Here is a 56,244-nt window from a genome sequence, read left to right as displayed (position 1 = left end):
CGGTGTTCGACGAGCCCGAACGGTTCGACATCAAGCGCGACCCCAACAGCCATGTCGCGTTCGGCTTCGGCACCCACTTCTGCATGGGCAACCAGCTGGCGAGGCTGGAGCTTTCGCTGATGACCGAACGGGTGCTGCAGCGGCTGCCGGACCTGCGGCTGGCCGACGGCGCGGATGTGCCGCTGCGACCGGCGAACTTCGTCTCCGGTCCGGTGTCCATGCCGGTGGTGTTCACGCCGAGCAAGCCGGTGCTCGCGTAACTGAGCGTGTAGTCAGCGCGAGAATCGCGCACGAAAATCGCTGGGAGTGCACGATCGTCGTGCCCAAGCGTCCGCGACCCGGCCGAGGATGCCGCCTTCGGTGTCTTCACGGGTGATCCGCAGGTCGATCCAGCCGAGACCGGTCACGGTCTCATGGCGTCGGATGTCTTGGTTGAATCGCTGCGGCGTGGTGCGGTGGTGATCGCCTTCATAGTCGAGGCTGACCATGATCTCCTCCCAGCCCATGTCCAGCACAGCGACCAGTTGCCCCCATTGGTCATAAACCGGGATCTGCGTCTGCGGCGGCGGATAGCCGGACCGGATGAGGAGCAGTCGCAGCCCGGTCTCACGCGGTGAGTCGGCGCCGTCATCGACGAGCGGCAATGCGGTTCGAGCGCAACGGATTCCGCGGCGTCCTCGGTACCGGTCGACCAGCAAATCGACGTCGGCGGTCTTGAAGCGGGTGGCTTGGGCAAGGGAGTCGATGGCCGCGACGGCTCGACCGAGGGTGTAACGACACGCAAGGTCCAATGCAGTGCGGGCCGGCGTGGTGGCGGGTACCCCGTGGATCAGTTGGATCTCGTCGTCATCGACGCGGTCCGACCACGTGCGGATGTGCTTCGGGGGTCGGCGATAGTCATAGAGCAACTCCGCCGGTGCGTGATCATCAACCCATTTCGCGCCGTGCAGCGCGGCGGCCGACTGGCCGGCGACGACGCCGCGCCGCCGTGACCACAGCCACGCAGCTTGAGCCCGCAATACTGCGGTAGGCCGGGTACCAACCGGTACGTAGACGTCAGGATGGATCGCCACGAATCGGCTCCGCAAGGCGTACGGCGTCAGCCGGTCGGTCCGCACGGCTTCGCTGCCCAGAAACGGTGTCACCATGGCAGGAGTCTGCCTAAGACCCCTGACAGGCCCGCCGAACGTGTACTGGTTGCGAAAATCCAGCCGGAATCTCGCAGTGGTTACACGTTCGGCGAGGGGGTGGCCCGGCGAGGGGGTGGCCCGGCGAGGGCCGCCCCGGCGACGGCCCGGCCAGGCGAAAGACGGCCCGGCGCGGGCAGCCCGGTCACAAAGGAGCGGCCTACGCCCGCAGCGACTCCACGATCGCGTCCACCGGTGATCGCCACGCCAGACCCAGATCAGCCAACGTGGCCGAGTCATCGGTCGGGGTCGCCGAGGTCAGCAGCCAGGCCGCTTCATAGCTCAGTGACTCCGGCAGCGGCAGCAACCTACTGGCCAGATCGCTGACCCGGCCGATGCCCTTGAAAATGCCGGGGGCGACCGGGATTCGGCGCACCGGCTTACCCAGGCCCCGCTCCACCGCGGCGATCATCTCGTCGAAGCCGACCATGACGCCACCGCACAGGTAGCGGTGCGGGCCCCGGCCGGGTCGCATCAGCGCCTCGTGCACCCGGCCGACATCGCGGACGTCGATCATCGCCATGCCGCCGCGCACCACGGGCGCCACCCGGTACTTCACGATCGGCGCCCAGCCCCGCTCGGTGACGCCCGGCGCCGTCCAGAACGCCGGACCGACCACGCTGGAGGGATAGGTGACTACGACCGGGTGCCCGTCGTCCTGCAGTCGCCGGGCCACCCGCTCGCCGTAGGCCTTGGTTCGGGCGTAGGCGCTGCGGCCGGGAACGGTCGGCGAGTCCGGGCCGATGACACCGTCGGGCGGCGGGAACAGTGCGCTGTAGCTGCTGACCGACACCACCGGGTCCAGCCGGGCTTCCACCGCGCGGGTCAGGATCGCCTCGGTCGCATAGGCGTTGATGTCCCACATCAACTTCTCTTGCCGGTCGTTGGTGCCGACCACTCCGGCGGCGTGCAGCACCGAGTCGCAGCCGTCCAGCAGCGCGGCCACCACTCCGTTGTCGCGGATGTCGCCGTCGAGCACCTCGAGCGTGCCCAACTCGCGAAGCCGGGGGATGACGGGCTCGTCACCGCAGCCCGGTGCGACCAACAGCCGCACCGAATGCCCGGCTTCCAGCATCGCCTTGACGGTGTGGGCGCCGACGTACCCGGTGCCGCCGGTGACCGCGATCTGCATCAGCGGTTCTTGAACTCGGGCTTGCGCTTCTCGGCGAAGGCGCGCGGCCCTTCCTTGGCGTCCTCGCTCAAGAACACCTTGATACCGATCTTGGTGTCGATCTGGAAGGCGTCGTTCTCGTGCATGCCCTCGGTCTCGTGGATAGTGCGCAGCATCGCCTGCACCGCCAGCGGACCGTTGTTGTTGATCTGTTCGGCGATCTCCAGCGCCTTGTCCAGCGCGGAACCGTCCGGCACCACATATCCGATCAGACCCATGTCCAGCGCTTCGGCGGCAGTGATGTGCCGGCCGGTGAACAACAGGTCACACGCCTTCGTGTAGGGAATCTGTCGCACCAGGCGCACGGCGGAGCCGCCCATCGGGTACAGGCTCCACTTGGCCTCGGAGATCCCGAACTTGGCGCTCTCGCCGGCGATGCGGATGTCGGTGCCCTGCAGGATCTCGGTGCCCCCGGCGATCGCGGGGCCCTCCACCGCGGCGATCAGCGGTTTGGTCAGCCGGCGGCCCTTGAGCAGCCCGTCGATGCGTGACGGGTCGTAGCTGCCGTCCTTGAACGAGTCGCCCGGTGCCTTCTTGTTGGCTGCTTTGAGGTCCATGCCCGCACAGAAATAGCCGCCCGCGCCGGTCAGGATGCATGAGCGGATGTCGTCGTCGTTGTCTACCCGGTCCCACGTCTCGACCATGATCGCCAGCATCTCGCCACTCAGAGCGTTGCGGGCCTCGGGCCGGTTGAGCGTGAGGATCAGCGTGTGTCCGCGCTGTTCAACCAGGGCGTGGGGCTGTTCTGACGACTCGCTCACCGGCGTCCGCCTTTCCGGGGTGGGGCCTCGACTTGAAAACGAAATGTAACACGTTCTAGTTTGTGTGTTGTGGCTCTCAACATTGCGGATCTCGCCGAACACGCCGTCGACGCCGTTCCGGATCGGGTTGCCCTGATCTGTGGCGATGAGCAGCTGACCTACGGGCAGCTGGAGGAGAAGGCCAACCGGCTGGCCCATTATCTGATCGCCCAGGGCGTCAAGAAGGACGACAAGGTCGGCCTGTACTGCCGCAACCGCAACGAGATCGTCGTCGCAATGCTCGGCATCATCAAAGCCGGCGCCATCCTGGTCAACGTCAACTTCCGCTACGTCGAGGGCGAGCTGCGCTACCTGTTCGACAACTCCGACATGGTCGCGCTGGTGCACGAGCGCCAGTACAGCGAGAGGGTGGCCCGGGTCCTGCCCGACACCCCGAACGTCAAGACCATCCTGGTCGTCGAGGACGGCAGCGACCTGGACTACGCCCGCTACGGCGGTGTGGAGTTCGAGGCCGCACTGGCTCAGGGCTCCCCGGAGCGTGACTTCGGCCCGCGCAGCGCTGACGACATCTACCTGCTCTACACCGGCGGCACCACCGGGTTCCCCAAGGGCGTGATGTGGCGCCACGAGGACATCTACCGGGTGCTGTTCGGCGGCACCGACTTCGCCACCGGTGAGCCGATCGCCGACGAGCACGACCTGGCCAAGCAGGCCGCCGCCAACCCGCCGATGGTCCGCCACCCGATTCCGCCGATGATCCACGGCGCCACCCAATCGGCGACCTGGATGTCGCTGTTCAGTGGTCAAACCGTGGTGCTGGCACCGGAGTTCGACGCCGATGCGGTGTGGCGCACCATCCATGACCACAAGGTGAATCTGCTGTTCTTCACCGGGGATGCAATGGCGCGTCCGCTGCTGGATGCGTTGCTGGCCAGCCAAGCCCCCGGCGGGGAAGGGGAGGCGTACGACCTGTCGTCGCTGTTCCTGCTGGCGTCCACCGCGGCACTGTTCAGCCCCAGCATCAAGGAGAAGCTGCTGGAGCTGTTGCCCAACCGGATCATCACCGACTCCATCGGGTCGAGCGAGACCGGGTTCGGCGGCACCAGCATCGTCGCCAAGGGCGAGGCGCACACCGGTGGGCCGCGGGTCACCATCGACAAGACCACCGTGGTGCTCGACGACGACGGCAACGAGGTCCAGCCCGGCTCTGGCGTCCGCGGCATCATCGCCAAGCGCGGCCACATCCCGGTCGGCTACTACAAGGATGAGAAGAAGACAGCCGAGACGTTCCGCACCATCAACGGCGTGCGCTACGCCATCCCCGGCGACTTCGCGCAGGTCGAGGCCGACGGCACCGTCACCATGCTGGGTCGCGGCTCGGTGTCGATCAACTCCGGCGGCGAGAAGATCTACCCCGAGGAGGTCGAGGCCGCGCTCAAGACCCATCCGGACGTGTTCGACGCCCTGGTGGTCGGCGTGCCCGACGCCCGTTACGGCCAGCATGTCGCCGCGGTGGTGCAGCCGCGCGGCGACGCCCGGCCCTCGCTGGAGGAGATCAACACCTGCGCGCGCACCGAGATCGCCGGCTACAAGGTGCCCCGCAGTCTGTGGTTCGTCGACGAGGTCAAGCGCTCCCCGGCGGGCAAGCCCGACTACCGGTGGGCCAAGGAGCAGACCGAAGCCCGTCCCGCAGACGAGGTGCACGCCAAGCACGTGGCGGCCGACAACTAGCTTCGGCGGGTTTTCTGGCGGTGAGCCGCCCCCGGCGGAGCCGTCCAAGTTAGTCTCTGTCGATGCAGCGACTTTCGGGCGTCGACGCCGCGTTCTGGTCCGCCGAGACGGCGGGCTGGCACATGCACATCGGAGGGTTGGCGATCCTGGATACCAGCCAGGCGCCGAATTACAGTTTTGAGCTGGTCCGCCAACTACTCATCGAGCGACTACCGCAACTGCCGCAGCTGCGCTGGCGGGTCAGCGGCGCGCCGCTGGGTCTGGACCGGCCGTGGTTCGTCGAAGACGACGAACTCGACATCGACTTCCATGTGCGGCGTATCGGTGTCCCCGCCCCGGGCGGGCGTCGCGAGGTCGAAGAGCTCGTGGGCCGGCTGATGTCCTACAAGCTGGACCGGTCCCGGCCGCTGTGGGAAGTGTGGGTGATCGAGGGGGTCAACGGCGGTCGGGTCGCGACGCTGACCAAGATGCATCACGCGATCGTCGACGGCGTCTCGGGGGCGGGACTCTCCGAGATCATGCTGGACGTCACGCCGGAACCGCGTCCACCGGAACCGGAGGCGATCGGATCGCTGTCCGGCGACAGCATGCCCAGCTTCGAGCGCCGTGCGTTCGGTGCGCTGGTCAACGTCGCGGTCATGACGCCGTTTCGCATCGGCCGGCTGCTGCAACAGACCGTCCGTCAGCAGATCGCCACGATCGGCCTCGGCGTGGCACGGAAACCGCCGCGCTACTTCGACGCTCCGGTGACCCGGTTCAATGCCAGCGTGTCGCCGCACCGGCGGATCACCGCCAGCCGGGTCGAGCTGGCCAGGGTCAAGGCGGTCAAGGACGCTTACGGCGTGAAACTCAACGATGTCGTGCTCGCCATGGTCGCCGGTGCCGTGCGGGAGTATCTGAGTGAGCGTGGGGAACTGCCGGACAAGCCGCTGGTCGCTCAGATCCCGGTGTCGACCCGCACGGACCAGACTCAGGGCGAGGTAGGCAACAAGGTCAGTTCGATGACGGTGTCGTTGGCCACCGATATCGAGGGCGCGGGCCAGCGGCTCAAGATGATTCACGAGAACACCCAGAGCGCCAAGCAGATGGCCAAAGCGCTGTCGGCGCACCAGATCATGGGCCTGACCGACACCACCCCGCCCGGACTGCTGCAGCTTGCCGCTCGCGCCTACACCGCGACCGGTCTGTCGAATCGGCTGGCCCCGATCAACCTCGTTATCTCGAACGTTCCCGGCCCGCCGTTCCCGCTCTACATGGCCGGCGCGGAAGTGGAATCGCTGGTGCCGCTGGGGCCGCCGGTCATGGATGTGGCGCTGAACATCACCTGCTTCTCCTACCGCGACCACCTCGACTTCGGGTTCGTGACCACGCCGGAAGTCGCCGAGGACATCCACAAGATGGCCGATGCCATCGAACCGGCGCTGGCGGATCTGGAGCGCGCCGCAGGTCGGAGTAAGCCCCGGGCCGGGAGGCGTTGAAGCGCTACCGGCCGGGTAGCGCCTGCACCAGGCGGATCATCGGGGTCAGCATCTTCTGCCACAGCGGACCCGAGATCCCCAGCGGCGGATCCAGATTCAGAACCCGGGCGGTGGAGACCGTCTGCGACTCGGTGTACTTCAAGATGCCGTCGGCGCCGTGGCGGCGGCCCACCCCGGACGCCTTCATCCCACCCATCGGCGCCGCGGTGCTGCCGAAAGCCAGTGCGTAGCCTTCGTCGACGTTGACGGTGCCGGACTTGATCCGGGCGGCGATCGCCTCACCTTGCGCCTTGGTCGCAGCCCACACGCTGGCGTTGAGCCCGTACTCGGTGTCGTTGGCACGCGCGATGGCCTCCTCGACGCTGTCGACCGGGTAGATCGACACGACCGGGCCGAACGTCTCGTTGCGCCCGCACTCCATCTCGTCGGTGACGTCGGTGAGCACGGTGGGTTCGAAGAACAGCGGCCCGAGATCCGGGCGAGCATTTCCGCCGGCGATAACCTTGGCGCCCTTGGCCTTTGCATCATCGACGTGGTTGGAGACGGTCTTGATCTGGTCCTCGGAGATCAGGCTGCCCATGTCGGCGGAGAAATCGTAGCCGCCGGAGAGCTTCATGGCACGCACCTGCTCGGCGAACTTGGCGGCGAACTCGTCGGCGATCTCGCGCTCGACATAGATCCGCTCGATCGAGATGCACAACTGGCCGGCGTTGGAGAAGCAGGCGCGAGTGGCGGCCTTGGCGACCTCGGACAGGTCGGCGCCCTTGGCGACGATCATCGGGTTCTTGCCGCCCAGTTCCGCGGAGAACCCGATCAGCCGGGCGCCGCACTGCTCGGCCAGTGACCGGCCGGTGGCGCTGGATCCGGTGAACATCAGGTAGTCGCACTGCTGCACGATCGCGGTGCCCACCACCGACCCCGGGCCGGGCACCACCGCGAACAGTTCACGCGGCAGACCGGCCTGGTACAGCAGTTCGGCGTTGGCCAGCGTGCAGTACGGGGTCTGGCTGTCTGGTTTGACCACTACGGCATTACCGGCCAGCAATGCGGGGATGGCATCCGAAATCGACAGTGTCATCGGGTAATTCCACGGTGAGATGACCCCGACGACGCCCTTGGGATGGTGGTTGACCACGGTCTTGACGATGCCGGGCAGCAGACCCTGCACCCGCTTGGAGGCCAGCAACTTGGCGGCCTGGCGCGCGTAGTACCGCGCGTTGAGCATGATGTCGACGATCTCCTCCTGGGCCGCCGAACGGGCCTTGCCGGTCTCGGCCTGGGCGACGTCCATCAAGAAGTCCCGGTTGGCGATCACCAGATCGCGGTAGCGCTCGATGATCGCGCAGCGCTCCTTGACGCTGCGGGCCGCCCACCGCTGCTGGGCGGCGCGGGCCTTGGCGAAGGCCGCCGTCACATCCTCGGCGGTGCCGACCGGGATGGTGGTCAGTGGTTTGCCGGTGAAGACCTCGTCGATGGTCTTCGACTGGCGGGCGTCAGCGTCATCGATGGCGACCAGCGCGCGCAGCCGGTCGAATTCTGCGGCGGACGGAGCGGACATGACTGTCTCCTACTCGCGGGTAACAAGTGGTTAGCCGCCAACCTACCCGGCGCAGCGGCCACCCGGTAGCGCGGCGGCATTGGCGCTGAGCCACTCGGTCATCTGGTCGAGCGCGGCCACCCCGGCATCGAAGCTGCCGTTGTTCGGTTCGGCGGCCATCGCCACCGCGACATCGCCGCGCGGGGTACCGACGATGCCGAACTGCCGCACCAGGTAGCCGCCGCCGGTGCCGGGGCCCCAGCCGCCCTTGGTCGGTGCGCCGATCTTCGCCAGACCCCAGCGCTGGTTGGGGACGGTGTTGCGCATCAGACCGACAACGGGTGCGGCAGCAGCCATGCACGGCAGGTGAGCGGCGAACACCGCTTGGCGGGCCAGCGGCCACTGCGTCTGGCCGAAGGCGCTGAATTCGGGCCGCAGCCGCCGGGATTCGACCGCGGTGCCGGTGTCACCGCCGGCCCGCAGCACGGCCTGCACCTGCTGGGCGGCCTGCGGCGCCGGCCCGAGCTCAGACCATAACTGTTCGGCGGCGTCGTTGTCGGAGGCGGTGACGGCCCTGGCCGCGAGGTCTTGCGCGTTCGGGCGGTTGGCATGGATCGCGGCGATCGCCAGCGGGACCTTGATGGTCGACCAGGCCACCCCGTTCTGCAAAGTGCCGAGCGTGCCGGCCCCGTTCTGGCCAACCGGGGCGTAGGCGATGCCGATGGTGGCCGGGATGGTGCCGGCCAGTCTGGCGAACGCGGGCTGCAGCGGATCGGCGGCGGCGGGGGCGGCCGGCGAAACAGGGGCGGCCAGGGCCACCAGGGCGGCCAGGACCGCGGCGAGTGCTCGACGGACAGCAGGCATTGCCTCAGTATTGCGCGGTGGGCGGTCGAAACCGTGGTGGCCGATGGGCGGGTCGGCGGCTAAACGCCACCCTTCGAGACCACCGACGTGGAAAGATTCGCGAAAAGCCGCACTCATTTCTATTTTGGATTATCGTCTCGGTATGAAAGCCCCCGCCCGCGCAGCGGCGATCGCCGCAGCCACTCTGACCGCCGCGGCGATCAGCGGCGCTGCCGCTGCCGTCGCCGAGTCGGAGATGCACTTCTTCGAGTCCCCCAGCGGAAACATCGCATGCTTGGCGGATTCGGACTGGGTCCGGTGCGACATCCGGGATCGGGACTGGTCGCCACCGGCCCGGCCGGCAGACTGTTCGACTCAGACCGGATACGGCCAGGGCATCAACCTGGAGGCCACTGGTAAGCCCGAATTCGTCTGCGCCGGCGACACCACCTTCGGTGGCGACGCGCGCACGCTGCAGTACGGGGACCGCGAGAAGATGCCCGGCTACAGCTGCGTCAGCGAGACCTCCGGTATCCGTTGCGAGAACCGCGACGGCCACGGGTTCGAGATCGCACGCGACTCCTACCGGCTCTTCTGAGCCTTATGCTCACCGCTGTGCAAGCACCGCCATGTCGGGTGCCAGCACATCGGTCAGCGCCGCCCACGGCACGGTGATCACCGGCAAACCGTGCCCGAACTGGTAGTCGGCGAAAATGACGTTCCAAGCCGTCGGCGGTGGGAATCCAGTTCGCGAGTCACCGTGTTCGCGCTGGACAAGGCGGTGTCGCGGACTGACAATCCTGCCAACGCCTTGATCGAGGAGCAGGTCGATGTACATCCGACGCAGCCTGGTCATGCTGCACACGGTCCGCGGCACGGTAGCGCTCTCGATCCTGCTGGGATTGTTCGTCACCGCGCTGCCGTTCGTGTCCAACGCGGCATTCGGTCCGCTGATGCAGTCGGTCGCAGTTGCGGGCATGGACGGAAATCTGGCCGACGTGTGGGGCTTGCAGGGGGCGTTGCTGAGCCGCGAAAGCGGTGGCGCCTCCGGTATTTTCGGTTGGCTGACAACACCGGTGACTTTCGCGACGCTGCTGGCAGTCTGGGCGGTTTCGCTGGTGCTCGCCCAAGCCCTGAGTTTCGCCAACGCCTGGGTCGGCGCACACGTCGAGCGGAAGCTGCTCAGCGCGATCCTCCAGCGCGTTCACGGCCATATTCAGTCGCTGTCACTGGATTTCTTCATAGGCGCGCGCAGTGGTGCGCTTATCCAGCGAGTACAGCAAGAGGCTCCGTGCGTTCAGCGGCTCTTGACCGAGTGTCTTGTCCCACCGGCAGTCGACGCCGTGGTGCTGCTGATCGCATTGAGCTATCTGCTGGCGCTGTCGTGGCAGATGACGATCGTGTCGCTGGTGCTGACCCCCTTGGCGCTGATGGCGCTTCGCTTCGCGGGGAAGGGGCTACAGGCCGCCACTCGACGGGCGATGATGGCAAACCGCGCCATGAGCAGCGAACTCGCGGAGACCACCAGTGGTATCGCCGAGATTCAGGTCTTCAACGCCCAACGGCGACGCAATGAGTTGTTCCGGGTCTCGTCGACGTCCGCAACGAGGAATATGGCCGCGATGAGGATCTGGATGCAGGCCGCGGCCAACGGGGTTCAGGTTTTCATCGCACTGAGCACCGTGCTGGTGTTGATCACCGGTATCGCGTTCAGCGGCCGCTTCGGCCTCACCTTCGCGGGCCTGGTGGTGTTCATCGCCTACGTGCCGACGATGTTCGCGGCGGTGCAGCGGATGGTGTTGGCGTACACGACGTACAAGTCGATCCTCCCGCACATCGCGTCCACGTACGAACTGCTCGACACCGAGGCGACCGTGCGGGAGCGACCGAATGCCACGCCGCTCGGTGAGGTCCGCGGCAACGTGGTATTCGACGACGTGACATTCAGTTACTCGCCGCACCAGAAGATACTCGACGGGCTGTCATTCTCGATCGCGGAGGGAGAAACGGTCGCGCTGGTCGGTCCGATCGGATCCGGCAAGTCGACCGTCTTCAATCTGTTGCTCCGGTTCCTGGATCCACAGGGCGGCCGGATCCTGTTGGACGGCCGCGATATCCGCGATGTGACGCTGCATTCGCTGCGTGAGCAGGTGTCCAAGCTTGCGCAGTTCCCGTTCTTCTTGAAAGACACCATCCGCGAAAATGTGCGGCTGGGCCGACAGGACGCCACCGACAGTGACATCGAAGCGGCATGCGAGCTGGCGCACGTTCATAGCGTGATCTGCGACCCGGCTAAGGTGCGAGACGGCTACGACACCGTCATCGATGTGGAGGTGCCGTCGGGAGGCCAGAAGCGATTGATCGCCTTCGCCCGGTGCCTGCTCCGCCGGCCCGAGGTGTTACTGCTCGACGAGCCGACCGAGAACCTGGATGCGGATCAGCGGGCGAGGGTGACCGCAGTGATCCGCGAATATGCCGGCGATCGAACCTGCCTGGTAGTCAGCCATGACATGGATTTCATTGCCTCGGTGGCCGATCGGATCATCGTCCTCAGCCAGGGGCGTGCGGTGGAGCAGGGCACCCATGACGAATTGCTCGCGATCGGCGGCCTGTACACGCGCCTGTACGCAGCGGACAACGCAGATCCCGCATTGCTCAGCGGTGACCGGTTGGCCGCGCCAACTCAACGGCCGGACAACGGGCTCCGCTGACCGGGGCGGGCGCGCGGCGGCGGCCGTCAGCGCGGCGGCAGCGGTGCCACCGTGTCGGGGGTGTCGTAGTGCCGGCTGTACCAGCCCATGTAGCCGTAGCCGGTACTGCTGTCGGAAAGGTAGTTACCGCTGCCCTGGGTGGCATCACGCACGTCTCCGACGCGCACCACCTGTGGGGAAGAGTAGCTCTGCACCGTAAGACCTCCGTGATCTGGTTCCGGTTTGCTACAAAAGTGTACGAGCTACCAATGATCAATTCCCGGAATCCGCCGAACCGGGACTAAAGTACTCTGACTCGGCAATCCGTTGTGTCGGGTCGGCCGCATAGTGCAGGTGGCGCAGCCAGACCTCGATCTGCATCGCGGTGTAGAACTGGGTCACCGCACCGATGCGGCCGGCTGAGCGCAGCGCGCGGTCCCAGGCGTCGGCGTCGACATAGCCGCGCTGCACGATCTGCGGATTCGCGCCGAGGTACTCGCGCCAGCGGGGATGGCGCTCAAAGCCGTGCAATATCGCCTCGTCGGCGATCGACTTCGATCGCCGGCGAAGTACGGTCTCGCTGACCAGCCTGGCGAACGCGTACCGTTGCACGGCACGGTCTATCCGAGGATCTGCGGCGATGTCCCACGGGGTGGTCATTGCCACGTCGACCAACGACGGCGCCAACAGCGGATGACGCAGTTCGACGCCTTCCGGGGCGAACAGTCGGCGGGATCTGGCGAACTCGACGCAGCGCAGGACGTTCTCCACGACGGCCTGGCCGTGCACCGACCGCGCACGGACGGTCGTGGTGACCTGTGCCCGGTGCTGCAGGCGGTGACGCTCGATGTAGGCCTGGCGTAACCACGGTGCCGATGCGGCGATGGGCCGGGGTGGTTCCAGCGTGAGCGTCCGGCCGCTTCGCCATCGCCGCAGCCCGTCGATCGCCGCACGCCGTACCCAGAACGCGGCGGAACGCCCCAGTTCGGACTGGGCGCCCCATCTCAGCGACTCGCGCTGTAGTTGCGCCCATCGTCCCGTGCGCAACAGGTCGGCCAAGTACCAGGGAAGCAGGCCCGCGAAGAACACGGCGTCCCCGCCCTCGCCGGTGAGAATCGTCGTCGCCCCCAGTCCCCTCGCAAGAGCTTCCTCGGCAGCGTTGGGCGCCCAATTGAGAATCCGGCGTGTCGGTGCCGGCAGGAAGGTGCCCAGTTCCGGCCCCACCGTGAAGGGCCCGTGCTCGGTGGCGTCGATCGGATGCCACGGTGCCGGCGTCGATCGAAGGGCAGCCCGGATCCAAGACGACTCGTCGCTGCCCGGGGAGCCGGGATGGACGAAGCTGAGCGCATGTATCGGAGCGATGCCGGTAGCCACCGCCAAGACGGTCGAGGTGTCCAGCCCGCCCGACAACTCGACGGCGTCCGTACCATCAGACGACAACGCCCCCGCGACAGCATGTTTGACGGTCGCGCGCAGTAGTTCCTGGTGCTCGTCGAAGGTTCCGGGACGCGGTTCAGCGAGGGGACGCCAACCACCCCGTACCCGCAGGCGGCCCGCCCGGCAGCTGGCGAACTCGCCGGGTTGCAACCGGCTTATGCCGCGATACGGCGTTCGGGGCCCCAGATGCAAGCCGGTACTGAACATATCGGCCAGGTAGTCCTCGTCGGGTTCATGCCAGGCACCGGTCTGGCGAACCAGGGCGCCGAGGTCGGTCGACACCACGGTGCCGTCCGCCCCGCCGGCGAAGTACAGCGGGCGCAGGCCCATGCGATCCCCGAACAGGACGGCATCGGGGCCGTCCACCACCACTGCGGCGTACTCGCCGACCATACGTTCGGCCGCGTCGGCAGGCCACCGCCGCAACCCGGCCACCACGATCTGCGCCAAGGGCGCCGACGTCGCCAGGTCCAGCTCCCGTCGGAGCGATGCCGGGCTCGCGAGGAAGCCATGGAACCACACCGCGGATTCGCCGACCCGCTGAAATCCAGGCCACCCGTGGACACGTGCCGGTGTCTCGGTGGGCAGCGCTACCAGGAATCCATCCAGTGATGGCCGGGCCGGTTGCATCACGCCTGCTGGATCACGGTGAAGCGCCGCAGGTCACCCTCATTCAGGGCGGTCCCGTTCAACTCCACCCAGGCATGAGCCTCGAACGGGTAGAGCGCCACGCCCATCACGTGCCGAGCCGGCCAACCGGCGGTTCGCAGAAAGCGGGTCAGGGCGAGCGAGCGCGGCAAACAATCCAGCGGAGCCTGGCGGGCCGGGTAGAGGCTCTCGGCGGTTCGGAAGCGCCTCATCAAGAGTTCTACGGCGGTGCGTGGCGCAGCGGTGTCGGCCGTCGGCCCTACCCGATTTGCGTAGGCCGTTGCAAAGTCCCTTCGCAGATCACGTTCTGCGGCAACACGTTCCCATAACGCGCGCAGAATGGTCGGGGTGCGCCGCGGTGACCGCTCGACGGATGGCGGCGTCGTCACCTGATCGGTGACGAGGCGACCCGCGGCCAGCTGGGCCGTGCCGAAGTCGGCGAAGTCGGCTTCCAGCGTGGCAGGCGCGACGCCGTACTCTTCGGCGAGGCCGGTGATGTTGCGCTCGTCGGGTAACCGCGTCAGTTGTGCCCACATGGCCGCACCGACCTCGTTGATCACGTCGTAGACGCCCGCGGACAGATCCAGTACCACCAGCTGTCCGGCCACCTCGGCGCAGCGCAGGTTCGGCGCGCAGAACAGCTGCGGCGGGCGTGTGGGCGCCGGATGGGTCACGATGTTTGCGTCCGGTGGGGTGTCGAGGCGACGCCGTGGTCGGCAGGAGGTTGCCGATGTCGTTCGTGGCCGGGTGGATGGTCAGCGGCAGTCCGAAAGAGCCCGATGGTGCGTTAACTCGAATAGATTTCCGGAATAGTAACGGTAAGCCCATTTTCCGGCAAGGCATCGACCGGCTGCCGAAGTGGCCGCTGCTCTCAGGGCCGCTCGATCCGGAACACCGGATCGGCACACTCCAGACTCTCGGCAGACAGCATCCGTTTGAGCACCTTGAATGTCTCGGTGCGCGGTAGCGCGGCGGCCACCCGGACATACGACGGCCACTGTTTGGGCCCCAGGTCGGGCTGCTCGGCCAAAAAAGCCCGGAACTCATCCACGTCGAACGGCGCCCCCGGAGTGAGCACCAGCGCCGCCATCACCTGATCACCCACCGTGGGGTCAGGTATCGGGTAGACCGCCACCTCGACCACCTCGTTGTACCGCAGCAGGATCCGCTCGATCGGCGCGGTGCCGAGGTTCTCGCCGTCCACCCGCATCCAATCCCCGAGCCGGCCGGCGAAGTAGGCGTAACCGGCGTCGTCGCGGTAAGCCAGATCACCGGTGTGGTAGATCCCGCCCGCCATCCGCTGCGCTTCGGCCTCGGGATCCTTGTAGTAGCCCCGGAACTGGCCGCGCCCGTGCAAGTTCACCAGTTCGCCGACCACGCCCGGCGGGCATTCTTCGCCGGTGTCGACGTCGATGATGGTGTTCCCACCGGTCAAAGGCCCCAGGGCACCGATCGGTGTGTCCGGAGTTCGGCCTATCGCCACCCCGCCCTCGGTGGAGCCGAAACCGTCGATGACGGTGCAGTCGAACCGCTCGGCGAACCGCTCCAGATCCCGCGGCGCTCCCTCGTTGCCGTACAGGATCCGCAGCGGGTTGTCGGCGTCGTCGGGCCGTTGCGGAGTGGCCAGCACATATGACAGCGGTTTGCCGACGTAGTTGGCATAGGTGGCACCGAAGCGGCGGATATCGGGAATGAAGCCGGATGCCGAGAATCTGCGCCGCAACGCGATCGAGGCGCCGGCGGCCACGGCCACCGACCAGCCCGCCATCACCGCGTTGGAGTGGAACAGCGGCATCGCCAGGTAACAGACGTCAGTAGATGTCAGACCGAACCGCTGCGCGAGCATGAGCCCGGGGGCCGCCGCCTTCTCATGCGTGCAGCGCACCGCCTTCGGATCACCGCTGGTGCCCGAGGTGAAGATCAGCATGAACAGGTCATCGGGTTCGGCGGCACGGAACGTTACCGGCGCATCGTCAAAGCCGGCCGCTTCGGCAGCCCACGAGGGGGACTCGACGTCGATCGCGCCCGGAACAGCGGCGTCGGTGCTGTTGTCGGTCAGCACCAGTTGACAGTCGGCGTGGGCCACGTCGCGCTGCAGGGCTGTTCCCCGTCGGGTGGGGTTGAGCCCCACCGGCACCAGGCCGGTCAGTGCGGCCGCCACCAACAGTGTGGAGAAGAACGGGGTATTGCCCAGCAGGACACCGACGTGCGGCGGCTTGTCCGGGTCGAGCCGCGCGTGCAGTGCGGCGCCCAACCGGGCGCCGGCCGCGATGTGGTTGCGCCAGCTGACGAAATCGTCCTGGTGGTAGACGCCGCGGTCGTCGACCTCGGCCAGCGCGGCCAGCAATCCGGTGACGGTGGGCTTTTCGTCGATTGGAGCCGGTGCTGACATGCTGGTCACATTAGTGCTGCAATAGTGCGGTGACTGAATTCGACGCCTTCGCCGACATCGAGGCAATCAAGCAGGTCAAGTACCGCTACCTGCGAGCGCTGGACACCAAGCACTGGGACGACTTCGCCGCCACGCTGGCCGAGGACGTTACCGCTGACTACGGCAAGTCGATGGGCAGCGACCACACCTTCTCCGACCGCGACTCGCTGGTGGAGTTCATGCGGACCTCGCTGCCGGGAAACCTGATCAGCGAGCACCGGGTCAACCACCCCGAGATCACCCTCAGCGCCGCGGACAGTGCTACCGGCATCTGGTACCTGCAGGATCGGGTGATCATGCCCGACTTCAACCTGATGCTGATCGGCGCTGCGTTCTATCACGACACCTACCGCCGCACCGCCGACGGCTGGAAGATCAGCGCCACCGGCTACCAGCGCACCTACGACGCCACCATGCCGTTGTCGGACATTCCCGGGTTCAAGGTGACGTTCGGCGACGCGCTGCACCGCTGACCTAGACCGGGGTGTCGGCCAGCTCGCGGCCGATCGCCAACAGCTGGCCGGTGGCGCCGCCGAGGGCGAACTCGGCCTGCTTGGCGGCTAGGAAGTAGCGGTGAATCGGGTGGTCGATGTCGATGCCGACCCCGCCGTGGATGTGGACGATGCTGTGCGCCACCCGATGTCCGGCATCGGCCGCCCAGAACGCGGCCGTGGCGACCTCGCTGGTCGCCGGCAGCTCCTCGCCGACACGCCAGGCCGCTTGGGTCAGCGTGAGACGCAGCCCCTTGACGTCGATGTAGCCGTCGGCCAGCCGCTGGGACACGGCCTGGAAGCTGCCGATCGGCTTGTCGAACTGTTCGCGTTCGCGGGCGTATTCGGCGGTCAGGGCCAGCCCGCGCTCCAGCACCCCCAACTGGTAGGCGCTATGGCCCAGTGCCGTCAGGGTGCGCAGGTGGTCGAGCACCTCGGCGTCGCCGACGACACGGCCGGACTCCAGCTCGGTTCCCGACAGCTCGAGGTGCCCGACGCTGCCCAGGCCGGTGGTCGCCAGCGGAGTAACCGTCACGCCGGGATCGGTGGCGCTCACCAGGAAAACTCGTGTGCCGGAATCGCTTTCGGTCGGGACCAGAAAGGCGTCGGCCACCGGGGCGAAGAATACCTGGGTGCGGGTACCGGTGAGCCGGTAGCCGGAATCGGTCGCCGCTGCCCGGACCGGGCCCTCGCCCATGTCGCCGTCGAGTGCGGCGGCGAGGATCTTCTCGCCGGCCACCGCCGGTGCGCCCCAGGCCTGCTGCAACTCCGCGGAGCCGAACTTGGCCAGCGCCCCGGCGCCCAGCACCACCGACTCCAGGTACGGCACCGCGGCCAATTGCCGGCCCAGGGCGGTCAGGATGGCCGCCTGCTCCAGCACGCCGAACCCGCCGCCGCCGAGCGACTCACCCGCCGCGCTGGACACCACGTCGGCCTCGACGAGCTTGCGCCATAGCCCGGTGTCGAAGCGCTGCTCCAACCCATCCAGCTCGCGCTGGTGCTCCGGGGTGCACACCGCGTCGACGATGGTGCCGACCAAACCCGAGAGGTCCTGTGCTGCTTCGGTTGTGGAGAAGTCCATAATGAATCCTTTACCGGTTGCGGGGCAGGCCCAGGGCGACCATGCCGATGATGTCGCGCTGCACCTCGTTGGTGCCGCCGCCGAAGGTCAGGATCAGACACGCCCGGTGCATGCGCTCCACCCGGCCGCGCAGCAGCGCACCGGGGGAGTCCTGGCGCACGGTGGCGGCGGTGCCGAGTACCTCCATGAGCAGCCGGTAGGCCTCGGTCGCCAGTTCGGTGCCGAACACCTTGGCCGCCGAGGCGTCCGCCGGGGACGGCGCCGAGTCGGTCGCGGAAGCTAGCTCCCAGTTGATCAGCTTGAGCACCTCGGCCTTGGCGTGCACCCGGGCCAGGTTGAGCTGCACCCATTCCGAATCGATGATCCGGCCACCGCCCGAGTTCTTGGTGTTCTGGGCCCACTCGCGCACCTCACCGAGTGCCACGAAGATCGGCTGCGCCGACACCAGTGCGACCCGCTCGTGGTTGAGCTGGTTGGTCACCAGCTTCCAGCCCGCGTGCTCCTCGCCGACCAGGCTGGACACCGGCACCCGCACGTCTTGATAGTAGGTCGCGCTGGTGTCCGGGCCGGCCATGGTGTGCACCGGAGTCCAGGAGAAGCCCTCCGCAGTGGTGGGAACGATCAGCATGGAAATCCCGCGGTGCTTCTTGGCCTCCGGGTTCGTCCGCGCCGCCAGCCACACGTAGTCGGCGTAGGCGATCAGCGACGTCCACATCTTCTGGCCGTTGATCACATAGTCGTCGCCGTCGCGGACCGCAGTGGTGCGCAGCGACGCCAGGTCGGTCCCGGCGCCCGGCTCGGAGTACCCGATCGCGAAGTGCAACTCGCCGGCGGCGATCTTGGGCAGGAAGAACTTTTTCTGCTCCTCGGTGCCGAAGGCCATGATCGTCGGGGCGACGCTGTTGATCGTCAGGAACGGCACCGGGGCACCGGCGATCGCGGCCTCGTCGGTGAAGATCAGCTGATCCATCGCCGAGCGGGCCTGGCCGCCGTACTCCTTGGGCCAGCTCAGTGTCAGCCAGCCGTCGTGACCCATCTGGGCGACCGTCTCGCGGTAGACGTTTCCGGTCCCGTACTCGCCCTGCGTCGAACTCAGCGCCTCCCGACGCTCCGGGGTCATCAGCGTCGTGAAATACGAGCGCAGTTCGCGACGCAGCTCTTCCTGCTCAGCGGTGTAACTGATCTGCATCGGGTCGTCCTTCGCTGGTGATCGGGCTCACGATAAAATTGTCGTCGACAGCCCGTTGTAACACGTTCTAGTCGCTAGGGTCCAGTGGCCCTATCTCGTCGTGTACGGCTGCTGTTGGATCGTATGGTGGCATTAGCGGACACTGACGGACCATGCTGTTGGCCGTCTCGGGCATTTCAAGGAGAGCGTCATGCGAGTTGAGGTGGACCTGGATCGCTGCGAGGGCAACGCGATTTGCGTCGGAATCGACCCCGACCTGTTCGAACTGAACGACGATGAGCAGGCCGTTGTCAAGATGGCGCCGGTGCCGGCGGACCGGGAAGCCCACGCTGTGCAGGCGATCGCCGAGTGCCCCCGCGCTGCGCTGCGCCGCGTTGACGACTAGCCTCGGCCCAGCAGGGGACTAGAGGTATTCATAACCGCAGGCGACGAGGGCGCCGCGAGGGGACAGGAGCGGCGTACATGACTGCCAACAGCGCGATCGATCTGACCGGGAAAGTTGCCGTGGTGACCGGCGCGGCCGCCGGGTTGGGCCGGGCAGAAGCGATCGGGCTGGCCCGTTCCGGGGCCACCGTGGTCGTCAACGACATCGCGCCGGCGCTGGAATCCTCCGACGTGATCGACGAGATCGCCGCGGCCGGCGGCAAGGGCGTGCCGGTGGCGGGCGACATCAGCCAGCGCTCCACCGCCGACGAGCTCGTGAGCACCGCCGACGGCTTGGGCGGGCTGAGCATCGTCGTCAACAATGCCGGGATCACCCGCGACCGGATGTTGTTCAACATGTCCGATGACGACTTCGACGCCGTGATCGCGGTGCACCTGCGCGGGCATTTCCTGTTGACCCGCAACGCGGCCGCCTACTGGCGGCAGCAGGCCAAGGATGCTGAATCCGGAACCGTGTACGGCCGCATCGTCAACACGTCCTCGGAAGCCGGGCTGATGGGTCCGGTCGGTCAGGCCAACTACGGCGCGGCCAAGGCGGGCATCACCGCGCTGACGCTGTCGGCGAGCCGGGCGCTGAGCCGTTACGGCGTGCGCGCCAACGCCATCTGCCCGCGAGCCCGCACCGCGATGACCGCCGACGTCTTCGGTGAGGCCAAGATCGGCGAGGGGGAGATCGACCCGCTGTCGCCGGAGCATGTGGTGACCCTGGTCCGGTTCCTGGCCTCCCCGGCGTCGGATTCGGTCAACGGTCAGGTTTTCGTGGTCTACGGACCTGAGGTAATGCTGATGGCCGCGCCGACGGTGGAACACAAGTTCAGTGCCGACGGACAAGCGTGGGAGCCTGCTCCGCTGTCGGACACGCTGGGGAATTACTTCGCCGACCGTGATCCGCGGCGGACGTTTTCCGCCTCAGAGCTGATGGAGTCCGATTAGAGCGCGATTAGAACGCGTTTCAGGAGACCTGAGTCACAACAGTGGCTGACCTGGATAGATAACCCATGAAAACTTGCTAAATGTGTCCTTTGACACTAAGAACGTGTTCTAGTTAATATGATCCGGCTCACGCGGACCGACGTTCGAATCGAGCGAATGACGTCGGCCGCACGCCGTGTCCGGATACAGTTTTGCGACCACCGGCAGACCGGCTGCACGAGCTGATGGAAGGACGAGCCTTGATCGAACAGCTCACGGTTCCGGCCCGGGCCGTGGGCGGCTTCGTCGAGATGTCGATTGACACCTTCCGGGCCATGTTCCGCCGCCCGTTCCAGTACCGCGAGTTCCTCGACCAGACCTGGATGATCGCCCGCGTTTCGCTGGTGCCGACCCTGCTGGTCGCCATCCCGTTCACCGTGCTGGTGGCGTTCACCCTCAACATCCTGCTGCGCGAGATCGGCGCCGCCGACCTGTCCGGCGCCGGAACCGCGTTCGGCACCATCACCCAGCTCGGTCCGGTGGTCACCGTGCTGGTGGTGGCCGGTGCCGGTGCCACCGCCATCTGCGCCGACCTGGGCGCCCGAACCATCCGCGAAGAGATCGACGCCATGCGGGTGCTGGGCATCGACCCGATCCAGCGGCTGGTGGTGCCCCGCGCGCTGGCATCGACGTTCGTCGCGCTGCTGCTCAACGGGTTGGTGTGCGCGATCGGTCTCGTCGGAGGCTACGTGTTCTCCGTCTTCCTGCAGGGCGTCAACCCCGGCGCGTTCATCAACGGGCTGACCGTGCTGACCGGGCTCGGCGAGTTGGTGATGGCCGAGATCAAGGCGCTGCTGTTCGGGACGGCCGCCGGGCTCATCGGGTGCTACCGCGGCCTGACCGCCAAGGGCGGCCCGCAAGGCGTCGGCAACGCGGTCAACGAGACCGTCGTCTACGCCTTCATCTGCCTGTTCGTCATCAACGTCGTCATGACCGCGATCAGCGTGCGGGTGCTGGTGAAGTGAGCGCCTCATGAGTTACGACGCCACGCTGCGGTTCCGGCGGATGTTCCGGTGGGCGCCCAAGGCATATGACAACTTCGGCGAGCAGGCACTGTTCTACGCCGACTCCATCCGCTACGTCCCCAACGCGCTGACCAAGTACCGCAAGGAGACGGTCCGGCTGATCGCCGAGATCACCATGGGCACCGGTGCGCTGGCGATCATCGGCGGCACCGTCGGGGTCGCCACCTTCCTGACCCTGGCCTCCGGCGGTGTCATCGCGGTGCAGGGCTTCTCATCGCTGGGCAACATCGGCATCGAGGCGTTGACCGGCTTCCTGTCGGCATTCCTGAACGTGCGCATCGTGGCCCCGGTGGTCGCCGGCATCGCCCTGGCCGCCACCATCGGCGCCGGCACCACCGCCCAGCTCGGCGCCATGCGGGTAGCCGAGGAGATCGATGCCGTCGAAGCGATGGCGGTGCACGCGGTCTCGTATCTGGTGTCGACCCGGTTGGTGGCCGGTCTGATCGCGATCATCCCGCTGTACTCACTATCGGTGCTGGCGGCGTTCTTCGCGGCCCGGTCCACCACGGTGTTCATCAACTCGCAGTCACCGGGCCTCTACGACCACTACTTCGACACCTTCTTGATACCCACCGACTTGCTGTGGTCATTCCTGCAGGCGATCATCATGTCCATCGCGGTGATGCTCGTGCACACCAACTACGGCTACAACGCGGCCGGGGGCCCGGTCGGCGTCGGCATCGCGGTGGGACAAGCGGTGCGCACGTCGCTGGTCGTCGTGGTCGTCATCACGTTGTTCGTTTCACTTGCCGTCTACGGCGGGTCCGGTAACTTCAACCTCTCGGGATAGCAAGGGATGCAAGTGGACACGGGATCGAGTCGTACTCGGGTGCGGATTGCTGCCGCCGTCCTGGGCGCGATCCTGCTCGCCGCCACCGTTTTCACCTACCTCTCCTACACGGCTGTCTTCACCCCGACCGACAAGGTCACCGTCACCTCGCCGCGGGCCGGCCTGGTGATGGAGCAGGACGCCAAGGTCAAGTACCGCGGCATCCAGGTCGGCAAGGTCAAGGCCATCAAATATCAGGGCGATCAGGCCAAGCTCGTGTTGGCCATGGACAGCTCGGCGATGTCCTACATCCCGTCGAACGCCGCCGTGCACATCGCCAGCAACACCATCTTCGGCGCCAAGTCGGTGGAATTCGTGCCGCCGCCGGTGCCGTCGGGCAAGTCGTTGCGCAGCGGCACCAACGTGCAGGCCTCCGATGTGCAGCTCGAGGTCAACACACTGTTCCAGAAACTCACCGATCTGCTGGACAAGGTCGACCCGGTGCAGCTCAACGGGACGATCAGCGCGCTCGGTGAAGGGCTGCGGGGCAACGGCGACAACCTGGGCGTGGCGTTGTCCGGGCTGAACGGCTACCTGGAGAAGATCAATCCCAAGCTGCCGCAGCTGCAATCGGGCTTCGCCAAGACCGGCGTGGTGGGCAACATCTACGGCGACGCCGCACCGGACCTGGCGACGATTTTCGACAACGTCCCGACGATCAGCAAGACGCTGGTCGACCAGCGTGACAACCTGAGCAAGGCGCTGCTGGCGACCACCGGGCTGGCCAACAACGGCTACGACACCTTCGAACCCGCCGCCGACGACTTCATCGCCGGTATTCAGCGCTTCCGCGCCCTGGGCAGCCTGCTGGCCGAATACTCCCCGGAGTTCGGCTGTCTGTTCAAGGGGATCAAACAAGCGCTGGAGCGGTTCGGCCCGTCGCTGGGCGGCACCAAGCCGGCGCTGTACGTGCACTCCAACTTCTTGCCCGGCGCACCGGCTTACACCTACCCGGAGAGCCTGCCGGTGGCCAACGCGACCGGCGGCCCGAACTGTCGCGGCCTGCCCGACATCCCCAGCAAGCAGTTCGGCGGCTCCTGGTTCCGGTCACCGTACTTGGTGACCGACAGCGCCTACATCCCGTTTCAGCCCAATACCGAGCTGCAGTTCGACGCACCATCCACGGCGCAGTTCCTCTTCAACGGCGCCTACGCGGAACGGGATGAGTACTGATGAACACTCGCGGAACCCTGATCAAGGTCGCCATCTTCACCGCGGCGATGCTGCTGGTGTCGGCCGGACTGGTGGTGGTGTTCGGCGAGTTCCGGTTCGCCTCCAACCACACCTATCACGCCGACTTCGCCAGCGCGTCACGCCTCAAGGGCGGCGAAGACGTGCGGATCGCCGGAATTCCGGTGGGCACGGTGAAACGGGTGGCGCTGACGCCTGACAACAGCGTCGACGTCACCTTCGACCTCGACAAGCGCTACCAGCTTTACGATTCGAGCCGGGCACTGATCCGGTACGAGAACCTGGTCGGCGACCGCTACCTGGAGATCGCCTCCGGTGCAGGTGAACTGCGCAAATTGCCGCCCGGCGGCACGATCGGCCGGGAGCACACCCAGCCGGCGCTGGACCTCGACGCACTGCTGGGCGGGATGCGCCCGGTGCTCAAGGGGCTGGACGGCACCAAGATCAACGAGATCAGCAACGCGATCATCGAGTTGTTGCAGGGCCAAGGCGGCGCGCTGACGCAGATGCTGGCCAACACCAGCTCGTTCACCACCACGCTGGCCTCGCGCGATCAGCTGATCGGCGACGTGATCAACAACCTCAACACGGTGCTGGCCACGGTCGACGACAAGAGCGAGCAGTTCGACGCCACCGTCGACCGGCTGCAGCAACTGATCACCGGCCTGGCCGAGGGCAAGGACTCGATCGCGGGTGCGATCGGCCCGCTGGCCACCGTCGAGACCGACCTCACCGACACACTGCGGCGCACCCGGCGGCCGCTGCAGGGCGTGATCGAGAACGCCCGCCCGTTGGCCACCGTGCTGAACAAGCGCAAGCAGGAACTCAACGACGTCATCGATCCACTGGAAGAGAACTACCTGCGGCTCAACGCACTCGGCGCCTACGGATCGTTCTTCAACATCAACTACTGCACGGTCTCGATGAAGTTCAACGGGCCCGCCGGCAGCGACATCATCCTGCCCATGGGCGGCCAGACCGACACCAGCAAGGGGAGGTGCTCTCCTGTCAAGAATTGATCGCGTAAATCCGGTTCGCACCGGAACGCTGGGCATCGCACTGGTGGCGTGCCTGGTCTTGGTGTCGTTCGGCTACACCAGCCTGCCGTTCTGGCCGCAGGGCAAGAGCTATCAGGGCTACTTCGCCGACGCCGGCGGAATCATGTCCGGCAACGACGTGACGGTGTCCGGTATCCGGGTGGGGAAGGTGACCAAGGTGGCGCTGGCCGGCGCCAGCGCACAGGTGAGCTTCACCATCGACCGGAAGGTCAGGGTGGGCGATCAATCGCTGGCCGCGATCCGCACCGACACGGTGCTGGGCGAAAAGGCGCTGTCGGTCACGCCGGCCGGCGCGGGCTCGGTCACGATGATCCCGTTGGAACGCACCCGCTCGCCCTACACGCTCAACAACGCCCTGCAAGATCTCGGCGGCAACGTCCGGAATCTGGACAAACCGCGGTTCGAGGAGGCGCTGGCGGTGCTCACCGACTCGATGCGCGACGCGACCCCGCAGTTGCGCGGGGCGCTGGACGGGGTGACGGCGCTGTCCCGCAGCATCAACCGCCGCGACGAGGCGCTGGGCCAGTTGTTGACCCACGCCAAGTCGGTCACCGGTGTGCTCAACCAGCGCGCCGCCCAGGTCAACCGGCTGGTGCTCGACGGGAATCAACTCTTCGCGGCGCTGGACGACCGCCGGCAGGCACTCGGCGCGCTGATCGCGGGAATCGATGATGTCTCGCAGCAGCTTTCGGGCTTCGTCACCGACAATCAGAACGAGATCGGGCCGACCCTGGACAAACTCAACCTGGTGCTGGACAACATGATCGAGCGCAAAGACCGGATCGCGGGGGCACTGGACCGGCTGCCCGGCTACGCCACCACGCTCGGCGAGGTTGTCGCCTCGGGTCCGGGCTTCCAGATCAACCTCTACGGGCTGCCGCCGCCCACGTTGTCGGAGGTGCTGCTCGACATCTACTTCCAGCCCGGCAAGATTCCGGACAGCCTGGCCGACTACCTGCGCGGGATGATCTCCGAGCGCACCGTGATTAAGCCGAAGTCGCCGTGATGCGCCCGTCATTGCGGATTCTGCTCGCCGGGGCGCTGGCCGCGCTACTGGCCGCCGGCGTGTACCTGGTGCTGCCCGCGCAGCGCGGCTACCGGATCACCGGCTACTTCGCCTCGGCGGTCGGTCTGTACCCGGGTGACGACGTTAGGGTGGTCGGGGTTCCGGTCGGCCGGATCGAGTCCATCGAGCCACGCGCGGAGAACGTCAAGATCACCATGTCGGTGAACAAGGACGTGCCGTTGCCGTCCGACGTGCACGCGGTGCTGATGGCGCCGAACATCGTCTCGGCGCGGGTGATTCAGCTGGCGCCGGCCTACACCGGCGGCGACCGGCTGGCCGACGGGGCGGTGCTCGGCGAGGACCGCACCGCGGTGCCGGTCGAGTGGGACGAGGTCAAGAAGGAGCTGACCCAGCTCAGTGCGCAACTCGCACCCGAGCACGGCAAACTCAACGGCGCGCTGAGCGCGGTCGTCAACCAGGCCGCCGACACCTTCGACGGCAACGGCGACTCGTTCCGCAGTGCACTGCGGGAGTTGTCGGCGACCGCAGGCCGGCTCGGTGACTCGCGCACGGATCTGTTCGGCACCGTCAAGAACCTGCACGTGCTGGTCGACGCCCTGTCCGGCAGCAACGAACAGATCGTGCAGTTCACCGACCATGTCGCGGCCGTCTCGGCGGTGCTCGCCGACAGTTCGGCCGACCTCGATGTCACGCTGGGCACCCTGAACCAGGCACTGCGCGACGTGCGGGGCTTCCTGCACGACAACAACGACGCGTTGATCGCCCAGGTCAACAAGCTGTCGGAGTTCACCAAGGTGCTGAGCGATCAGAGCGAGAACTTCGAACAGGTACTGCACATCACCCCGCACGGGCTGGTCAACTTCTATCAGATCTACAACCCCGCGCAGGGCACCTTGAGCGGGTTGCTGTCGCTGCCCGACTTCGCCAACCCGGTGCAGTTCATCTGCGGCGGCGTCTTCGACGTCGGTTCGGTGCCGGACAACTTCAAGCGGGCAGAGATCTGCAAGGAGCGGATGGGACCGGTCATGCGCCGCTGGTCGATGAACTTCCTTCCCTTCCTGTTCCACCCGATCAACTCGATCACCGCCTACAAGGGCCAGATCATCTACGACACCCCGGCCACCGAGGCCAAGGCGCAGACACCGGTGCCCTACCTGAAGTGGATGCCCGCACCGGGCGTCACCCCGCCGGATACCGACGATGTCGCCGCGCTGTTCCTGCCGCCATCGGATCCGGGGCAGGTGGGCCAGGCACCCGGCCCGCACGGCCCTCAACAACCCGGGGCCGGCGGACCACGGGAGGGCGGATGAGCATGAAGTCTGTTGCCGGCGCCGTCAGGCGGGCCGCGCGGCGCGGCGCGGCACTGGGAGCCGGGGCACTGGTGCTGTCCGGGTGCCAGTTCGGCGGATTGAACTCGCTGAACATGCCGGGAACCGCCGGCCACGGCCGAGGGTCGTACAACATCACGGTGCAACTGCCGGATGTGACCACGTTGCCGCAGAACTCGCCGGTCATGGTCGACGACGTCACCGTGGGCAGCGTCTCGGGTCTGCAGGCCGTGCAGCAACCGGACGGCAGCTTTTTTGCGGCGGTCAAACTGTCGCTCGACGGCAATGTTCAGCTTCCGGCCAACGCCACCGCGAAGGTCGCCCAGACCTCGCTGCTGGGATCCCAGCACATCGAGCTCTCCGCACCGCATGACGAAGCCCCGACCGGCCGACTCGCGCCCGGCGACCACATCCCGCTCAACCGCACCGGTCGCTATCCCAGCACCGAAGAAGTGCTGTCCTCACTGGGCGTGGTGGTGAACCAGGGCAATCTCGGTGCGCTGCAGGACATCACCGATGAGGCCTACGCGGCGGTCGCCGGGCGGGCCGGCACCTTCGCCGGGCTGCTGCCCCGGCTCGCCGAGCTGACGGCGTCGCTGGACCGCCAGGCGCACGACATCATCGCTGCCGCCGAGGGCCTCAACCGGATCGGCGTGACCCTGGCCCGCAGCGCGCCCAGCCTCGCGCGGGCACTGGAGACCATGCCGGGTGCGCTGGAGGTGCTCAATGACAACCGCGCCAACATCGTGGATGCATTCGGAGCGCTGCAGCGGTTGGCGACCGTCGGTTCACGGATCATGACCGAGACCAAAGAAGACTTCGCCGCCGACATCAAGGACCTCTACCCGGTCATCAAGGCGTTCGCCGACAACGCCAACGAGCTGGTAACGGCGTTCCCGTTCATTCCGACCTTCCCGTTCCCGTCGATGTATCTGCGCAACGCGGTGCGCGGCGACTTCCTGAACGTCTACGTCACCTTCGACCTGACGCTGCGGCGATTCGGCGAGTCGGTCTTCACCACCGGGGCCTTCGACCCGAACATGCCGCACATGCACGACGTGCTCAACCCGCCCGACTTCTTGATCGGGGAAATGGCGAACCTGTCCGGGCAGGCGGCCGACCCGTTCAAGATCCCGCCCGGCACGGCCGTCCGATATGAGGAATGACCTGCGATGCTGACCCGCCTCGTTCGAATCCAACTTGGGATCTTCGCCGTGGTCACCGTGCTGGCCGTCGGTGCGATCGCGATCCTTTACCTGCACTTGCCGAGCCGGGTGGGGATCGGCACCTACAAGGTGACCGCCGATTTCATCGGAGGCGGCGGCATCTACAAGAGCGCCAATGTCACCTATCGCGGCGTGACGGTGGGCCGGGTGGAAGACGTCCGTCTCACCGATCACGGGATCGACGCCCAGATGCGGCTCAACAGCAGCACCAAGGTTCCGGGCAACGTCACCGCAACCGTCAAGAGCATGTCCGCCATCGGCGAGCAGTACATCGACCTGGTGCCACCGGAAGGAGCCGCTGCCGCCGGGGTGCTGCACAGCGGCGCGCGGATCGGCCAGGACCGCACCGCGATAGGCCAGGACATCGCCGGCATGCTCGACCAGGCGCAGACACTGGTCAACAGCGTCGCCAACAGTCGCCTTCGTGATCTGCTGCGCAACACCTTCGAGGGCTTCAACGGATCCGGGCAGGAGCTGGCCCGGATGATCGCGTCGTCGCGGCAACTGATCGACGAAGCCAACGCCAACTTCGCGGCGACCGAGGGGCTGATCGACCAGTTCGAACCGTTCCTGGACGCCCAGATCGGCAGCGGCGACGACATCAAGACGCTGGCCCGGTCGTTGGCGGCGGTCACCACCGAGGTGCGCAACGCCGATCCGCAACTCCGCGAGGTGCTGCAGATCTTGCCGAGTGTCACCGACGAGGCGAACACCACCTTCAGCGGGATCCGGGCCTCGTTCCCGACTTTGGCGGCCAGCATCGCCAACTTCGGCCGGGTCGGGGTGATCTACCGCAACTCGATCGAACAGGCGCTGGTGGTGTTTCCCGCGCTGATGGCCGCGCTGATGACCGTCGCCGGTGGCGTGCCGATGGAAGAGGGCGTCAAGCTGGACTTCAAGATCGACATGCACGACCCGCCGCCGTGCACGGTCGGGTTCCTGCCGTTCACCGAGATGCGCACCCCGGCCGACGAGACGGTGCGCGAACTGCCCAAGGGGCTGTACTGCAAAGCGGCGCAAAACGATGCGACCGCGGTCCGCGGCGCCCGCAACTACCCGTGTATGGAGTATCCGGGTAAGCGGGCGCCGACCATTCAGCTCTGCCGCGACCCGAAGGGCTTCGTCCCGATCGGCAGCAACGCGTGGCGCGGTCCGCCGGTGCCCTACGACACGCCGATCACCGACCCGCGGATGATCACGCCGATGAACAAGTTCCCGTACATCCCACCGAACTCCGATTACGACCCTGGCCCGCCGGTGGTCGCGCTGCCTCCGGGTGTGCCCGCGGGGCCGGGCCCGGCGCCCATTCCGCCATACCCGCTGCCGTACCCGCCGAACGAACTCGGGCCGAATCCGCCGGCGCCGTGGCCCTACTACGCGCCGCCGGACCAGAACCTGCCGACCAACCCCGGCGGTAACGGCGGCCTGCCGCCCTACAACCGGGACCCGGCGCCGGGACCGGCTCCCGGGCCACTGCCCGCCGAGGCACCGGCCCAGGCCAACGGGGTCGCCTACAGCAGCTACGACCAGCGCACCGGGAAGTTCGTCGACCCGGCGGGCAGCACCGGGGTGTTCGTGTCCGGGGCGGACAAATGGCTGCCGCCCGAGAACTGGGCCGACCTGATGCTCGAGCCGAGGCAGACGTGACCGGTCCGGAGGAGACCCGGGCTCGTCGCCGGGCCTCGCGGGCCGCCGGCCCGGCCGGTGATGCCGCCGAAGTCGCCACGACCGCCATTCCGACCCCGAGTCGGGCCGCTGTGCGGGCGGTCCGGCCCACCGGCCCACCGCCGCGGCGCCAGCCCAACGCGCGCCAGGCCGCCGTCGTCGCGGCTGCCGCCGCCCTGGTGGTGAGTGTCGTGCTGGGCAGCCTGGTCGCCGTGCTGCTGGTGCAACACCGGCACGCCGCCGCGGCCGAGAGTCGTGACCAGCGCTTCGTCGACACCGCGGTCCAGACCGTGCTGAACATGTACACCTACACGCCCGACACCATCAACGAGCAGGTGGACCGCTTCGTGGCCGGCACCAGCGGCCCACTGCGCGACACCATGGCCGGCAACACCGACAACCTCAAGGCGCTGCTGCGGGAGACCAAACACAGCTCGGAGGCGGTGATCAACGCCGCAGCGCTGGAGAACACCGACGATGTGGCCGGCAACGCCTCGGTCCTGATCGCAATGCGCGCGACCGCCACCGATGCCGACGGTGTCAACAAGCCGTCGCAGCCGTACGCGCTGCGGATCATCGTGCACGAAGACGACGCCGGCAACATGACCGCCTATGACCTCAAGTGGCCGGACGGCAGTCGATGAACCGGCGGTGGTCGGGGCTGGTGATCCTGGTGGTCCTGCTCGGAGTGTTCGTCGGCCTGGGCGCCACGGCGGGATCGCTGTACTGGAGCCGGGTCGAGACGCGGGGGGAGCAAGTGGCCCGCACCGAGTTGGCCAAGCTGACCGCCGACGAGATCCCCAAAGTGCTCGGCTATGACTACACGACCGTGGAACGCAGCCTGACCGAGACCTATCCGATGTTCACCGGCGACTACCGCCGTGAGTTCGAGGCCCGCGCCGTCAACGAGATCATCCCGCAGGCCCGGGAGAAGCAGTTGGTGAACCAGGTCGACGTCGTCGGCGTGGGCGCGCTGGACGCCAAGCGGACCACCGGTTCGGTGCTGGTTTTCGTCAACCGCACCGTTACGGGCAAGTCCAAGGAGAAGTTCTACGAGGGCAGTCGCCTGCGGGTCGACTTCCGCAAGGTCGACAGCAAGTGGCTGATCAGCAATATCGCGCCGATCTAGCTGAGAGGATTGGGCTATGAGGAAGCTCATTCGCGGTCTGGCCGCGTTCGGTATCGCGATGGCGGCGAGCGCGGGGCTGGCCGTCGAAGCCGGCGCGGACGACGACGCCTTGCCGGAGGGCACCCTAGAGGGTATCTACACCTACAACGGCGGCGGCACCACGGCGACGTGGAAGATCTACCCGCTGTGTGTTCCTACGGTGGGTGACGGCCGGGTGCCGCTGAACCTGGCGATCGGTTGCCGACTGCAGATCGAAAGCAACGGCCCGCCGGGGCAAGCCGGCTCCTACCGGTTGTCCAACGGCCAGTGGTCCTACCACACCCCGCTGCTCGCCGGTACCCGATGCCCCGACGGCAGCACCGCCGGCAGCGAAGAGATGTACCAGTTCGACACCTCGTTGCGCGGCACCTACACCCAGTCGCACAATGCGGTCTGCGGCTGGCAGCCCGGGCTCGAAAAGCACCCGTTCACACTGACGTTCGTGTCGCCGCTGCCCAACCCGGTGGTCCGCTACCCGCTGACCTGCCAGGACAACCCGCAGCATCTGTGTAGCTGAGTCACCCGGTTTCGGCGAGCGAGTCCAGGAAGGATCGGGCCCAGCGGTCGACGTCGTGGGTCAGCACCTGGCGGCGCAGCGCACGCATACGTCGGCGGCCATCTTCAGGGGTCTGGTTGATCGCCGCCTCGATGGCATCCTTGACGCCCTCCAGATCGTGCGGGTTGACCAGGTAGGCCTGCTTCAATTCGGCTGCGGCACCAGTGAATTCACTCAATACGAGGGCGCCGCCCAGGTCGCTGCGGCAGGCCACGTACTCCTTGGCGACCAGATTCATCCCGTCGCGCAGCGGGGTGACCAGCATGACGTCGCTTGCCGCGAAGAACGCGATCAGCTCGTCGCGCGGGACCGGGCGGTGCAGGTAGTGCACCACCGGGTGGCCGACCTCGCTGTACTCGCCGTTGATGTGACCGACCTGGCGTTCGATGTCCTCGCGCAGGATCTGGTAACTCTCCACCCGTTCCCGGCTGGGCGTCGCCAACTGCACGAGCACCGTGTCGTCACGCTTGGCGCGGCCCTCGGCGAGCAGCTCGTTGAACGCCTTGAGCCGGACGTCGATCCCCTTGGTGTAGTCCAGCCGGTCCACGCCGAGCAGGACCTTGCGCGGGTGACCCAATTCGGCCCGGATCTCCTTGGCGCGCCGCCGGATTGCCCGCTCGCGCGCCTTGTGGTCGAGCTCGCCGGAGTCGATGGAGATCGGGAAGGCGCCGACGCGCACGGTGCGGTCGGCCAGACTCACCTCGCCGAACCGGCCGCGTACCCCCACCGCGCCGCGTGAGGTGGCCGCGCCGGTCAGGTTGCGGGACAGGAACAGGAAGTTCTGTGCGCCGCCGGGCAGGTGGAAACCGACCAGGTCGGCGCCGAGCAGGCCGTCGATGATCTCCTTGCGCCACGGCAGCTGCATGAACAGCTCCACCGGCGGGAACGGGATGTGCAGGAAAAAGCCGATGGTCAGGTCCGGTCGCAGGCTCCGCAGCATCTTGGGCACCAGTTGCAGCTGATAGTCCTGGACCCACACCGTCGCGCCCGGGCCGGCGGCCTGGGACGTGGCCTCGGCGAACCGGCGGTTGACGTCGACGTAGCGATCCCACCACTGCCGGTGGTAGATCGGCTTGACGATCACGTCGTGGTAGAGCGGCCACAGCGTCGCGTTGGAGAATCCCTCGTAGTAGTCCGCGATGTCGGTGGCGCTCAGTGCGACCGGGTGCAGCCGCAGATCCTCGATGTCGATCGGCTCCTCGGGGCCGTCCGGACTGCCCGGCCAGCCCACCCAGGCGCCGCGGCGCTTGCGCAGCAGCGGCTCCAGCGCGGTGACCAAGCCGCCGGGGCTGCGCTTGTAGGCCGTCGTGCCGTCGGACAGTACCTCGATGTCGATCGGCAGCCGGTTGGCCACCACGACGAAATCGGCCTGGCCCCCCGACCCCGGCATCTACGCCCCGGGTTTCTCGGTATTCGCCGGACCGATCCCCAGCATGGACAGGAATACCCGGCACTCGTCGGCATCCTCGGCGTAGGCGGCCACGACTCGTCGGGCTTGGCGTTCGGTGCTGTCGGCCAGCGGTTCCACGTCATCGATGTCGGCGTGTTCGGATTTAGCAGGCATGGAGTCGACTCTAGCGAAGTGCGCCGTAACCTGTGAGGCGGACGACAACCAGGGTGGAGGTCCAGTGGCGACATCGGAGACCACATCAGGGCAAGCCGGCGATCTGGTCGACTATGAAATCCTCGACGAGGGGCGTATCGCCCGGATCTGGCTGAACCGCCCGGAGGCCCACAACGCGCAGAACCGCACCCTGCTGGTGCAGCTCGATGAAGCGTTCGGCCGGGCCGAGGCCGACGACACCGTGCGGGTGGTGATCCTGGCGGCGCGCGGTGAGAACTTCTCCGCCGGCCACGACCTGGGCTCGGAGGCGGCCCTGGCCGAACGCCGGGACGGACCGGGCCAGCACCCGAGTTTCCGCCGCGACGGCGGCACCCGGGAATCGGTCGTGGAGAAGACCTACCTGCAGGAGTGGCACTACTACTTCTCCAACACCTGCCGCTGGCGGGACCTGCGCAAGATCACCATCGCGCAGGTGCAGGGCAATGCCATCTCCGCCGGGCTGATGTTGATCTGGGCGTGCGATCTGATCGTCGCGGCCGACAATGCCCGGTTCTCCGACGTGGTCGGGGTGCGCCTGGGCATGCCGGGCGTCGAATACTATGCCCATCCCTGGGAATTCGGCCCGCGCAAGGCCAAGGAGCTGCTGCTGACCGGGGACTCGCTGGACGCCGACGAGGCCTACCGGCTGGGCATGGTCTCCAAGGTGTTCGCCCTCGACGAGCTGGCCGATAAGACCTACGAGTTCGCCCGCCGGATCGCCCAACTGCCGACGATGGCCGCGCTGCTGATCAAGGACTCGGTGAACGCCGCCGCCGACGCCATGGGATTCGCCGAGGCACTGCGGCACGGGTTCCACATCCACGAGCTGGGCCACGCGCACTGGTCGGCACATAACGACAACAAGTTCCCGGTCGCGCTGCCTCCGGAGGTACCGGACTGGCGCACCGCCAAGGCCACCGACCTGGCTCGTCGCGACCAGCCGTAGCCGCCGCTCCGGCCAGCATGGTTCGATGGGTAGAACATGTTCCAGTTTGGTGTGAGGGGTCGGTGTGACACTTTCGTCGCGGATTTCGTTCGATGGCCGCAGTTACCTGGTCACCGGTGGTGGTAGCGGTATCGGCAAGGCGGTGGCGGCTGCGCTGTCCGCCGCGGGAGCCGACGTCCTGATCGTCGGCCGCAATGCCGAGCGGCTGGCGGCGGTGGCCGACGAGATCGGGGTGCGCCACCAGGCCGCCGACGTCACCGACGAAGACAGTGTGATCGCCGCCGTCGACGCCGCTGCGAGCACGAGTGGCCGGCTGCACGGGGTGGTGCACTGCGCCGGGGGTTCGGAGACCATCGGGCCGATCACCCAGATCGACTCCGAGGCGTGGCGGCGCACCGTCGACCTCAACATCAACGGCGCCATGTACGTGCTCAAGCACGCCGGCCGGGCGCTGGTACGTGGCGGCGGTGGTTCGTTCGTCGGGATCTCCTCGATCGCGGCAAGCAACACCCACCGCTGGTTCGGCGCCTACGGCCCCACCAAGTCGGCGCTGGATCACCTGATGCAGCTGGCCGCCGACGAACTGGGTGCCTCCTGGGTGCGGGTCAACAGCATCCGCCCCGGCCTCACCCGCACCGAACTGGTGTCGGTGGTCCTCGATACACCGGCACTCTCCGAGGACTACCGGGTCAGCACTCCGCTGCCGCGGGTCGGTGAGGTCGACGACGTCGCGGACCTGGCGCTGTTCTTGCTCAGCGACGCCGCCGGTTATATCACCGGCCAGGTCATCAACGTCGACGGCGGGCAGATGCTGCGCCGCGGCCCGGACTTCACGGCGATGCTGGAACCGGCGTTCGGCGCCGACGGCCTGCGGGGCGTGGTGGGGGAATAGCCGTGGGCGTCTACGCGGTCACCGGCTCGGCATCCGGTATGGGGCAGCAGGCCGCGGCGAAGCTGCGCGCGGCCGGGCACACCGTGATCGGCGTCGACTTGCGCGATGCCGAGGTCATCGCCGACCTGTCCGGCCCCGAGGGACGAGCAGCGGCGGGGGAGCAAGTGCTCGCGTTGTGCGGGGGTCGCTTGGACGGTGCGGTGCTGGCCGCCGGCGTCGGGCCCACCCCGGGCGCGACACGGCTGATCCTGCAGGTCAACTATTTCGGTGTCGTCGAGCTACTGGAGGCATGGCGCCCGGCGCTGGCCGCATCCGGCGCCGCCAAAGTGGTGGTCGTCGCCAGCAATTCGACGACCACGGTGCCGGCGGTGCCGCGATCGGCGGTGCGGGCACTGTTGGCGGGGAAAGCGGCCAAGGCGATGCGCCGGCTGCGACTGCTCGGGCCGGGCGCGCCGTCGTTCGCCTACGCGGCCTCCAAGATCGCGGTGTCGCACTGGGTGCGCCGACGGGCCGTCGAGCCGCCGTGGGCGGGGGCGGGGATTCGGCTCAACGCCCTGGCGCCGGGGGCGATCATGACGCCGCTGCTGGAGAAGCAGCTCGCCTCCCCCAGGCAGGAGACCGCGGTCCGCAGCTTTCCGGTACCGGTCGGCGGCTTCGGCGATCCCGGCCAGCTGGCCGACTGGATGCTGTTCATGCTCTCCGATGCCGCCGAATTCCTCTGCGGCAGCGTGATCTTTGTCGACGGCGGTTCGGACGCCTACTTCCGGGCTGACGACTGGCCGCGCAGCGTCGGATTGTCGCGGCTACCGCGCTACCTGGTGCGGTTCCGGGCGTTCCGCGGTGCGGCTCCCCCGGCGCATTGACCGGCGCCGTTCGCGTTAGCGTGTCTGAAGACTTCGAGAGATCTTGAGGAGAGAAATGCCGGCAGAGCTGAGCCACGACGAGACCGTGCGCGAGGTCACCATCGAGCAAGGGGTGCTGCGCTACCACGAGGCCGGTGACGGCCCGACATTGCTGCTGCTGCACGGCTCCGGACCGGGCGTCACCGGGTGGCGCAACTACCGCGGGGTGCTGCCGGCTTTCGCCGAGCACTTCCGCTGCCTCGTGCTGGAATTCCCCGGGTTCGGGGTCAGCGACGACTTCGGCGGGCACCCGATGGTGTCGGCCTTCGGCGCGGTCGGGCAGTTCGCCGACGCGCTGGGCCTGGACCAGTTCAGCATCGTCGGCAACTCGATGGGTGGCGGCGTCGGCATCAACTACGCCATCAACAGCCCGGAGAAGGTGCGCAAGCTGGTGACCATCGGCGGCATCGGCACCAACCTGCTCACCCCCGGGCCGGCCGAGGGCATCCGGCTGCTGCAGGAATTCACCGACAACCCCAGCCGGGAGAGCCTCATTCGCTGGCTGGAGTCGATGGTCTACGACCCGAAGGTGATCACCGAGGAGCTCATCGAGGAGCGCTGGAAGCTGGCGACCGACCCCGAGACGCTGGCCGGCGCCCGGCGGATGTACGGCAAGGAAGCCTTCACCAACATGGTGAAGATGATGCAGGCCTCCAAGGGCCCGCTGCCGTGGGCGATGATGCACCGGGTCAAGGCGCCGACGCTGGTCACCTGGGGCCGCGACGACCGGGTCAGCCCGCTGGACATGGCGCTGATCCCGATGCGGACCATTCCCAACGCGGAGTTCCACGTGTTCCCCAACTGCGGGCACTGGGCCATGATCGAGGCCAAGGATGCCTTCACTCGGGTGGTGTTGGAGTACCTGACCCGCGACTAGGCAGTCGCGGTTCTACCGTGGCCAAAGCAGGAGCGGCGCCGGCCCGTCGTACAATCGCCATGGCTCATCGAGCCGGCCCCGGCCGCGTTAGCTCAGTTGGTAGAGCGTCGCTCTTGTAAAGCGGATGTCGAGAGTTCGAGTCTCTCACGCGGCTCCATTCCTGTCGGTACCGGCGGATAGCGTCCGTCTTGTGACAGTGACCTGTCTTGGCTGCGGAGCCGATTTCGAAGGACGTCGGCTAAGAGTGTTCTGCAGCAACGCATGCCAACAGGCACATCAACGACGCTTGCTCTTGGCGGCCTGGCTCGACACCGGAATCTGTGGTCGCACGTCGTACCTGGGCAACTACGTCCGGGACTACCTCGAGGAGCAGCAGCACGGTTGCTGTGCGATCTGCGGTATCGAGCGCAAGTGGAACGGCATGCCAACGTACAAGGCGAGGAATCGCGGCAGGGGGCGCTATTACCGGCGACAGCGGTACGCCGCTGGCCGGTCGTACTAGGGCTTTACCCGATGTCGGGCGGGTCGGTGTCGATCACTCGCTGAGAGCGCACGGTCCGCGGCGGCGACGGGCGCCGGCTGGACCGGCGCGGCAGCAGCGGGATGCGCTCGGCGATGTTGCTCAGCGGGTTGACCACCATGGTCAGCGCGATCACCGCCTCCTGCAGGGTTTCGATGGCCGGCTCCAGCGCCTCCATTCCCGGGGCGAGCCGGCTCAACGTGTCGGCGACGTTGGCGAGCTGCTCGAGCGGGCCGTTGCGCGCGGTGAGCTTGTCGATCAGCCCGCCTTCGGCCAGCAAGCGGTCGGCCAGGCCGTCCTCGGACAGCAGCCGCTCGATCAATCCGTCCTCGTCGGTCAGCTGATCGACGAGTCCGCCGGGCTGTAATGCCCGCTGCAGCCCGCCGCCTTCGGCGGTGAGCCGGTCGAGGACGCCTCCCGGGCCGGTCAACTGGTCGACCAGCCCCCCGGGAGCCAGCAGCCGGTCGGCCGGGCCGCCCGGGGCCAGGGCGCGGCCCAGGGGAGCGTCGTCGTCCATCAGTTTGGCCAGCCGGTTGGCCCGGGCGATGGCGTCTTCAAGCCCCAGCATCTGCGCCATCGAGTTGGCCGGCCCGTGCGGCTCGGGTTCGCCGAGGCTCTGGCGGGCCAGCCCGAGTGCCGCCGTGGCGACCCCGAGCCCGGCGTCAGCGATCGAAAGACCAATCCGCGCCGGCGCGGTCGACACGGCGATAAGCTGCTTGGCCAGGCCCATCAGGCTAGTGTAGGGGCGATTCACCCCCGATATCAGGTAGTTTGATTGACAACAAACACACAGCTGGTTTCCAGTTTGTTTTCACCCATTCGGGAGGGAATTAACTCCATGGGAGCAACAGCTGCGCAAGACGCCGCACCCGAGGCCCGCGTCCTGGTCGTCGATGACGAGACCAACATCGTCGAGCTGTTGTCGGTCAGCTTGAAATTTCAAGGGTTCGAGGTCTACACCGCATCCAGCGGGCCGGCGGCCCTGGACCGGGCGCGCGAGGTCCGGCCGGACGCGGTGATCCTGGACGTGATGATGCCGGGGATGGACGGGTTCGGTGTACTGCGCCGGCTGCGCGCCGACGGTATCGACGCCCCGGCGCTGTTCCTGACCGCGCGTGACTCGTTGCAGGACAAGATCACCGGTCTGACCCTCGGCGGCGACGACTACGTGACCAAGCCGTTCAGCCTTGAGGAGGTGGTGGCCCGGCTGCGGGTCATCCTGCGTCGGGCCGGCAAGGGCGCCGGTGAGCCACGCAACTCGCGCCTGACCTTCGCCGACATCGAACTCGATGAGGACACCCACGAGGTGTGGAAGGCCGGTCAGCCGGTGTCGTTGTCGCCCACCGAGTTCACCCTGCTGCGTTATTTCGTGATCAATGCCGGCACGGTGCTGAGCAAGCCGAAGATCCTCGACCACGTCTGGCGCTACGACTTCGGTGGCGACGTCAATGTGGTGGAGTCCTACGTCTCCTATCTGCGGCGCAAGATCGACACCGGCGAGAAGCGACTGCTGCACACCCTGCGCGGAGTCGGCTATGTGTTGCGCGAACCGCGCTAGCGGATGCCGCCGGTGATTGCCGGGAACGGGATATAGGACGAAAGATATGGGGATGGCGAAACCCCCGCGCGGCATCCTGCCCCTGCGTGTCAGCCTGGTCGCCGCCACCCTGGCCATGGTGGCCATCGGCTTGCTGGCACAGGGATACGCCGTGACCACCATCCTGCGGCACCGGCTGATCAGCCGGATCGACGCCACCCTGATCGACGCGGCCCACGGCTGGGCGCTCGAGCAGCGTGGGCGGCACCCGCCGAAGGCGGACGAGGATCCCAACCCCGGCCGGCCGCCGACGAGCTTCTACGTTCGCGACGTCGACCCCAACGGCAGCGTCTGGACCGTCGTCAACGACCAGAACGCCGAGCCGCAGTTGCCACCGGACAACGACGTGGGGTCGATACCGGTCACGATCGGCTCGGTCGACGGGTCGGGCGTGCAGTGGCGGGCACTGTCGGTGCACGGTGAGAACGGCAGGCTGATCACGGTGGCCAGGGACCTGTCGGACCCGCGGGCCACGCTGCGCTACCTGGCATGGTCGCGGGTGGCGATCGGTGTCGGGGTGCTGGTGGTGCTCGGCGCCGCCGGATACCTGGTGGTCAACCGCAGCCTGCGCCCGTTGGCCGAGGTCGAGCGGACCGCGGCGGCGATCGCCGCCGGCCAGTTGGACCGCCGCGTGCCCGAGCGTGATCCACGCACCGAAGTCGGACGTCTCTCGCTCGCGCTCAACGGCATGCTGGCGCAGATTCAGCAGGCGGTGGCGTCCTCGATCGCTTCGGCGGACAACGCGCGCGTCTCCGAGGAGCGGATGCGCCGGTTCATCACCGACGCCAGCCACGAGCTACGCACCCCATTGACCACGATCCGCGGCTTCGCGGAGTTGTACCGGCAGGGCGCGGCCCGTGACGTCGAGCTGCTGATGTCGCGCATCGAGAGCGAAGCCCGCCGGATGGGACTGCTCGTGGAGGATCTGCTGCTGCTGGCCAGGATGGATGCCCAGCGGCCGCTGGACCGGCGTTGGGTCGACCTGCTGGCGCTGGCAACCGACGCGGTGCACGACGCCCGGGCGATCGCGCCGGAACGCGCGATCGAACTGGAGGTCTTCGACGGCCCCGGCACTCCCGAGGTGCTCGGTGACGATGCCCGGCTGCGTCAGGTGCTGAGCAATCTCATGTCCAACGCGCTGGAGCACACCCCGGACGACGCCGCGATCACCGTGCGGGTCGGGACCGACGGCGCCGACGCGATCCTCGAGGTCGTCGACCAGGGGCCCGGGATGAGCGAACAGGACGTACAGCGGGCCTTCGAGCGCTTCTTCCGCACCGACTCGTCGCGAGCGCGTACCAGTGGCGGCACCGGTCTGGGACTCTCGATCGTCGACTCGTTGATTCGTGCCCACCACGGCACCGTCACCGTGAGCTCGCCACCCGGTCAGGGTTGCACCTTTCGGGTCGCAGTACCGCGGCTTGCCGAAACGGCGACCCCACCGGCAGACCTGCCAATCGAGATCAGCTGAGTGTCAAAGGATCTCGGCTAGTGCAGCCTTGATTTTGGCCTGCGCCTCGTCGAGGGACTCCGGGGACGGATTGCGGTCCACGCCGGCGAAGCCGAAATCGGACAGGCTGCGCGTCGGAAAGACGTGGATGTGCAGGTGCGGAACCTCCAGGCCGGCGATGATCATTCCGGCGCGCTCGGTGTCGAACGCCCGACATACCGCCTTGCCGATTCGCTGTGCCACGGCCATCGCCTTGCTGAGCGCCGCGCTGTCAATGTCCTGCCAGTGGTCGATCTCGGCGCGAGGCACCACCAGGGTGTGGCCTTGCGTCATCGGCTCGATGGTCAGGAAACCGACGACGTCCTCGTCCTCGTAGACGAACCGACCCGGCAGTTCCCGGTTGATGATCTTGGTGAAGACAGTGCTCATGAACTTCAGCATATGCGCCGAGTGCCGGATTTAGCGGGCGTAGCTGCGTATTATCGAAGGCGAGCTGGTGCCCCTGGCGGGTGCTCGTCACGCCACAGGTAGAGGAGATGAGATGTCAGCTGTCACAACATTTCTCAGCAGTCCCGAGGCGGTCGGCGTTTGGAGCCTCGATACCGAGCAGTCGAGCATCCGGTTCGAGAACGGCACGATGTGGGGCGCGCTGAAAGTGCGTGGCGCTTTCACCGATTTCTCTGGCAGCGGCGAGATCAAGGACGCCAAGACCGTGTCGGGCCGTATCGATATCAAGGCCGCCTCGATCGACACCGGCCTGGGCACCCGCGACCATGACCTGCGGCGGTCGAATTTCTTCGACACCGACCGCTACCCAGACATCACCATCGTGGTCAAGAGCGGGGAGCCGGCCGGTGGTGACGCGGCCCGGCTGAACGCTGACCTGACCGTCAAGGGCATCACCGGCCCGCTGCCCCTGAAGGTCGACATAACTCCGCTCGGCGACGGTGGCGTGCGGCTGACCACCGAGACGACCGTCACCCGCAAGCAGTTCGCAGTCGAGGGCAATTTTCTGGGCATGGTCGGAAACAAGACCAAGCTGAAGGCCAGCGTGGTGTTCCGCAAGGACTAGTCTCGGCGTTGATGCGATGAAGGAGCGGAGGCCCCGCCCCTTCATCGCATCAATTGGCCTTAGCGGTCAGCGTCGGTGTAGCGGATGATGCCGCGGATGTTCTTGCCATCGAGCATGTCCTGGTAGCCCTCGTTGATCTGCTCGAGTCGGTACTGGCGGGTCACCATGTCATCCAGGTTCAGCTTGCCGGCCGTGTACATCGACAGCAGCTGGGGGATGTCGTACTGCGGGTTGCCGCCGCCGAAGATGGTGCCCTGCAGGTTCTTCTGCAGCAGTGTCAGCATCGCCAGGTTGAGTGTGACCTGATTGTCGAGCATGCTGCCCATCGCGGTGAGCACGCAGGTGCCGCCCTTGGCGGTCAGGATCATGTAGTTGTCGACGTCGGTGCCGTGCACCTCACCGACGGTGACGATCACCTTCTTGGCCATCAGTCCGGCGGTGACCTCCATGATGCCGCCCATGGCCGCATTGATCTCCGGATAGACGTGCGTGGCACCGAACTTCAGCGCCTGGTCACGCTTCCACTCGATCGGGTCGATGACGAAGATATTGCGGGCGCCGGCATTGACCGCGCCCTGCAGGGCGGACATGCCCACCCCGCCGACGCCGACGATCGCGACGTCGTCGCCGGGACGGATGTCGGCGGTGCGCACCGACGAGCCGTAACCGGTGGTGACACCGCAGCCCACCAGGCAGGCCACCTCGAACGGGATGGCCGGGTCGATCTTCACCACCGAGGTCTTGTGCACCACCATCCACGGCGAAAAGGTGCCCAGCAGCGTCATCGGGTACACGCCCTGGCCACGGGCCGTGACGCGGAAGGTGCCGTCGCTGACCGCCACGCCGTTGAGCAGGCCCGCGCCCAGGTCGCAGAGGTTGCGCATCCCGGCCTGGCAGGTCGGACAGCTACCGCAGGACGGAATGAAGGACAGCACCACGTGGTCGCCGGGAGCGATGTCCTCCACGCCGGGACCGACCTCGGTGACGATGCCCGCGCCCTCGTGTCCGCCCAGGACGGGGAAGCCGGCCATCGGGATGCTGCCGGTCATCAGGTGGTGGTCGGAGTGGCACATGCCGGCCGCCTCCATCTGGATCTTGACCTCGTCCTTCTGGGGGTCGCCGATCTCGATCTCCTCGACCGACCACGGCTTGTTGAACTCCCAGAGCAACGCACCCTTTGTCTTCACCACGAACCTGCTTTCATTCTCGAATATCCGGAAACGTCCCCGGGCCTGGCTCGGGACTCCGGGCAGCCCACTCGTCGCAGCCTATAGCCCGTCCCAGGCCGGGGGAAAGGGCCTCCCGACCAACCGTCTGATAGACCGATTGCCACCGGGTGGGCCTACCCGTGGTAGGAGACCTGTAGGTCTTTGACCCCGTTGATCCAGCCCGAACGGAGCCGTTGCGGCTCAGCCAGTTTGGTGATGTCTGGTAGCTGGTTGGCGATCTCGTCGAACATCAACCGGATCTCCATGCGGGCCAGGTTCGCGCCGATGCAGTAGTGCGTACCCTGCCCGCCGAACGCCAGATGCGGATTGGGGTCACGCAGGATGTCGAAAGCGAAGGGCCGCTCGAAGACCTCTTCGTCGAAATTGGCCGAACTGTAGAACAGGCCGACCCGCTGTCCCTGCCCGATGGGCACCCCACCGATCTCGGTGTCAATCTTGGCGGTGCGCTGGAAGCAGTGCACCGGGGTGGCCCAGCGGACGATCTCGTCGACGGCGGTCTCGGGTCGCTCCCGCTTGTAGAGCTCCCACTGATCGGGGTTCTCCGCGAAGGCGTTGATGCCGTGCGTCATGGCGTTGCGGGTGGTCTCGTTGCCCGCCACCGCCAACAGGATCACGAAGAACGCGAACTCGGTCTCGCCGAGTGATTCGCCGTCCATGTCGGCCTGGACCAGCCGCGTGACGATGTCATCGGCCGGGCAGTGGCGGCGCTCCTCGGCCATCGTGTAGGCGTAGCCCATCAGTTCGGCGTTGGCCATGGCCGGATCGGAGTCGAAGTCGGGGTCATCGGTGTTCATGATCGAGTTGGTCCAGTGAAACAACTTCTCCCGATCGGCCTCCGGCACCCCGATCAGATCGGCGATCGCCAACAGTGGCAGCTTCATCGCGATGTCATCGACAAAGTTGCCGGTGGCCTTCTCGGCGGCCGCCGCAACGATGTCGCGTGCCGAATGCGCCAGTTTCTCCTCCAGCGCACCCACCGAACGCGGCGTGAACAATCGCGACACCAGCTTGCGCAGCCGGGTGTGCTCGGGCGGGTCGTGGTTGATCAGCAGTGCCTTGGTCAGTTCCAACTGGTCAGCGGTGACACCTTCGGGCAGCCGCATCACCGCGCCCTTGGTGTTCGTCGACCACACATCGTTGTCGCGTGAGATCTCTTTGATGTGTTGGTGTTTGCTGATCACCCAGTAGCCGCCGTCATCAAAGATGTTGCTGCCCGGAGCCTGCTCGTTCCACCAGACCGGCGCCGTCTTGCGCAACTCGGCGAACTGGGCGATCGGCATGCCGTGCAACAGGACGTCCGGATCGGTGAAATCGAAACCGGCGCCGAACGGACAGGCTGATTGGGTTGATGTCAAGACGAACACCTCTGGTTGTCGGGGCCGGCAATCCGGTCGTCGGTCATACGCACGATGGTAGCGTGTATGACCTGATGTCAACCGGTTTTGTGCGGCACGTCGGTGACCAGACCGCCGTCCATGACGAACTCCGAACCGGTGGCATAAGAGGACTCATCGCTGGCCAGGAAGACCACGAAGGTGGAGACCTCCTCTGACTCGCCGGGCCGGCCGAGCGGGATGGTGACCATGTCCTCGGGCAGATGCTCGGTCATCGGGGTGCGGATGAATCCCGGATGCAGCGAATTGACCCGGATGTTGTGACGCGCCAGCTCCAGGGCGGCGGACTTGGACAGCCCGCGCACCGCCCACTTCGAGGCGACATAGGGGTGCACCATCGGTGCGCCGCGCAGCCCCTCGATGGAGGACACGTTGATGATGGATCCGCCGCCCGCGGCGATCATCGAGTCGATCGCCGCCCGCATGCCGAGAAAGGTGCCGTTGAGGTTCACGTCGATCACGGCGTGCCACTGGTCCAGGTCGAACTTGCGCAGCGAGCCCAACGCAACGGTGCCGGCGTTGTTGACCAGCACGTTCAGCTTGCCGAACCCGTCGACGGCGGCGGTCACGGCAGCGGCCCACTGCTCGGGGTCCCGGACGTCGAGGTGCACGTAGACCGCGGCGTCCCCGAGCTCGGCCGCCAGCGCCGCACCCTCCTCGTCGAGCACGTCGCCGATGACCACTTTGGCGCCCTCGGCGACCAGCATGCGAGCGTGAGATGCGCCCATCCCACGCGCACCGCCGCTGATCAGAGCTACTTTTCCGGCGACACGCCCCATAGCTGTCCTCAGCCTTTCGATGATTCGGTGATTATCTGTGTGCCGCCGGTGACCAACGGCAGGTCCAATGTGGTGACGATGCCCGGCGGTGCTGCGACAACGGCGGGAACGGCGTTGACGACTCGTCCCACCCCGGCCGCGATCGCCGCGTAGTTGTGGTCACCGTGGCGACTGGTCGGGCGGATGTCGACGGTGTACGAGGGCTCGCCGGTGATCTCCACGCGATAGGAGCCACCCGGTTGGGCCGGCTGCGCCCAGTCCGGCCGCAGGTCGCTGCGCAGTCGGGTGACGTGCTCCACCACGATCAGCGGATGGCCGTCGACGATGCCGCGGATCTCGAACTTGAGTGCGGCGACACCGCCCTTGGGGATGTGCCCGGCCGCGATGTCGAACGCCTCAGGCGCCGGTTCACGCTCAGCGGAATCGGTGATGGCATCCAGGGTCACACCCAACCCGTTGGCCAGCTCGCGCATCGCGGCGCCCCACGCGATGCTCAAGATGCCGGGCTGCAGCAGCATCGGGACTTCGTCGAGGGGACTGCCGAAGCCCATTACGTCGAACATCACCTCGGCACCGTCATAGGTCGCGTAGTCGGCGATCTCCAGGCAGCGGATCTGCTCGACGTGTTCGCACGTGCTGGCGAACGCCAACGGCACCAGGTCATTGACGAAGCCGGGATCGACGCCGTTGACGTAGACACTCGCATTGCCCTGGCGGGCAGCATCTTCGACGGGAGTGATGAACTTATCCGGGATGACACCCCACGGGTACTGCAGTACCCCGGGCGCGGTGCCGATGACGTTGATGCCCGCCGCGAGCAGCCGGCAGACGTCGCGCAGGGCGCCGGGCAGACGGGTGTCCCCCATGGCGCAGTAGACAGCAGCGTCCGGCTTGGCTCCGATGATCGCATCGAAGTCATCGGTAGCGGCGATGCCGGTATGGACGTCGAGGCCGGCCAACTCACCGGCGTCGCGACCCACTTTGGCGGCCGTCGAGACCCACACCCCGGTGAGCTCGTATGCGGGATTGCCGATCAGCCCCCGCAGGGCGATGCGCCCCGCGTTGCCGGTGCCGATCAGAGCGACACGGATGGCCACGTGTTCTCCTGGGTGTCAGTTGTGGGCTACCAGAGCGGTACCGGCGACTTGCCGAGCGGGTAGTAGCCGGGGAGCTTCTCGCCGGCCAGGCTGCGCTCGATGCGCTTCTGCATGCCTTTGGAGAGTTTGCCGGCAGTCATCAGATCCAGGTAGAGCTTCTGGACGTGACCGAAGTCGAAGAAGTCACGCTGCCACTCGATGAGCGGCCGCCCGTCTTTGTCGGCGAGCCGAAACCAGCTGCCGCCGAAGCCGTAGATCTCCGATTCGACTCCATCGGAGTCCGTCGCGACCTGTTTCCAGAACCCGACGATCTCGCCCTGCTTGTCGTCGATGAGCACCTTCTGGTACGGGTACTGCCAGTTGTCCAGCCCCTCCATCTCCAGGCCCAGGGCGATGTCCCGGATCTCGTCGATGCCGACGCACATGACGTCCTCCTTGGGGCCGATATTCCAGCCGTAGGTGGCATCGTCGGTGTAGAAGTCGGCCAGATTGCGCCAGTCGCCGGCGGCTTCGGCGTCACGGTTGGCCTGCAACCAGCGCTCGACCCAGTCTTCGAGAATCTCGCGGGAGTGGGGGTGGGAGGTCGGCATTTCTATTCCTTCTCTTCGATGGACAACGCTCGGGTGGGGCAGGCCCGTACGGCCTCTTCGATCTGGCGACGGTCGGATTCCGGTGGCTCGTCGTTGAGGATCTCGACCTTGCCGCGTTTGGGCACCCGGAAGTAATCGGGTGCCTCCAGCTCACACATGGCGTGGCCCTGGCACAGATCCAGGTCGACCTTGACTTGAAAAGCCATGGGATCCCCCTTATTTGGTGCGCCGCCGATAGCGCACCTTGGCCGGACGGGCAAGTTGCACCACCATTTTGGAGTGGTCGTTACGGTAGCTCTCCGGCGGCTGTGACATCTCGAACTCGTACTCGCGCAGCAGCACCGAGAAGATCGCCTTGATCTGCATGGTGGCGAACGCCGCGCCGACGCAGCGGTGTCGGCCGGCCCCGAACGGAATCCAGGTCCAGCGTTGGATGACGTCTTCCTCCCGCGGCTCGTTGTAGCGTTCCGGCACGAACTCGTTCGGCTCGGGGAAGGACTCCGGGATCCGGTTGGACACCGCCGGGGACGCCGCCACCATGTCGCCGGAGTGGATCGGGTAGCCGCAGACCTCGAACTCGCCCCTGGCCATCCGCATCAGGATGATCAGCGGCGGGTGCAGCCGCAGAGTCTCCTTGAGCACGTTCTCCAGGTTCGGGATCTGGCGCAGCGCATGGAAACTCACCTCCTCGCCGTCGGCGTAGAGCTCGTCGAGCTCGTTGGTGACCGCCGCGTGTGCCTCCGGGTGGCGCAACAACTCGATCATCGTCCACGCGCTGGTCCCGGAGCTGGTGTGGTGCCCGGCGAACATGATCGAGATGATGATGCCGGTGATCTCATCGGCGGAGAACCGCGGATTGCCGCTCTCGTCGGGGATCGAGACCATGACGTCGATCATGTCCCGGCGCCTCTTGTCCGTCTCCGGATTGGCGATTCGGCCGTCCATGATGCCCTGCACCAGCTCGACCAGCTTGACGCGCGCTGCGTCACGGCGCTGGAAGCTCTCGATCGGCAGATACGGGTCGACGTAGCACAGCGGATCGGTACCGCGCTCCAGCTCGTAGTACAGCTCGGCGAACCGGTGGTCGAGTTCCTCGCGGAACTTCTGGCCGATCAGGCAGGCCGTCGAGGTGTAGATGGTCAGCTCGGCGAAGAACTCCAGTAGGTCGATCTCTCCCTGGTCACCCCAGTCGGCGATCATCTTGCGCACTTCGTGCTCGATGGTGCTGGCGTGCCGCTTCATGTGGTCGCCGCGAAGCGCGGTGTTGTGCAGCATTTCCGCGCGCCGCTCCGGCGGAGCGTCGAACACCACGCCGTTGCCGAAGATCGGCGTCATGAAGGGGTAGGCCGCGGCCTGGTCGAGCTCGTCGTCGGTGGAGCGGAAGAAGAACTCGTTGGCTTCGGCGCCGGTCAGCAGCACCACCTTTCGGCCGGCCAGGTCGAACCAGCCGACGTCCCCGCATTCGTCGCGCACCCGCTGCATCAGCCCGATCGGGTCGGTGCGGAACTCCTCGAGGTGGCCGTGCTCGGCCTCGCCTCCCGAGACCCGGGGAACTTCAGTCGTGACGGTCATGATTGCGGCATTCCTTCCTCACCCAGTTGCAGGTGCTGGCGATCGGAGTCGGTGTCGTGCAGCGGCGCCTCCGGCTGCACTTCCAGATTGACGACATGGGCGCCGCGCGGGGTCTCGGCGACGAACGCGATGGCACGGGCCAGATCGGCCGGCCGCAGGAAGTAGCTGTGCCTGGCCTGGCCCCACTTGGCCCAGTCCTCGAGCATCGGGCCCACCTGTTCGGCGGAGAGCTTCCAGCCCATCTCGGTCAGCGTCGGGCCGGGGTGCACGATCGAGGCGCGAACCCCTGTGCCCTCCAACTCCATCCGCATGTTGTTGACCATCGCGACCAGCGCGGATTTCGCGGCGCCGTAGGCGCCCATGTGCGGGCGTTGCTGCAGTGCGACATCGGAGCCGACGAAGATCACGTCACCACGCCGGCGGGCCACCATGTCGGGCACCACCGCGGTGGCAAGGCGGTTCGCGCCGATCAGGTGCACCTGGATCTGGTCGTTGAACGCCTCGGTGCTCGTCTCGTGGATGCGGCCGGGGAACATGTCACCTGCTCCCGAGACCAGCAGTTCGATCTCACCCAGCGCGTCGATGCTGGACGCCACAAACGATTTCACCGAATCGACATCAGTGACATCCAGTGGAAACGCCACGGCCTCGCCGCCGTCGGCACGGATCTTGTCGACCAGCTCGGTCAGCTTTTCCGTGCGCCGGGCGCCCAAGGCCACCGGAAAACCGCGGCGGGCCAGCTCTTCAGCCGTCGCGGCGCCGATTCCCGAGGAAGCCCCCGCGACGATGGCGGGCCGGCGGGCCGGGGGCGGATCGAAACGTGGCACTTAGGCCTCCTTGACGGTGATGGGGAGATCGGCGAAGCCGCGCACGTTGGATGAATGCACCCGCACGGCGTTGGCTTCGTCGACTTGGTAGTCGCTGATCCGGTTGAAGAGTTCGTCGAGGGCCACCCGGGCTTCCATCCGGGCCAGGTGCGCGCCGAGGCAGAAGTGGGCGCCGCTGCCGAAACTGAGCAGCTTGGAGCCGATGTCCCGGCCGATCCGGAAGGCGTCGGGGTCCTCGAAGACCCGCTCGTCACGGTTGCCGGAACCGGGCAACAGCAGCACCACCGAGTCGGCCGGAATGGTGATGCCGTGCAGGGTGTAATCCTCGGCGGCGGTGCGCGCCAGGATCTGGCTGGGCGTGTCGTAACGCAGCGTCTCCTCGACCCACAGCGGGACCCGGGAGCGGTCGGCGAACACCGATGCCAGCTGGTCACGGTTGCGGTGCCCCCAGTAGATGGAGCTGCCCAGCAGCTTGGTGGTGGTCTCGTTGCCGGCGATCACCATCAGGAACAGAAACGCCAGGATCTCCTGGTCGCCGAGCCGGTCACCGTCGACCTCGGTCTCCAGCAGTGCCGAGGTCAGGTTGTCGGCCGGGTTCTTTTTGAAGCCGGCGATCATCTCGTTGTAGTAGGTCATCAGGTCCATCGACGCCTGAATCGCCGACTGGGGGACATCGGTCACCCCGTCCTCGCGGTGCAGCACCCCGTCGGCGAGCTCTCGGATCCGCGCCCGGTCGACTTCCGGCACTCCCATCAGCTCGGAGATGACGTCCATCGGCAGTTTGCCGGCGAAGTCGTTGATGAAGTCGAACGAGCAGGTGCCGTCGGATCCGGGCTGGATCGCGTTGTCCAGATGCTGGCGGGCCAAGCGCACCACCTGCGGCTCGAGCTCGCGAATCCGGCGCGGGGTGAAGCCCTTGGACACCAGCGTGCGAAGCCGCAGGTGCTGTGGATCGTCCATGGCCAGGAACGACATCACCAGCTGGGCGTGCGGGCCGCGCGAGACGGGGTCCAGGGAGACGCCGTCACGGTTGGACAGTGCGTCGCTGTTGCGGAACCCTTGCAGCACATCCTGGTGACGCGAGATCGCCCAGAAGTTCAGCTCCTCGTTGCGGTACACCGGGGCTTCGTCGCGCAGCCGCCGGTAATACGGGAACGGGTCCTCGTGGAAGTTGTAGTCGTAAGGGTTCAGAACGGGTGGGCCCGGTGTGGTCACAGCCTGCAGGCTCATCGGGTTGCTCCTGATTCGAGGATCAGGCTGACCACATAGGACAGCCGATCGGTGATCTGGTGGTAGGTGAAGGCGCCGCTGCCGGCGTTGACCAAGGCGCCGAAGAACGTCATCTCCAAGGCCGAGACCTTCTCCGGCTCCGCGCCCGGCCCGATCGCCGAGGTGATGCGCCGGTGGATCTCGCCGCCGATCCGGTCGCGCACCGTGCGCACGGCCGGGTCGCCGCTGCCGCTGAGCAGCGCCGCCGTGCAGGCCGCCGCGACCTCGGGTTCGTCGGCCACCACCAGCGCCAGATGGCGCAGCGCCTGGTTGACGCGGCTCGGCATCGGTTCGTTGACGTCGGTGAAGTAGGGGACCTGACGCACCAGGTCCAGATAGACCTCGGCGATCAGGTGGTTCTTCGAGGAGAAGTAGGTGTAGGCGGTCGCCGGGGCGACCTTGGCCCGGGCGGCCACCGCGCGCACGGTCAGGTCCGCATAGGAGGTCTCGCGCAGCATCTCGACACCGGCGGCCAGCACCTTGCGGAAGGTCTCCTCCTGACGACGGTTGCGGGTGCCCGGAGCGCCAGGGGGCGCGGACGGCACTGCCGATGCGCCGGTCTCCGGTGTGACTGCCGCCACGGATTCACTGGACACGTGTCCAACGTAGCCGAAGGCCGCTTGGTTGGGCAAGTCCGCTGGGAAATAACGATATCCGGACCACCGGGTTGCCAGAGCTGCAATTCTGCCGCTAGGGTTCGATCGAGCGATAACGGACAAGTGTCCAATTCAGGTGGGGCACCGAACAGCTGTGGGAGTGACTGATGGCGCTACTGGCCGACGGCGTGAGCCGGCTGCTCATCGACGGAAAGCTGACCCCCGGCGGGGCCGGCGGGTTCGCCACCGTCAACCCGGCCACCGAGGAGGTGCTGGGCGAGGCGGCCAACGCTGACAGTGCCGACATGGACCGCGCCATCGAGGCGGCACGGCGGGCATTCGACGACACCGACTGGTCGACCAACACCGAGCTGCGGGTGCGCTGCGTGCGCCAGCTGCGCGACGTGCTGCGCGAGCACGTGGAGGAGCTGCGCGAGCTGACCATCTCCGAGGTAGGTGCGCCGCGGATGCTCACCGCCGCCGCTCAGCTCGAAGGCCCCGTCGAGGACCTCGGGTTCGCCGCGGACACCGCCGAAAGCTACGAATGGACGCAGGATCTGGGCCACGCCGCCCCGATGGGCATCCCCACTCGCCGGTCGGTGGTGCGCGAGCCGGTCGGCGTCGTCGGCGCCATCACCCCGTGGAACTTCCCGCACCAGATCAACCTGGCCAAGCTCGGCCCGGCGCTGGCCGCGGGAAACACCGTGGTGCTCAAACCCGCACCCGACACCCCGTGGGTCGCTGCGGTGCTCGGGGAGCTGATCGCCGAGCGCACCGACATCCCACCGGGCGTCGTCAACATCGTCACCTCGACCGACCACACGCTGGGCGCCATGCTCGCCAAAGACGCTCGGGTGGACATGGTCTCGTTCACCGGTTCGACGGTCACCGGCCGCAGCGTGATGACCGACGCAGCCGCCACCATCAAGAAGGTCTTCTTGGAGTTGGGCGGCAAGTCGGCCTTCGTGGTGCTCGACGACGCCGACCTCGCCGCGGCCTGCTCGGTGGCGGCGTTCTCCGTCTGCATCCACGCCGGGCAGGGCTGCGCGATCACCACCCGGCTGGTGGTGCCCCGGGCCCGCTACGACGAGGCGGTGGCCATCGCGGCCGGCACGATGGGCTCGATCAAGCCCGGCGACCCCAGCAAACCCGGCACGGTCTGCGGTCCGGTGATCTCGGCGCGCCAGCGCGACCGGGTGCAGAGCTACCTGGATCTGGCGCTCACCGAGGGTGGTGAGTTCGCCTGCGGCGGCGGGCGTCCGGCGGATCAACCCGCAGGCTTCTTCATCGAGCCCACCCTGATCGCCGGGTTGACCAATGATGCTCGGGTGGCCCGCGAGGAGATCTTCGGCCCGGTGCTCACCGTGATCGCCCACGACGGCGACGACGACGCGGTGCGGATCGCCAACGACTCGCCCTACGGGCTGTCGGCCACCGTCTACGGCGCCGACGCGCAGCGGGCGGCCGCGGTCGCCGCCCGGATGCGGGCCGGGACGGTCAATGTCAACGGGGGGGTCTGGTATTCGGCGGACATGCCGTTCGGCGGATACAAGCAGTCCGGCAACGGGCGCGAGATGGGTGTGGCCGGGTTCGAGGAGTACCTGGAAATCAAAGCCATTGCGACAGCAGCGAACTGATAAGCAAGGGAGAGAAGCAGATGGGGCAATTCGACGACAAGGTGGCCATCGTCACCGGCTCCGGCGGCGGGATCGGCGAGGCGTACGCGGCGGCGCTGGCCGCTGAGGGCGCCGCGGTGGTGATCGCCGACATCAACCTCGAGGGCGCGCAGAACGTCGCCAAGCAGATCGTCGCCGACGGCGGCAAGGCCATCGCGGTGGGAGTCGACGTCTCCGACCCGGAGTCGGCGCAGGCCATGGCCGACGCGGCCGTCGCGGAATTCGGTGGGATCGACTACCTGGTCAACAACGCCGCCATCTTCGGCGGCATGAAGCTCGACGGGTTGCTGACCGTGCCCTGGGACTACTACGAGAAGTTCATGCGGGTGAACCTCGACGGTGCGCTGATCTGCACCCGCGCGGTCTACGAGCACATGGCCAAGCGTGGCGGCGGCGCCATCGTCAACCAGTCGTCGACCGCCGCGTGGGTGTACGCGAACTTCTACGGGCTGGCCAAGGTCGGAGTCAACGGCCTGACCCAGCAACTCTCCCGTGAGCTGGGATGGCGCAACATCCGGATCAACGCGATCGCCCCGGGCCCGATCGACACCGAGGCCAACCGGGTCACCACGCCGCAGGCCATCGTAAAGCAGATGGTGCAGCAGCTGCCGCTCGCACGGATGGGTACGCCGGAGGACCTGGTTCCGATGTGTCTGTTCCTGCTGTCGGACCAGGCGTCGTGGATCACCGGACAGATCTTCAACGTCGACGGCGGACAGATCATCCGATCATGAGCACGACTGAGGCAACGCCGCGTCTCGGCTACATCGGCCTCGGCAACATGGGCGCGCCGATGGCCAAGCGAATGGTCGAGTGGCCCGGCGGTGTAACGGTTTTCGATGTGCGCACCGAAGCGATGACGCCGCTGGTGGAGGCCGGGGCCGGCTCGGCCGACAGCCTCGCCGACGTCGCAGCGGCAGCCGACATCATCAGCGTCACGGTGCTCGATGACGCTCAGGTCCGCGAGGTCGTCGCCGAACTGGCGGTCAGCGCGAAGCCGGGCACCGTCATCGCGATCCACTCGACCATCGCCGACACCACCGCCGCCGAACTGGCCGGCCAGCTGAAGCCGCAGGGCATCCATGTCATCGACGCACCGGTCAGCGGCGGTGCCGGTGCCGCCGAGAAGGGCCAGCTGGCCACCATGGTCGGTGCCGAGCGGGCCGTCTACGAACAGATCAAGCCGGCGTTCAAGCAATGGGCGTCGCTGGTCATCCATGCCGGTGAGCCGGGGGCCGGCACGCGAATGAAGCTGGCGCGCAACATGTTGACGTTCACCGCCTATGCAGCGGCCGGCGAGGCCATGAAATTGGCCGAGGCGGCCGGGCTGGATCTGCAGGCGCTGGGCCGGGTGGTGCGGCACACCGACGCGCTCACCAGTGGTCCCGGCGCGATCATGCTGCTCGACTCGACGGCGCCACTGCCGGCGGACCACTTCCTGCACGAGGCCTTCACCCACACCCGCGGGCTCGGCGAGAAAGACCTCAGCCTCGCACTGGCATTGGGGCAGGCCACCGGGGTCGACCTCCCGCTCGCCCAGGTTGCGCTGGGCGAACTGGCCGCCGGCCTCGGCGTGCCGCATACCAACGACTAGGAGAGATCTGATGGACGAACTGCGCCGTGCCGGCCTGGCCAAGATGAACGAGGTCTACGGCTGGGAGATGCCCAACTTCGAGGGCGACCCGTATTTCGATCTGACCGTCGACCACCTGTTCGGCAAGATCTGGACCCGCCCTGGGTTGTCGATGCGCGACAAGCGGATCATGACGCTGACGGCGGTGGCCGCGGTCGGCAACCGCGACCTGGCTGAGATACAGATCAATGCCGCACTGCTCAACGGCGAGCTCACCGAGGCCGAACTCAAGGAGATGGCGGTCTTTGTGACCCACTACCTCGGGTTCCCGCTGGGATCGGCGCTCAACGGCGCGGTCGACGCCGTGGTGGCCAGGCGTAAGAAGGCCGCGGCGAAGGGCCAGGCCGAGGACAAGAAGGCCAACGTCGACGCCGCGGTCAAGATGCACGGCGGCGAGTAGGGAATGTGGAGCGCACCTTGACTCTGGAGATCACCACCACCGGACGCGTGCGGACCTTGACCCTGGCGCGGCCCGAGGCGCTCAACGCCTTCAACGAGGCGCTCTACGACGCCACCACCGAGGCGCTGCTGCAGGCAGCGCAGGATCCCGAGGTGGCGGTCGCGGTGCTCACCGGCACCGGCCGGGCCTTCAGCGCCGGGACCGACCTCAAGGAGATGCAGGCGCGCGTCGCCGCAACGGATTTCACTCCGGGCCGGCACGGTTTCCTGGGTTTGATCGACGCGCTCAACGGATTCGTGAAGCCGTTGATCTGCGCGGTCAACGGAGTCGGCATCGGCATCGGCACGACCATTCTCGGTTACGCCGACCTCGCGTTCATGTCGTCGACCGCACGGCTGATGTGCCCGTTCACCAGTCTCGGTGTCGCGCCGGAGGCAGCCTCGTCGTATCTGCTGCCGCGGCTGATCGGCCGGCAGAACGCCGCCTGGCTGCTGATGTCCTCGGAATGGATCACCGCCGAGCAAGCCCTCGACATGGGCTTGGTCTGGAAGGTTTGCGAGCCCGATGACCTGATGGCTGAGGCGCAACGGCACGCCGACATCCTCGCGGCGCGACCGCTCGCCAGCCTGATGGCGGTCAAGAAGAGCATCGCCGCCCCCACGCTGCCGGGTGTGGCGGCCGCCCGCGAGCGGGAGAACGCCTACTTCGCCGAGCTGATGGGTTCCGGCGCCAACGCCGAGGCGCTGGCGGCCTTCACCTCGACGCCATGACCGGTGCGACAGCGCTCGCCGGGCGGGCTGCCGTCGTGGTCGGCGGCAGTCGGGGCGTAGGCCGGGCGGTCGCCGAACTGCTCGCGGCATCCGGCGCCGGCGTGGTGGTCAACGGCCGCGACCCGGATGCGGTGGACGGCACCGTCGCGGCGATCACCGGTTCGGGAGGCCGGGCCGTCGGGCTGTCCGGGGCCGCCAACACGGAGGCCACCGCGACGGCGCTGATGGCGGCCTGCCGGGAGGCATACGGCAGTGTCGATGTGCTGATCAACTGCGCCGGCGTCGCCGAACCCGCCGGTTCCTCGATCCTGTCGATATCCGGGGCGCAGTTCCAGGAACTGCTCGACGCGCATCTCGGCACGGCCTTCCACACCTGCCGGGCCGCCGCCCCGATCATGGCCGAGCAGCGACGGGGATCGATCGTCAACAGCGGTTCGGTGGCATTTCTGGGCGACTACGGCGGCACCGGTTATCCCGCCGGCAAGGGCGCGATCAACTCCCTGACCCTGGCCGTCGCCGCCGAACTGGCCGAGCACGGGGTGCGGGCCAACGTCGTGTGCCCGGGCGCCAAGACCCGCCTGTCGACCGGCGCCGACTACGAACAGCACATCCGCGACCTGCACGCTCGGGGCCTGCTCGATGAGTTCACCATGCAGGCGTCGCTGGATCCGGCGCCGACCGGCTACGTGGCCCCACTGTATGCCTACCTGGCCAGTGACCTGGCGAGCAGCGTGACCGGATCGGTGTTCCTGGCCTCCGGCGGCTTCGTCGGCCGCTTCGACCGACCCGTCCCCGCGGTGCTGGGTTACCGCGATCACCGTGACGCGTCACCGTGGTCGATGGCCGAACTGCACGCGATGGTGACGGGTAGTTGAGGCGACGGCCCTCGATGCCCCGGTGAACGGCTTCGGTCCTGGCGGCAGATGTCCCCGAACCAGCTAAAAGTGATCGGCCATTCTCAGTAGATACATAGCCCATCTCAGCAGTATGGCGATTCTCACGCTCTGAGTCCACTGTGGTGGACATCATGTGTTTTTGACAGCCGACCAGGGCTTTCAACCGTTGTTACGTCATTAGAAGTCTATCTCAGGAGACTTCTCTCCGATTTCCGATTGGTTAGTCTTCCTATAAATCGGTAGCTTCCGTTCCCGCGGACATTATCCGCGTTCTCAGCTTGCAGACTCAGGGATTCGGGAGCAGCGAAGTGGCTCGTCAGCGCAACAGTAATCGTCGATCGCAGAACCGTCGGACGCTGGCGGCGTCGTCGGCGGTGGCGGCGTTTTTGGGGTTTGGGATGGCGCCGTTGGCGTCCGCGCCGGCTGCGCACGCCGATGATTTCGGCCTGGACGCGTTCTGGGACTTCTTCGGTGTCGATGACAGCGGTTCTGA

Annotated in this window: 58 protein-coding genes, 1 tRNA gene and 1 pseudogene (1 of these 60 only partly in view); 34 read left to right on the top strand and 26 right to left on the bottom strand. The window is 67.0% G+C overall.

Going from position 1 to position 56,244, the window contains the following annotated elements:
- Positions 1-260, top strand: the 3' end of a protein-coding gene (locus tag AWC24_RS04030; protein WP_085082386.1) for a cytochrome P450. The gene continues 958 nt to the left of window position 1, outside the view; 260 of the gene's 1,218 nt are visible here — the last part of the coding sequence; the start codon falls outside the window, past its left edge; it ends in the stop codon at positions 258-260.
- Between the two features lie 12 nt (positions 261-272).
- On the opposite strand, the gene AWC24_RS04025 is transcribed toward AWC24_RS04030, so the two are convergent.
- The 3 genes from AWC24_RS04025 to AWC24_RS04015 form a co-directional block, all read right to left on the bottom strand.
- Positions 273-1,148: a type IV toxin-antitoxin system AbiEi family antitoxin gene (locus tag AWC24_RS04025; RefSeq protein ID WP_085082285.1), complete on the bottom strand. Its 876-nt coding sequence runs from the start codon at positions 1,146-1,148 to the stop codon at positions 273-275.
- 199 nt (positions 1,149-1,347) lie between these two features.
- Entirely contained in the window at positions 1,348-2,319 is a 972-nt protein-coding gene (locus tag AWC24_RS04020; RefSeq protein ID WP_085082283.1) for an NAD-dependent epimerase/dehydratase family protein, read from the bottom strand.
- Positions 2,319-3,119 (bottom strand): crotonase/enoyl-CoA hydratase family protein, encoded by an 801-nt coding sequence (locus AWC24_RS04015; RefSeq protein ID WP_085082281.1) that lies wholly within the window; start codon positions 3,117-3,119, stop codon positions 2,319-2,321. Before AWC24_RS04015 ends, AWC24_RS04020 begins: the two co-directional genes overlap by 1 nt.
- 69 nt (positions 3,120-3,188) lie before the next feature.
- Between AWC24_RS04015 and fadD19 the strand changes: the two genes are divergently transcribed.
- Both fadD19 and AWC24_RS04005 read left to right on the top strand, forming a co-directional pair.
- Positions 3,189-4,850, top strand: a complete 1,662-nt coding sequence (gene fadD19 / locus AWC24_RS04010; RefSeq protein WP_085082280.1) for a medium/long-chain-fatty-acid--CoA/3-oxocholest-4-en-26-oate--CoA ligase — start codon at positions 3,189-3,191, stop codon at positions 4,848-4,850.
- Positions 4,851-4,912: 62 nt separating this feature from the next.
- The gene (locus AWC24_RS04005; protein ID WP_085082279.1) at positions 4,913-6,328 is read left to right on the top strand and encodes a WS/DGAT/MGAT family O-acyltransferase; all 1,416 of its coding nucleotides are present in this window, start codon (positions 4,913-4,915) and stop codon (positions 6,326-6,328) included.
- A gap of 4 nt (positions 6,329-6,332) precedes the next feature.
- Here AWC24_RS04005 and AWC24_RS04000 read toward each other — a convergent pair whose 3' ends face one another.
- Entirely contained in the window at positions 6,333-7,886 is a 1,554-nt protein-coding gene (locus AWC24_RS04000) for a succinic semialdehyde dehydrogenase (RefSeq protein WP_085082278.1), read from the bottom strand.
- A 42-nt stretch (positions 7,887-7,928) separates the two neighbouring features.
- The gene (locus tag AWC24_RS03995) at positions 7,929-8,729 is read right to left on the bottom strand and encodes a hypothetical protein (RefSeq protein WP_234807248.1); all 801 of its coding nucleotides are present in this window, start codon (positions 8,727-8,729) and stop codon (positions 7,929-7,931) included.
- Between the two features lie 142 nt (positions 8,730-8,871).
- Here AWC24_RS03995 and AWC24_RS03990 point away from each other — a divergent pair, with 142 nt between their 5' ends.
- Positions 8,872-9,306 carry a DUF6636 domain-containing protein gene (locus AWC24_RS03990; RefSeq protein WP_085082277.1) on the top strand — a complete coding sequence of 145 codons (435 nt, stop codon included), beginning with the start codon at positions 8,872-8,874 and terminating at the stop codon, positions 9,304-9,306.
- Positions 9,307-9,315: 9 nt separating this feature from the next.
- Here the strand turns inward: AWC24_RS03990 and AWC24_RS22080 are convergent.
- Positions 9,316-9,460, bottom strand: a pseudogene (locus AWC24_RS22080) (DUF3298 domain-containing protein); the annotation flags it as partial.
- Between the two features lie 78 nt (positions 9,461-9,538).
- On the opposite strand from AWC24_RS22080, the gene AWC24_RS03985 reads away from it, so the two are divergent.
- The gene (locus tag AWC24_RS03985; RefSeq protein WP_085082276.1) at positions 9,539-11,419 is read left to right on the top strand and encodes an ABC transporter ATP-binding protein; all 1,881 of its coding nucleotides are present in this window, start codon (positions 9,539-9,541) and stop codon (positions 11,417-11,419) included.
- Between the two features lie 26 nt (positions 11,420-11,445).
- On the opposite strand, the gene AWC24_RS21500 is transcribed toward AWC24_RS03985, so the two are convergent.
- The 4 genes from AWC24_RS21500 to fadD17 form a co-directional block, all read right to left on the bottom strand.
- On the bottom strand, positions 11,446-11,613 hold the full coding sequence (locus AWC24_RS21500; protein ID WP_109559461.1) for a lasso RiPP family leader peptide-containing protein: 168 nt from the start codon (positions 11,611-11,613) through the stop codon (positions 11,446-11,448).
- Between the two features lie 58 nt (positions 11,614-11,671).
- On the bottom strand, positions 11,672-13,465 hold the full coding sequence (locus AWC24_RS03980) for an asparagine synthase-related protein (RefSeq protein ID WP_085082275.1): 1,794 nt from the start codon (positions 13,463-13,465) through the stop codon (positions 11,672-11,674).
- Positions 13,465-14,157, bottom strand: a complete 693-nt coding sequence (locus AWC24_RS03975; protein ID WP_085082274.1) for a lasso peptide biosynthesis B2 protein — start codon at positions 14,155-14,157, stop codon at positions 13,465-13,467. Before AWC24_RS03975 ends, AWC24_RS03980 begins: the two co-directional genes overlap by 1 nt.
- A 197-nt stretch (positions 14,158-14,354) precedes the next feature.
- Positions 14,355-15,875: a long-chain-fatty-acid--CoA ligase FadD17 gene (gene fadD17 / locus AWC24_RS03970; protein WP_085082382.1), complete on the bottom strand. Its 1,521-nt coding sequence runs from the start codon at positions 15,873-15,875 to the stop codon at positions 14,355-14,357.
- A gap of 29 nt (positions 15,876-15,904) precedes the next feature.
- Between fadD17 and AWC24_RS03965 the strand changes: the two genes are divergently transcribed.
- Positions 15,905-16,387 carry a nuclear transport factor 2 family protein gene (locus AWC24_RS03965; protein WP_085082273.1) on the top strand — a complete coding sequence of 161 codons (483 nt, stop codon included), beginning with the start codon at positions 15,905-15,907 and terminating at the stop codon, positions 16,385-16,387.
- Between the two features lies 1 nt (position 16,388).
- Here the strand turns inward: AWC24_RS03965 and AWC24_RS03960 are convergent, their stop codons facing one another.
- Positions 16,389-17,486, bottom strand: coding sequence for an acyl-CoA dehydrogenase family protein (locus tag AWC24_RS03960; RefSeq protein ID WP_085082272.1), 1,098 nt, complete (start codon positions 17,484-17,486; stop codon positions 16,389-16,391).
- Positions 17,487-17,496: 10 nt separating this feature from the next.
- Positions 17,497-18,675: an acyl-CoA dehydrogenase family protein gene (locus AWC24_RS03955; protein ID WP_085082271.1), complete on the bottom strand. Its 1,179-nt coding sequence runs from the start codon at positions 18,673-18,675 to the stop codon at positions 17,497-17,499.
- Between the two features lie 190 nt (positions 18,676-18,865).
- Here AWC24_RS03955 and AWC24_RS03950 point away from each other — a divergent pair, with 190 nt between their 5' ends.
- From AWC24_RS03950 to AWC24_RS03890, 13 genes are all read left to right on the top strand, one after another.
- The gene (locus AWC24_RS03950; protein ID WP_085082270.1) at positions 18,866-19,060 is read left to right on the top strand and encodes a ferredoxin; all 195 of its coding nucleotides are present in this window, start codon (positions 18,866-18,868) and stop codon (positions 19,058-19,060) included.
- 77 nt (positions 19,061-19,137) lie between these two features.
- Positions 19,138-20,052, top strand: coding sequence for a 3-oxoacyl-ACP reductase (locus AWC24_RS03945; RefSeq protein WP_085082269.1), 915 nt, complete (start codon positions 19,138-19,140; stop codon positions 20,050-20,052).
- Positions 20,053-20,291: 239 nt separating this feature from the next.
- On the top strand, positions 20,292-21,056 hold the full coding sequence (locus AWC24_RS03940; RefSeq protein ID WP_013830557.1) for an MlaE family ABC transporter permease: 765 nt from the start codon (positions 20,292-20,294) through the stop codon (positions 21,054-21,056).
- Between the two features lie 7 nt (positions 21,057-21,063).
- Positions 21,064-21,906, top strand: a complete 843-nt coding sequence (locus AWC24_RS03935; RefSeq protein ID WP_085082268.1) for an ABC transporter permease — start codon at positions 21,064-21,066, stop codon at positions 21,904-21,906.
- 39 nt (positions 21,907-21,945) lie between these two features.
- Complete coding sequence (locus AWC24_RS03930; RefSeq protein WP_085082267.1) at positions 21,946-23,118, top strand: MCE family protein; 1,173 nt, start codon at positions 21,946-21,948, stop codon at positions 23,116-23,118.
- Positions 23,118-24,155 (top strand): MCE family protein, encoded by a 1,038-nt coding sequence (locus tag AWC24_RS03925; protein ID WP_085082266.1) that lies wholly within the window; start codon positions 23,118-23,120, stop codon positions 24,153-24,155. The genes AWC24_RS03930 and AWC24_RS03925 overlap by 1 nt, the downstream gene beginning before the upstream one ends.
- Entirely contained in the window at positions 24,142-25,200 is a 1,059-nt protein-coding gene (locus tag AWC24_RS03920; protein ID WP_085082265.1) for an MCE family protein, read from the top strand. Before AWC24_RS03925 ends, AWC24_RS03920 begins: the two co-directional genes overlap by 14 nt.
- Positions 25,200-26,531 carry an MCE family protein gene (locus AWC24_RS03915; protein ID WP_234807249.1) on the top strand — a complete coding sequence of 444 codons (1,332 nt, stop codon included), beginning with the start codon at positions 25,200-25,202 and terminating at the stop codon, positions 26,529-26,531. Before AWC24_RS03920 ends, AWC24_RS03915 begins: the two co-directional genes overlap by 1 nt.
- Before the next feature lie 2 nt (positions 26,532-26,533).
- The gene (locus tag AWC24_RS03910; protein WP_085082263.1) at positions 26,534-27,715 is read left to right on the top strand and encodes an MCE family protein; all 1,182 of its coding nucleotides are present in this window, start codon (positions 26,534-26,536) and stop codon (positions 27,713-27,715) included.
- A 6-nt stretch (positions 27,716-27,721) separates the two neighbouring features.
- Complete coding sequence (locus AWC24_RS03905) at positions 27,722-29,422, top strand: MCE family protein (RefSeq protein ID WP_085082259.1); 1,701 nt, start codon at positions 27,722-27,724, stop codon at positions 29,420-29,422.
- Complete coding sequence (locus AWC24_RS03900; RefSeq protein ID WP_085082257.1) at positions 29,419-30,084, top strand: Rv1363c family protein; 666 nt, start codon at positions 29,419-29,421, stop codon at positions 30,082-30,084. The genes AWC24_RS03905 and AWC24_RS03900 overlap by 4 nt, the downstream gene beginning before the upstream one ends.
- The gene (locus AWC24_RS03895) at positions 30,081-30,569 is read left to right on the top strand and encodes a mammalian cell entry protein (RefSeq protein WP_085082380.1); all 489 of its coding nucleotides are present in this window, start codon (positions 30,081-30,083) and stop codon (positions 30,567-30,569) included. The genes AWC24_RS03900 and AWC24_RS03895 overlap by 4 nt, the downstream gene beginning before the upstream one ends.
- Before the next feature lie 16 nt (positions 30,570-30,585).
- Positions 30,586-31,125, top strand: coding sequence for a hypothetical protein (locus AWC24_RS03890; protein ID WP_085082255.1), 540 nt, complete (start codon positions 30,586-30,588; stop codon positions 31,123-31,125).
- 1 nt (position 31,126) lies between these two features.
- Here the strand turns inward: AWC24_RS03890 and AWC24_RS03885 are convergent, their stop codons facing one another.
- Positions 31,127-32,554 (bottom strand): alpha,alpha-trehalose-phosphate synthase (UDP-forming), encoded by a 1,428-nt coding sequence (locus AWC24_RS03885; protein ID WP_085082253.1) that lies wholly within the window; start codon positions 32,552-32,554, stop codon positions 31,127-31,129.
- Entirely contained in the window at positions 32,555-32,728 is a 174-nt protein-coding gene (locus tag AWC24_RS21495; protein WP_109560317.1) for a hypothetical protein, read from the bottom strand.
- Positions 32,729-32,792: 64 nt separating this feature from the next.
- Here AWC24_RS21495 and AWC24_RS03880 point away from each other — a divergent pair, with 64 nt between their 5' ends.
- The 5 genes from AWC24_RS03880 (at position 32,793) to AWC24_RS03860 (ending at position 36,541) form a co-directional block, all read left to right on the top strand.
- Complete coding sequence (locus AWC24_RS03880; RefSeq protein WP_085082251.1) at positions 32,793-33,713, top strand: enoyl-CoA hydratase; 921 nt, start codon at positions 32,793-32,795, stop codon at positions 33,711-33,713.
- Between the two features lie 64 nt (positions 33,714-33,777).
- On the top strand, positions 33,778-34,605 hold the full coding sequence (locus AWC24_RS03875; protein ID WP_085082249.1) for an SDR family oxidoreductase: 828 nt from the start codon (positions 33,778-33,780) through the stop codon (positions 34,603-34,605).
- A gap of 2 nt (positions 34,606-34,607) precedes the next feature.
- Entirely contained in the window at positions 34,608-35,468 is an 861-nt protein-coding gene (locus tag AWC24_RS03870; RefSeq protein WP_085082247.1) for an SDR family oxidoreductase, read from the top strand.
- A gap of 55 nt (positions 35,469-35,523) precedes the next feature.
- Positions 35,524-36,384 carry an alpha/beta fold hydrolase gene (locus AWC24_RS03865; protein WP_085082245.1) on the top strand — a complete coding sequence of 287 codons (861 nt, stop codon included), beginning with the start codon at positions 35,524-35,526 and terminating at the stop codon, positions 36,382-36,384.
- 81 nt (positions 36,385-36,465) lie between these two features.
- Positions 36,466-36,541 (top strand) — tRNA-Thr (locus tag AWC24_RS03860).
- Positions 36,542-36,890: 349 nt separating this feature from the next.
- On the opposite strand, the gene AWC24_RS03850 is transcribed toward AWC24_RS03860, so the two are convergent.
- Entirely contained in the window at positions 36,891-37,634 is a 744-nt protein-coding gene (locus AWC24_RS03850; RefSeq protein WP_085082241.1) for an MlaD family protein, read from the bottom strand.
- Between the two features lie 108 nt (positions 37,635-37,742).
- Here AWC24_RS03850 and AWC24_RS03845 point away from each other — a divergent pair, with 108 nt between their 5' ends.
- Together AWC24_RS03845 and AWC24_RS03840 are read left to right on the top strand one after the other, a co-directional pair.
- Positions 37,743-38,462: a response regulator transcription factor gene (locus tag AWC24_RS03845; protein ID WP_064854227.1), complete on the top strand. Its 720-nt coding sequence runs from the start codon at positions 37,743-37,745 to the stop codon at positions 38,460-38,462.
- A 52-nt stretch (positions 38,463-38,514) separates the two neighbouring features.
- The gene (locus tag AWC24_RS03840; protein ID WP_085082378.1) at positions 38,515-39,972 is read left to right on the top strand and encodes a sensor histidine kinase; all 1,458 of its coding nucleotides are present in this window, start codon (positions 38,515-38,517) and stop codon (positions 39,970-39,972) included.
- 3 nt (positions 39,973-39,975) lie between these two features.
- On the opposite strand, the gene AWC24_RS03835 is transcribed toward AWC24_RS03840, so the two are convergent.
- On the bottom strand, positions 39,976-40,380 hold the full coding sequence (locus AWC24_RS03835) for an HIT family protein (RefSeq protein ID WP_085082376.1): 405 nt from the start codon (positions 40,378-40,380) through the stop codon (positions 39,976-39,978).
- A 112-nt stretch (positions 40,381-40,492) separates the two neighbouring features.
- On the opposite strand from AWC24_RS03835, the gene AWC24_RS03830 reads away from it, so the two are divergent.
- Positions 40,493-41,023: a YceI family protein gene (locus AWC24_RS03830; RefSeq protein ID WP_085082239.1), complete on the top strand. Its 531-nt coding sequence runs from the start codon at positions 40,493-40,495 to the stop codon at positions 41,021-41,023.
- Positions 41,024-41,082: 59 nt separating this feature from the next.
- Here AWC24_RS03830 and AWC24_RS03825 read toward each other — a convergent pair whose 3' ends face one another.
- The 10 genes from AWC24_RS03825 to AWC24_RS03780 form a co-directional block, all read right to left on the bottom strand.
- On the bottom strand, positions 41,083-42,210 hold the full coding sequence (locus AWC24_RS03825) for an NDMA-dependent alcohol dehydrogenase (protein WP_085082237.1): 1,128 nt from the start codon (positions 42,208-42,210) through the stop codon (positions 41,083-41,085).
- 155 nt (positions 42,211-42,365) lie between these two features.
- Positions 42,366-43,616, bottom strand: coding sequence for a cytochrome P450 (locus AWC24_RS03820; RefSeq protein ID WP_407663454.1), 1,251 nt, complete (start codon positions 43,614-43,616; stop codon positions 42,366-42,368).
- Between the two features lie 68 nt (positions 43,617-43,684).
- Positions 43,685-44,425, bottom strand: coding sequence for a glucose 1-dehydrogenase (locus tag AWC24_RS03815; RefSeq protein WP_083037522.1), 741 nt, complete (start codon positions 44,423-44,425; stop codon positions 43,685-43,687).
- 8 nt (positions 44,426-44,433) lie between these two features.
- On the bottom strand, positions 44,434-45,522 hold the full coding sequence (locus AWC24_RS03810) for an NAD(P)H-dependent amine dehydrogenase family protein (RefSeq protein ID WP_083037523.1): 1,089 nt from the start codon (positions 45,520-45,522) through the stop codon (positions 44,434-44,436).
- Between the two features lie 26 nt (positions 45,523-45,548).
- A complete protein-coding gene (locus tag AWC24_RS03805) occupies positions 45,549-46,112 on the bottom strand; it encodes a nuclear transport factor 2-like protein (RefSeq protein ID WP_083037524.1) in 564 nt (187 codons plus the stop codon).
- A gap of 2 nt (positions 46,113-46,114) precedes the next feature.
- Entirely contained in the window at positions 46,115-46,318 is a 204-nt protein-coding gene (fdx, locus tag AWC24_RS03800) for a ferredoxin Fdx (RefSeq protein WP_085082235.1), read from the bottom strand.
- A 10-nt stretch (positions 46,319-46,328) separates the two neighbouring features.
- Entirely contained in the window at positions 46,329-47,684 is a 1,356-nt protein-coding gene (cyp51, locus tag AWC24_RS03795) for a lanosterol 14-alpha demethylase (RefSeq protein WP_085082233.1), read from the bottom strand.
- The gene (locus AWC24_RS03790; RefSeq protein ID WP_085082231.1) at positions 47,681-48,511 is read right to left on the bottom strand and encodes an SDR family oxidoreductase; all 831 of its coding nucleotides are present in this window, start codon (positions 48,509-48,511) and stop codon (positions 47,681-47,683) included. The genes cyp51 and AWC24_RS03790 overlap by 4 nt, the downstream gene beginning before the upstream one ends.
- Positions 48,512-49,741 (bottom strand): cytochrome P450, encoded by a 1,230-nt coding sequence (locus tag AWC24_RS03785; protein ID WP_085082229.1) that lies wholly within the window; start codon positions 49,739-49,741, stop codon positions 48,512-48,514. It lies immediately after the preceding gene.
- Positions 49,738-50,376: a TetR family transcriptional regulator gene (locus AWC24_RS03780; RefSeq protein ID WP_407663453.1), complete on the bottom strand. Its 639-nt coding sequence runs from the start codon at positions 50,374-50,376 to the stop codon at positions 49,738-49,740. Before AWC24_RS03780 ends, AWC24_RS03785 begins: the two co-directional genes overlap by 4 nt.
- A gap of 167 nt (positions 50,377-50,543) precedes the next feature.
- On the opposite strand from AWC24_RS03780, the gene AWC24_RS03775 reads away from it, so the two are divergent.
- The 7 genes from AWC24_RS03775 to AWC24_RS22075 all read left to right on the top strand — a co-directional run.
- Positions 50,544-52,013, top strand: coding sequence for an aldehyde dehydrogenase (locus AWC24_RS03775; protein WP_085082227.1), 1,470 nt, complete (start codon positions 50,544-50,546; stop codon positions 52,011-52,013).
- A gap of 20 nt (positions 52,014-52,033) precedes the next feature.
- On the top strand, positions 52,034-52,786 hold the full coding sequence (locus AWC24_RS03770; protein WP_085082225.1) for an SDR family oxidoreductase: 753 nt from the start codon (positions 52,034-52,036) through the stop codon (positions 52,784-52,786).
- Complete coding sequence (locus AWC24_RS03765) at positions 52,783-53,646, top strand: NAD(P)-dependent oxidoreductase (RefSeq protein WP_085082223.1); 864 nt, start codon at positions 52,783-52,785, stop codon at positions 53,644-53,646. The genes AWC24_RS03770 and AWC24_RS03765 overlap by 4 nt, the downstream gene beginning before the upstream one ends.
- A 10-nt stretch (positions 53,647-53,656) precedes the next feature.
- Complete coding sequence (locus AWC24_RS03760) at positions 53,657-54,085, top strand: carboxymuconolactone decarboxylase family protein (RefSeq protein WP_085082221.1); 429 nt, start codon at positions 53,657-53,659, stop codon at positions 54,083-54,085.
- 17 nt (positions 54,086-54,102) lie between these two features.
- A complete protein-coding gene (locus AWC24_RS03755; protein ID WP_085082370.1) occupies positions 54,103-54,855 on the top strand; it encodes an enoyl-CoA hydratase/isomerase family protein in 753 nt (250 codons plus the stop codon).
- Positions 54,852-55,730: an SDR family NAD(P)-dependent oxidoreductase gene (locus AWC24_RS03750; RefSeq protein ID WP_085082219.1), complete on the top strand. Its 879-nt coding sequence runs from the start codon at positions 54,852-54,854 to the stop codon at positions 55,728-55,730. The genes AWC24_RS03755 and AWC24_RS03750 overlap by 4 nt, the downstream gene beginning before the upstream one ends.
- A gap of 329 nt (positions 55,731-56,059) precedes the next feature.
- On the top strand, positions 56,060-56,244 hold a 185-nt coding region (locus AWC24_RS22075), incomplete at its 3' end, for a hypothetical protein (protein ID WP_133055694.1).

Origin of the sequence: Mycolicibacter senuensis (assembly GCF_002101885.1) — a bacterium.
In the GTDB taxonomy this organism is placed as follows: Bacteria; Actinomycetota; Actinomycetes; order Mycobacteriales; family Mycobacteriaceae; genus Mycobacterium; species Mycobacterium senuense.
This window is presented reverse-complemented; position numbering and strand designations above follow the sequence as displayed.

Excerpts from the sequence above, each read along its gene's own strand:
- AWC24_RS03890 (WP_085082255.1), top strand. The coding sequence starts at position 30,586 with ATGAGGAAGCTCATTCGCGGTCTGGCCGCGTTCGGTATCGCGATGGCG.
- AWC24_RS03850 (WP_085082241.1), bottom strand. The coding sequence starts at position 37,634 with ATGGGCCTGGCCAAGCAGCTTATCGCCGTGTCGACCGCGCCGGCGCGG.
- AWC24_RS03945 (WP_085082269.1), top strand. The coding sequence starts at position 19,138 with ATGACTGCCAACAGCGCGATCGATCTGACCGGGAAAGTTGCCGTGGTG.
- fdx (WP_085082235.1), bottom strand. The coding sequence starts at position 46,318 with ATGGCTTTTCAAGTCAAGGTCGACCTGGATCTGTGCCAGGGCCACGCC.
- AWC24_RS03830 (WP_085082239.1), top strand. The coding sequence starts at position 40,493 with ATGTCAGCTGTCACAACATTTCTCAGCAGTCCCGAGGCGGTCGGCGTT.
- AWC24_RS03785 (WP_085082229.1), bottom strand. The coding sequence starts at position 49,741 with ATGAGCCTGCAGGCTGTGACCACACCGGGCCCACCCGTTCTGAACCCT.
- AWC24_RS04005 (WP_085082279.1), top strand. The coding sequence starts at position 4,913 with ATGCAGCGACTTTCGGGCGTCGACGCCGCGTTCTGGTCCGCCGAGACG.
- cyp51 (WP_085082233.1), bottom strand. The coding sequence starts at position 47,684 with ATGACCGTCACGACTGAAGTTCCCCGGGTCTCGGGAGGCGAGGCCGAG.
- AWC24_RS04000 (WP_085082278.1), bottom strand. The coding sequence starts at position 7,886 with ATGTCCGCTCCGTCCGCCGCAGAATTCGACCGGCTGCGCGCGCTGGTC.
- AWC24_RS03775 (WP_085082227.1), top strand. The coding sequence starts at position 50,544 with ATGGCGCTACTGGCCGACGGCGTGAGCCGGCTGCTCATCGACGGAAAG.
- AWC24_RS03985 (WP_085082276.1), top strand. The coding sequence starts at position 9,539 with ATGTACATCCGACGCAGCCTGGTCATGCTGCACACGGTCCGCGGCACG.
- AWC24_RS04025 (WP_085082285.1), bottom strand. The coding sequence starts at position 1,148 with ATGGTGACACCGTTTCTGGGCAGCGAAGCCGTGCGGACCGACCGGCTG.
- AWC24_RS03935 (WP_085082268.1), top strand. The coding sequence starts at position 21,064 with ATGAGTTACGACGCCACGCTGCGGTTCCGGCGGATGTTCCGGTGGGCG.
- AWC24_RS03990 (WP_085082277.1), top strand. The coding sequence starts at position 8,872 with ATGAAAGCCCCCGCCCGCGCAGCGGCGATCGCCGCAGCCACTCTGACC.
- AWC24_RS03925 (WP_085082266.1), top strand. The coding sequence starts at position 23,118 with ATGAACACTCGCGGAACCCTGATCAAGGTCGCCATCTTCACCGCGGCG.
- AWC24_RS03955 (WP_085082271.1), bottom strand. The coding sequence starts at position 18,675 with ATGCAGATCAGTTACACCGCTGAGCAGGAAGAGCTGCGTCGCGAACTG.
- AWC24_RS03950 (WP_085082270.1), top strand. The coding sequence starts at position 18,866 with ATGCGAGTTGAGGTGGACCTGGATCGCTGCGAGGGCAACGCGATTTGC.
- AWC24_RS03960 (WP_085082272.1), bottom strand. The coding sequence starts at position 17,486 with ATGGACTTCTCCACAACCGAAGCAGCACAGGACCTCTCGGGTTTGGTC.
- AWC24_RS21495 (WP_109560317.1), bottom strand. The coding sequence starts at position 32,728 with ATGCCTGCTAAATCCGAACACGCCGACATCGATGACGTGGAACCGCTG.
- AWC24_RS03905 (WP_085082259.1), top strand. The coding sequence starts at position 27,722 with ATGCTGACCCGCCTCGTTCGAATCCAACTTGGGATCTTCGCCGTGGTC.
- AWC24_RS03845 (WP_064854227.1), top strand. The coding sequence starts at position 37,743 with ATGGGAGCAACAGCTGCGCAAGACGCCGCACCCGAGGCCCGCGTCCTG.
- AWC24_RS03765 (WP_085082223.1), top strand. The coding sequence starts at position 52,783 with ATGAGCACGACTGAGGCAACGCCGCGTCTCGGCTACATCGGCCTCGGC.
- AWC24_RS03980 (WP_085082275.1), bottom strand. The coding sequence starts at position 13,465 with ATGCAACCGGCCCGGCCATCACTGGATGGATTCCTGGTAGCGCTGCCC.
- AWC24_RS03835 (WP_085082376.1), bottom strand. The coding sequence starts at position 40,380 with ATGAGCACTGTCTTCACCAAGATCATCAACCGGGAACTGCCGGGTCGG.
- AWC24_RS03760 (WP_085082221.1), top strand. The coding sequence starts at position 53,657 with ATGGACGAACTGCGCCGTGCCGGCCTGGCCAAGATGAACGAGGTCTAC.
- AWC24_RS03995 (WP_234807248.1), bottom strand. The coding sequence starts at position 8,729 with ATGCCTGCTGTCCGTCGAGCACTCGCCGCGGTCCTGGCCGCCCTGGTG.
- AWC24_RS03770 (WP_085082225.1), top strand. The coding sequence starts at position 52,034 with ATGGGGCAATTCGACGACAAGGTGGCCATCGTCACCGGCTCCGGCGGC.
- AWC24_RS03915 (WP_234807249.1), top strand. The coding sequence starts at position 25,200 with ATGCGCCCGTCATTGCGGATTCTGCTCGCCGGGGCGCTGGCCGCGCTA.
- AWC24_RS03840 (WP_085082378.1), top strand. The coding sequence starts at position 38,515 with ATGGCGAAACCCCCGCGCGGCATCCTGCCCCTGCGTGTCAGCCTGGTC.
- AWC24_RS03895 (WP_085082380.1), top strand. The coding sequence starts at position 30,081 with ATGAACCGGCGGTGGTCGGGGCTGGTGATCCTGGTGGTCCTGCTCGGA.
- AWC24_RS03865 (WP_085082245.1), top strand. The coding sequence starts at position 35,524 with ATGCCGGCAGAGCTGAGCCACGACGAGACCGTGCGCGAGGTCACCATC.
- AWC24_RS03815 (WP_083037522.1), bottom strand. The coding sequence starts at position 44,425 with ATGGGGCGTGTCGCCGGAAAAGTAGCTCTGATCAGCGGCGGTGCGCGT.
- AWC24_RS03910 (WP_085082263.1), top strand. The coding sequence starts at position 26,534 with ATGAAGTCTGTTGCCGGCGCCGTCAGGCGGGCCGCGCGGCGCGGCGCG.
- AWC24_RS03805 (WP_083037524.1), bottom strand. The coding sequence starts at position 46,112 with ATGCCGACCTCCCACCCCCACTCCCGCGAGATTCTCGAAGACTGGGTC.
- AWC24_RS04020 (WP_085082283.1), bottom strand. The coding sequence starts at position 2,319 with ATGCAGATCGCGGTCACCGGCGGCACCGGGTACGTCGGCGCCCACACC.
- AWC24_RS03885 (WP_085082253.1), bottom strand. The coding sequence starts at position 32,554 with ATGCCGGGGTCGGGGGGCCAGGCCGATTTCGTCGTGGTGGCCAACCGG.
- AWC24_RS03750 (WP_085082219.1), top strand. The coding sequence starts at position 54,852 with ATGACCGGTGCGACAGCGCTCGCCGGGCGGGCTGCCGTCGTGGTCGGC.
- fadD17 (WP_085082382.1), bottom strand. The coding sequence starts at position 15,875 with ATGTCAGCACCGGCTCCAATCGACGAAAAGCCCACCGTCACCGGATTG.